This is a genomic window from Mycolicibacter icosiumassiliensis, assembly GCF_900078685.2.
Taxonomy (GTDB): domain Bacteria; phylum Actinomycetota; class Actinomycetes; order Mycobacteriales; family Mycobacteriaceae; genus Mycobacterium; species Mycobacterium icosiumassiliensis.
Map to the genome: position 1 here is coordinate 677,977 of NZ_LT546166.1, position 46,953 is coordinate 724,929.

Annotated in this window: 52 protein-coding genes, 1 tRNA gene and 2 pseudogenes (1 of these 55 only partly in view); 19 read left to right on the forward strand and 36 right to left on the reverse strand. The window is 66.6% G+C overall.

The window, feature by feature from the left end; genetic code table 11:
• From BN4346_RS48390 to dcd, 3 genes are all read right to left on the reverse strand, one after another.
• Positions 1-805, reverse strand: partial view of a DUF7159 family protein gene (locus tag BN4346_RS48390; RefSeq protein ID WP_067968339.1) — the 5' portion only. 152 nt of this gene lie to the left of the window's left edge; 805 of the gene's 957 nt are visible here — the first part of the coding sequence; the start codon lies at positions 803-805; its stop codon lies beyond the left edge, outside the window.
• Positions 806-872: 67 nt separating this feature from the next.
• On the reverse strand, positions 873-2,108 hold the full coding sequence (locus tag BN4346_RS26930) for a DUF7159 family protein (protein WP_078058447.1): 1,236 nt from the start codon (positions 2,106-2,108) through the stop codon (positions 873-875).
• A gap of 109 nt (positions 2,109-2,217) precedes the next feature.
• Positions 2,218-2,790 (reverse strand): dCTP deaminase, encoded by a 573-nt coding sequence (gene dcd / locus BN4346_RS26935; RefSeq protein WP_046286451.1) that lies wholly within the window; start codon positions 2,788-2,790, stop codon positions 2,218-2,220.
• 159 nt (positions 2,791-2,949) lie between these two features.
• On the opposite strand from dcd, the gene BN4346_RS26940 reads away from it, so the two are divergent.
• Positions 2,950-3,023, forward strand: a tRNA-Gly gene (locus BN4346_RS26940).
• A gap of 79 nt (positions 3,024-3,102) precedes the next feature.
• Here the strand turns inward: BN4346_RS26940 and BN4346_RS26945 are convergent.
• Together BN4346_RS26945 and BN4346_RS26950 are read right to left on the reverse strand one after the other, a co-directional pair.
• The gene (locus tag BN4346_RS26945) at positions 3,103-4,302 is read right to left on the reverse strand and encodes a tyrosine-type recombinase/integrase (RefSeq protein WP_067968344.1); all 1,200 of its coding nucleotides are present in this window, start codon (positions 4,300-4,302) and stop codon (positions 3,103-3,105) included.
• Positions 4,295-4,912, reverse strand: coding sequence for a hypothetical protein (locus BN4346_RS26950; RefSeq protein WP_067968346.1), 618 nt, complete (start codon positions 4,910-4,912; stop codon positions 4,295-4,297). Before BN4346_RS26950 ends, BN4346_RS26945 begins: the two co-directional genes overlap by 8 nt.
• Positions 4,913-5,096: 184 nt before the next feature.
• Between BN4346_RS26950 and BN4346_RS26955 the strand changes: the two genes are divergently transcribed.
• From BN4346_RS26955 to BN4346_RS26995, 10 genes are all read left to right on the forward strand, one after another.
• Complete coding sequence (locus BN4346_RS26955) at positions 5,097-5,249, forward strand: excisionase family DNA-binding protein (RefSeq protein WP_067968474.1); 153 nt, start codon at positions 5,097-5,099, stop codon at positions 5,247-5,249.
• A gap of 169 nt (positions 5,250-5,418) precedes the next feature.
• Positions 5,419-5,679: a hypothetical protein gene (locus tag BN4346_RS26960; RefSeq protein ID WP_067968348.1), complete on the forward strand. Its 261-nt coding sequence runs from the start codon at positions 5,419-5,421 to the stop codon at positions 5,677-5,679.
• The gene (locus BN4346_RS26965; protein ID WP_096867452.1) at positions 5,676-5,876 is read left to right on the forward strand and encodes a hypothetical protein; all 201 of its coding nucleotides are present in this window, start codon (positions 5,676-5,678) and stop codon (positions 5,874-5,876) included. Before BN4346_RS26960 ends, BN4346_RS26965 begins: the two co-directional genes overlap by 4 nt.
• Before the next feature lie 92 nt (positions 5,877-5,968).
• Positions 5,969-6,061: a DUF6011 domain-containing protein gene (locus BN4346_RS48745; protein WP_235653706.1), complete on the forward strand. Its 93-nt coding sequence runs from the start codon at positions 5,969-5,971 to the stop codon at positions 6,059-6,061.
• Positions 6,058-6,372, forward strand: coding sequence for a DUF2742 domain-containing protein (locus tag BN4346_RS26970; protein ID WP_067968478.1), 315 nt, complete (start codon positions 6,058-6,060; stop codon positions 6,370-6,372). The genes BN4346_RS48745 and BN4346_RS26970 overlap by 4 nt, the downstream gene beginning before the upstream one ends.
• Positions 6,369-8,471 carry a DNA primase family protein gene (locus BN4346_RS26975; RefSeq protein WP_067968356.1) on the forward strand — a complete coding sequence of 701 codons (2,103 nt, stop codon included), beginning with the start codon at positions 6,369-6,371 and terminating at the stop codon, positions 8,469-8,471. Before BN4346_RS26970 ends, BN4346_RS26975 begins: the two co-directional genes overlap by 4 nt.
• Positions 8,468-8,941, forward strand: a complete 474-nt coding sequence (locus tag BN4346_RS26980; RefSeq protein WP_067968359.1) for a hypothetical protein — start codon at positions 8,468-8,470, stop codon at positions 8,939-8,941. The genes BN4346_RS26975 and BN4346_RS26980 overlap by 4 nt, the downstream gene beginning before the upstream one ends.
• Positions 8,938-9,189, forward strand: coding sequence for a hypothetical protein (locus tag BN4346_RS26985; RefSeq protein ID WP_067968362.1), 252 nt, complete (start codon positions 8,938-8,940; stop codon positions 9,187-9,189). The genes BN4346_RS26980 and BN4346_RS26985 overlap by 4 nt, the downstream gene beginning before the upstream one ends.
• The gene (locus BN4346_RS26990) at positions 9,186-9,803 is read left to right on the forward strand and encodes a hypothetical protein (RefSeq protein WP_067968363.1); all 618 of its coding nucleotides are present in this window, start codon (positions 9,186-9,188) and stop codon (positions 9,801-9,803) included. The genes BN4346_RS26985 and BN4346_RS26990 overlap by 4 nt, the downstream gene beginning before the upstream one ends.
• 118 nt (positions 9,804-9,921) lie before the next feature.
• A complete protein-coding gene (locus BN4346_RS26995) occupies positions 9,922-10,788 on the forward strand; it encodes a phage major capsid protein (protein WP_235653533.1) in 867 nt (288 codons plus the stop codon).
• A gap of 547 nt (positions 10,789-11,335) precedes the next feature.
• Here the strand turns inward: BN4346_RS26995 and BN4346_RS27000 are convergent.
• The 4 genes from BN4346_RS27000 to BN4346_RS48750 all read right to left on the reverse strand — a co-directional run bounded on the left by BN4346_RS27000 (position 11,336) and on the right by BN4346_RS48750 (position 13,012).
• A complete protein-coding gene (locus BN4346_RS27000; protein ID WP_046190733.1) occupies positions 11,336-11,590 on the reverse strand; it encodes a hypothetical protein in 255 nt (84 codons plus the stop codon).
• 13 nt (positions 11,591-11,603) lie between these two features.
• Entirely contained in the window at positions 11,604-11,810 is a 207-nt protein-coding gene (locus tag BN4346_RS27005) for a hypothetical protein (protein ID WP_046190734.1), read from the reverse strand.
• A 274-nt stretch (positions 11,811-12,084) separates the two neighbouring features.
• Complete coding sequence (locus BN4346_RS27010; protein WP_067968374.1) at positions 12,085-12,585, reverse strand: hypothetical protein; 501 nt, start codon at positions 12,583-12,585, stop codon at positions 12,085-12,087.
• Between the two features lie 19 nt (positions 12,586-12,604).
• Positions 12,605-13,012, reverse strand: a complete 408-nt coding sequence (locus tag BN4346_RS48750) for a LysR family transcriptional regulator (RefSeq protein WP_235653534.1) — start codon at positions 13,010-13,012, stop codon at positions 12,605-12,607.
• Between the two features lie 60 nt (positions 13,013-13,072).
• Here BN4346_RS48750 and BN4346_RS27020 point away from each other — a divergent pair, with 60 nt between their 5' ends.
• On the forward strand, positions 13,073-13,966 hold the full coding sequence (locus tag BN4346_RS27020; protein WP_067968381.1) for a hypothetical protein: 894 nt from the start codon (positions 13,073-13,075) through the stop codon (positions 13,964-13,966).
• Here the strand turns inward: BN4346_RS27020 and BN4346_RS27025 are convergent.
• The 6 genes from BN4346_RS27025 to BN4346_RS27050 form a co-directional block, all read right to left on the reverse strand.
• On the reverse strand, positions 13,963-14,775 hold the full coding sequence (locus BN4346_RS27025; protein WP_407695051.1) for a glycoside hydrolase family 16 protein: 813 nt from the start codon (positions 14,773-14,775) through the stop codon (positions 13,963-13,965). The two genes, BN4346_RS27020 and BN4346_RS27025, sit on opposite strands and share 4 nt — an antisense overlap.
• 24 nt (positions 14,776-14,799) lie before the next feature.
• The gene (locus BN4346_RS49435) at positions 14,800-15,870 is read right to left on the reverse strand and encodes a hypothetical protein (RefSeq protein WP_067968387.1); all 1,071 of its coding nucleotides are present in this window, start codon (positions 15,868-15,870) and stop codon (positions 14,800-14,802) included.
• 275 nt (positions 15,871-16,145) lie between these two features.
• On the reverse strand, positions 16,146-17,051 hold the full coding sequence (locus tag BN4346_RS27035) for a glycoside hydrolase family 16 protein (protein ID WP_067968485.1): 906 nt from the start codon (positions 17,049-17,051) through the stop codon (positions 16,146-16,148).
• 67 nt (positions 17,052-17,118) lie between these two features.
• The gene (locus tag BN4346_RS27040; RefSeq protein WP_067968390.1) at positions 17,119-17,511 is read right to left on the reverse strand and encodes a hypothetical protein; all 393 of its coding nucleotides are present in this window, start codon (positions 17,509-17,511) and stop codon (positions 17,119-17,121) included.
• Between the two features lie 89 nt (positions 17,512-17,600).
• Positions 17,601-18,326 (reverse strand): hypothetical protein, encoded by a 726-nt coding sequence (locus tag BN4346_RS47540; protein ID WP_154677545.1) that lies wholly within the window; start codon positions 18,324-18,326, stop codon positions 17,601-17,603.
• A 105-nt stretch (positions 18,327-18,431) separates the two neighbouring features.
• Positions 18,432-19,658: a hypothetical protein gene (locus BN4346_RS27050; protein ID WP_067968397.1), complete on the reverse strand. Its 1,227-nt coding sequence runs from the start codon at positions 19,656-19,658 to the stop codon at positions 18,432-18,434.
• Positions 19,659-19,697: 39 nt separating this feature from the next.
• On the opposite strand from BN4346_RS27050, the gene BN4346_RS27055 reads away from it, so the two are divergent.
• A complete protein-coding gene (locus tag BN4346_RS27055) occupies positions 19,698-20,333 on the forward strand; it encodes a TetR/AcrR family transcriptional regulator (RefSeq protein WP_067968400.1) in 636 nt (211 codons plus the stop codon).
• Here the strand turns inward: BN4346_RS27055 and BN4346_RS27060 are convergent.
• Together BN4346_RS27060 and BN4346_RS49665 are read right to left on the reverse strand one after the other, a co-directional pair.
• Entirely contained in the window at positions 20,330-21,562 is a 1,233-nt protein-coding gene (locus tag BN4346_RS27060; protein WP_067968404.1) for a PPE family protein, read from the reverse strand. The two genes, BN4346_RS27055 and BN4346_RS27060, sit on opposite strands and share 4 nt — an antisense overlap.
• 11 nt (positions 21,563-21,573) lie before the next feature.
• Complete coding sequence (locus BN4346_RS49665) at positions 21,574-22,749, reverse strand: PPE family protein (protein WP_067968407.1); 1,176 nt, start codon at positions 22,747-22,749, stop codon at positions 21,574-21,576.
• A 267-nt stretch (positions 22,750-23,016) separates the two neighbouring features.
• Here BN4346_RS49665 and BN4346_RS27070 point away from each other — a divergent pair, with 267 nt between their 5' ends.
• The 3 genes from BN4346_RS27070 to BN4346_RS27080 all read left to right on the forward strand — a co-directional run bounded on the left by BN4346_RS27070 (position 23,017) and on the right by BN4346_RS27080 (position 25,340).
• Positions 23,017-24,423 carry an IS1380 family transposase gene (locus tag BN4346_RS27070; RefSeq protein ID WP_067968488.1) on the forward strand — a complete coding sequence of 469 codons (1,407 nt, stop codon included), beginning with the start codon at positions 23,017-23,019 and terminating at the stop codon, positions 24,421-24,423.
• A gap of 286 nt (positions 24,424-24,709) precedes the next feature.
• A complete protein-coding gene (locus BN4346_RS27075) occupies positions 24,710-25,024 on the forward strand; it encodes a DUF732 domain-containing protein (protein ID WP_067968410.1) in 315 nt (104 codons plus the stop codon).
• A gap of 13 nt (positions 25,025-25,037) precedes the next feature.
• Positions 25,038-25,340: a DUF732 domain-containing protein gene (locus tag BN4346_RS27080; RefSeq protein ID WP_067968413.1), complete on the forward strand. Its 303-nt coding sequence runs from the start codon at positions 25,038-25,040 to the stop codon at positions 25,338-25,340.
• Positions 25,341-25,345: 5 nt separating this feature from the next.
• Here the strand turns inward: BN4346_RS27080 and BN4346_RS27085 are convergent, their stop codons facing one another.
• From BN4346_RS27085 to BN4346_RS27100, 4 genes are read right to left on the reverse strand one after another with little or no spacing between them, the layout of a single operon-like run.
• Positions 25,346-26,002 (reverse strand): L,D-transpeptidase family protein, encoded by a 657-nt coding sequence (locus BN4346_RS27085; RefSeq protein ID WP_067968415.1) that lies wholly within the window; start codon positions 26,000-26,002, stop codon positions 25,346-25,348.
• A 59-nt stretch (positions 26,003-26,061) separates the two neighbouring features.
• The gene (locus tag BN4346_RS27090) at positions 26,062-26,298 is read right to left on the reverse strand and encodes a hypothetical protein (protein WP_067968419.1); all 237 of its coding nucleotides are present in this window, start codon (positions 26,296-26,298) and stop codon (positions 26,062-26,064) included.
• A complete protein-coding gene (locus BN4346_RS27095; RefSeq protein ID WP_067968422.1) occupies positions 26,295-26,969 on the reverse strand; it encodes a phosphatase PAP2 family protein in 675 nt (224 codons plus the stop codon). The genes BN4346_RS27090 and BN4346_RS27095 overlap by 4 nt, the downstream gene beginning before the upstream one ends.
• The gene (locus BN4346_RS27100; protein ID WP_067968424.1) at positions 26,970-27,308 is read right to left on the reverse strand and encodes a hypothetical protein; all 339 of its coding nucleotides are present in this window, start codon (positions 27,306-27,308) and stop codon (positions 26,970-26,972) included.
• Between BN4346_RS27100 and bluB the strand changes: the two genes are divergently transcribed.
• Genes bluB through BN4346_RS27115 form a run of 3 tightly spaced genes read left to right on the forward strand, consistent with a single transcriptional unit; the run spans position 27,307 to position 30,142 of the window.
• Positions 27,307-27,996 carry a 5,6-dimethylbenzimidazole synthase gene (gene bluB / locus BN4346_RS27105; RefSeq protein ID WP_067968428.1) on the forward strand — a complete coding sequence of 230 codons (690 nt, stop codon included), beginning with the start codon at positions 27,307-27,309 and terminating at the stop codon, positions 27,994-27,996. The genes BN4346_RS27100 and bluB overlap by 2 nt on opposite strands.
• The gene (locus BN4346_RS27110) at positions 27,993-28,892 is read left to right on the forward strand and encodes an amidohydrolase family protein (protein ID WP_067968431.1); all 900 of its coding nucleotides are present in this window, start codon (positions 27,993-27,995) and stop codon (positions 28,890-28,892) included. The genes bluB and BN4346_RS27110 overlap by 4 nt, the downstream gene beginning before the upstream one ends.
• Positions 28,893-28,948: 56 nt before the next feature.
• Positions 28,949-30,142, forward strand: a complete 1,194-nt coding sequence (locus BN4346_RS27115) for an alpha/beta hydrolase family protein (protein WP_067968433.1) — start codon at positions 28,949-28,951, stop codon at positions 30,140-30,142.
• 13 nt (positions 30,143-30,155) lie between these two features.
• Here BN4346_RS27115 and eccE read toward each other — a convergent pair whose 3' ends face one another.
• The 15 genes and pseudogenes from eccE to BN4346_RS27190 form a co-directional block, all read right to left on the reverse strand.
• On the reverse strand, positions 30,156-31,127 hold the full coding sequence (gene eccE, locus BN4346_RS27120; RefSeq protein ID WP_067968436.1) for a type VII secretion protein EccE: 972 nt from the start codon (positions 31,125-31,127) through the stop codon (positions 30,156-30,158).
• A gap of 2 nt (positions 31,128-31,129) precedes the next feature.
• Entirely contained in the window at positions 31,130-32,536 is a 1,407-nt protein-coding gene (mycP, locus tag BN4346_RS27125; protein ID WP_067968440.1) for a type VII secretion-associated serine protease mycosin, read from the reverse strand.
• Positions 32,533-33,971: pseudogene (eccD, locus tag BN4346_RS27130) on the reverse strand (type VII secretion integral membrane protein EccD). Before eccD ends, mycP begins: the two are co-directional and overlap by 4 nt.
• 46 nt (positions 33,972-34,017) lie before the next feature.
• The gene (locus tag BN4346_RS27135; protein WP_067968444.1) at positions 34,018-34,899 is read right to left on the reverse strand and encodes an ESX secretion-associated protein EspG; all 882 of its coding nucleotides are present in this window, start codon (positions 34,897-34,899) and stop codon (positions 34,018-34,020) included.
• Between the two features lie 37 nt (positions 34,900-34,936).
• Positions 34,937-35,224, reverse strand: a complete 288-nt coding sequence (locus tag BN4346_RS27140) for a WXG100 family type VII secretion target (RefSeq protein WP_046287208.1) — start codon at positions 35,222-35,224, stop codon at positions 34,937-34,939.
• Positions 35,225-35,238: 14 nt separating this feature from the next.
• Positions 35,239-35,532, reverse strand: coding sequence for a hypothetical protein (locus BN4346_RS27145; RefSeq protein ID WP_064890669.1), 294 nt, complete (start codon positions 35,530-35,532; stop codon positions 35,239-35,241).
• A 46-nt stretch (positions 35,533-35,578) separates the two neighbouring features.
• The gene (locus BN4346_RS27150; RefSeq protein WP_407695122.1) at positions 35,579-37,021 is read right to left on the reverse strand and encodes a PPE family protein; all 1,443 of its coding nucleotides are present in this window, start codon (positions 37,019-37,021) and stop codon (positions 35,579-35,581) included.
• Positions 37,022-37,023: 2 nt separating this feature from the next.
• On the reverse strand, positions 37,024-37,344 hold the full coding sequence (locus BN4346_RS27155; RefSeq protein ID WP_067968449.1) for a PE family protein: 321 nt from the start codon (positions 37,342-37,344) through the stop codon (positions 37,024-37,026).
• A 31-nt stretch (positions 37,345-37,375) separates the two neighbouring features.
• Positions 37,376-41,335, reverse strand: a pseudogene (gene eccCa / locus BN4346_RS27160) (type VII secretion protein EccCa).
• Positions 41,332-41,730, reverse strand: a complete 399-nt coding sequence (locus BN4346_RS27165) for a type VII secretion protein EccB (protein WP_096867612.1) — start codon at positions 41,728-41,730, stop codon at positions 41,332-41,334. The pseudogene eccCa and the gene BN4346_RS27165 overlap by 4 nt, the downstream one beginning before the upstream one ends.
• Positions 41,630-43,255, reverse strand: coding sequence for a type VII secretion protein EccB (gene eccB / locus BN4346_RS27170; RefSeq protein WP_067968452.1), 1,626 nt, complete (start codon positions 43,253-43,255; stop codon positions 41,630-41,632). Before eccB ends, BN4346_RS27165 begins: the two co-directional genes overlap by 101 nt.
• A complete protein-coding gene (gene eccA / locus BN4346_RS27175) occupies positions 43,252-45,084 on the reverse strand; it encodes a type VII secretion AAA-ATPase EccA (RefSeq protein ID WP_067968453.1) in 1,833 nt (610 codons plus the stop codon). Before eccA ends, eccB begins: the two co-directional genes overlap by 4 nt.
• A gap of 275 nt (positions 45,085-45,359) precedes the next feature.
• On the reverse strand, positions 45,360-46,259 hold the full coding sequence (locus tag BN4346_RS27180) for a class I SAM-dependent methyltransferase (protein WP_067968457.1): 900 nt from the start codon (positions 46,257-46,259) through the stop codon (positions 45,360-45,362).
• A gap of 97 nt (positions 46,260-46,356) precedes the next feature.
• On the reverse strand, positions 46,357-46,644 hold the full coding sequence (locus BN4346_RS27185) for a WXG100 family type VII secretion target (RefSeq protein WP_046287208.1): 288 nt from the start codon (positions 46,642-46,644) through the stop codon (positions 46,357-46,359).
• 14 nt (positions 46,645-46,658) lie between these two features.
• A complete protein-coding gene (locus tag BN4346_RS27190) occupies positions 46,659-46,952 on the reverse strand; it encodes a type VII secretion protein EsxS (protein ID WP_067968459.1) in 294 nt (97 codons plus the stop codon).
• Position 46,953: the final 1 nt, after the last annotated feature.

Genomic DNA, 46,953 nt, shown 5'->3' on the forward strand with positions numbered 1-46,953 from the left:
TGTAGGCCAGCGCGTACTCGCCCATGGTGGCGTCATAGTCGGCCTGGTAGGTATAGCCGAGCGCAACCAGGTCCGGGTCGAGCATGCCGGTCCCTGGGTCGCGCGCCCACGCCAGTGCCGACGTCGAGGAATCGAACAGCGGCGCGTGCGCACTGGCCAGCGCCGCGCCGCGCGCCAACGCGGTCTCGGGCTCCTCGGGCACGCTCACCGGGATGGCACTGACCGCGTCCAACTCGGGCTTCACCAAGCCGACGTTGACGCCGGAACCGACCACGAACAACCCGTCGGGCCGCGACGACAGCCGGCCGACCTGGGCGGCCAGCCGGGTCAGCTCACCCACCGCGGCTTCGTCATCGGAGGGCAGGGCAACCCGCTGCACCTCGGCGATCGAGCCGTCCGACGAGTTGACGACGGCCAGGGTCGCCCCGTCCGGCTCGATGAACATCAGCGCGGTCCGCTCGTAACCGACCGACCCGCCCACCGTCTGCGCCAGTGCGGCCGCGGCCAAGAATGCCGACACCAACATCACGTTCTCGACCCGGTGATCGGCCAGCGCGTCACGCAGCTGGCCCGCTTGTAGCTGGTTGGCGACGGTCACCCCGGTCGAAGCCAGCCGGTAGCCGCTCTCCCGCGCACTTTCCTGGGTGCCCAGGATGGCCGACACGACCTGGTCGGGGAACGCCATCTCGTCGGCGTCCACCTCGAATCCGTCTTCATCAACGGTCACGCCACCGGCGCGCTCCCCCTCGACGAGAACCATGCGTACCGATGGCGGTGCCATCGAGACCCCCAGAACGATGTCCACCGCACCTCCTCCACTACGGCCGGCGAATTATTAGCCCATCTTACGACTGGCGGAGGTGAATGCCCACTCAGAAATGTAGGCCCGGCAGTGGGAACGGGAACGGAATTCCGCCGTGACCGGGGCCACCCGGGGGACCCGGGGGGCCGCCGCCGGGCCCGCCGGGCCAGCCACCGGGCCCACCGCCAGGCCCGCCTCCGGGTCCCCGGCCGGGCCCACGATGGGTGACGACATTGGCCCGCACATCGGGATGGTGCTGATTTGCCGCCCGCATCCCCACGGCCAGCGCGATCGCCAAGCCCAGCACCCCGATAACGAACAGCGCCGCGACCCCGCCGGTGACCAGCATCGGCTTGCGTTCCCGGGGCTGGATCCCGGTACTGAAGTCCAGCATCCGGGAGTCGACGAGTTCGGGATCGTCGGCGAGATCCGGAAGCGCGCCGCCCAGAACCACGCCGCTGTCCGGAAGCGCACTGTAGGCAAGTGGTTCGTTGTCAGCGGTGACGTTGTAATCCACCTCGTCGTAGGTGACCCCGCCGGGCGCGATGTACGCGTACCCGGCACTAGCCAGTGCCGGGTCCAGTTCACCGGTGCCCGGGTCCTGCGCCCAGGCCTGCGCGCGGGTGGAGAACGAAAACAGCGGGGCGTGCGCGCTGGCCAGCGCCGCTCCGCGCGCCAGCGCCATGTCCGGTTCCTCCGGCACGCTGACCGGCAGTGCGGTGGCCTTGTCCAACTCCGGTTTGATCATCGCCACGTTGACGCCCGAACCCACCACGAATAGGCCGTCGGGGTTCGACTCCAGCCGTTGCGCACCGGCGACCAGTTCGGTGATCTCACTGACGGCGCACTCGTCGTCGTTCGACAGCAGCTGGCGGTGAATCTCGGTGATCGAGCCGTCGTCAGAGCTGACGACGGCCAAGGTGGCGGCTTCCGGCTCGACGAACAGCAGCGCCGTCCGCGCGTACCGCGTCGCACTGCCCACCGACTGGGCCAGCGCCGCGGCGGCAAGAAACGCCGACACCAGCATCACGTTCTCGACCTTGCGGCCAGCCAGCGCCTCCCGTAGCGCGGTCGCCTCGGCCGGATTGCTCCAGGTCACGCCGGTGGAACTGAGCTCATAGCCGCCCTCGCGGGCGCCCTCGCGGGTCCCCAGGATCGCCGACACCACCCGCTCAGGAGCGGTCTGGCTGCCATCCACCACGTCGAAGTCCTCGTGCTCCACGGTGACCCCGTCGGCGTTTTCGCCTTCCACCAACACCATGCGGACCGCCGAGGGTGCTACCGAGACCCCAAGAACGATCTCCACGAAACCTCCCCTGCCACTGCTAATCGGCCAGGCATGCGGGCCGAACCCCCACCAGGGCTGGCCGATACCGGCTTCATCGCAGCCGCCAGGCGGCCGTCAGATCCGAGGGCTAACCGGACTTGATGAAGTTCTGGTATGAGCGGGACGGCGTCGGCCCGCGCTGGCCCTGATATTTCGACCCTACGCGCGTACTGCCGTATGGGTGCTCCGCCGGACTGGTCAATCGCAGCAGGCACAGCTGGCCGATCTTCATACCCGGCCACAACGTGATCGGCAGATTCGCCACGTTGGACAGCTCCAACGTGATGTGCCCGGAGAAGCCGGGATCGATGAAACCCGCGGTGGAGTGGGTCAGCAGGCCCAGTCGGCCCAGGCTCGACTTGCCCTCCAACCGGCCGGCCAGATCCTCCGGCAGGGTGCAGCACTCCAGCGTGGAGCCCAGGACGAACTCACCGGGGTGCAGCACGAACGGCTCGCCGGGTTTGGGTTCGACCAGCGTGGTCAGCTCGTCTTGCTGTTTTGCCGGGTCGATGTGGGTGTAGCGGGTGTTGTTGAACACCCGGAACAGGCTGTCGAGGCGGACGTCCACGCTGGACGGCTGTACCAGCGCGTCATCAAACGGGTCGATGCCCAGCCGGCCAGCAGCGATTTCGGCCCGCAGATCGCGATCGGAGAGCAGCACGGCACGAGCGTATCGCTCGGCCCCCGGCTGGGCCGGATGACCAAGCCCGTGGTGGCCACCGAATGTGCGGTTTGATTGGGTTTGCGGCCGTTCGGCCAACGATTCCGCACACTCGCGGAGCAGCCGAGCGTCCGGATGCTAGCCTTCCAAGGCACCAGTGCCGATGTAGTTCAATGGCAGAACATCAGCTTCCCAAGCTGAATACGCGGGTTCGATTCCCGTCATCGGCTCCATACATGCAGGTCAGAGAGTTTCGGAAGTTTGCCAGCAAACTCGCATCCTCGAAATACCGTACTTTCCCCGTAAATTGGTTCAGCCGTTCCCGTTGCTGGCCCATTGCTCCAGCACAGCGCGGGTATCCGGCCCCGCCGTCACCCGCTGCACGTAGTGCCCTTCGGTGGTCGCCAGCTGGGCGTGCGACAGCTGTTGCTGTGCGGCCTCGACGCCGAGCCCGTCCCGAACGACGGTGGCCACAGACCGTCGGAAGCTGTGCGGCGTCACCCACCGCAGCTCTTCGTGGGGCGCGAGCGCTTCCCGCAGCGAGGAACGGATGTTCGACAGGCTCACCAGGCCGCCGTCCCTGTTCTTCAGCACCGTGCCGTCCGGCCCTGTGACCGCGTAGAGGTCGGTGAGCACCTGGGCGCCGAACGCCGGTAGGACCACTGTGTGCGGCGGGGCGTGACCCTTGCGGGCATCCTGGCGGTGCAGCGGCTTACCGGCCACCCTCCCCGCGTCCTGCACGGTCCCGGTGACGGTGACGGTCGGCGGCTTCGCCAGAAGGTCAACATCCGGCCAGCGGATCGCCAGCACTTCCCCCGGCCGCACACCGGTGGCCGCCAGCAGCTCCACGAACGCCGGCAACATCAGGCCCCGCCGCGGCCCCGGCCCATTCCTCCCGCACCACAGCTCGACGGCCCGCCGCACCTGCTCCAACTCCATGCCTGTGAGCGCCCTGGCCGGCTTGCGTTCCGGCTTGGCGGTCTTGGTCTCCCGGATCGGGTTGTGCTTCACCACGTCGAACCGGGCAGCCATGCTGTACATGCCCGACAAGATGATCCGCAGATAGATACCCGGCGATGACGGCAGCGCCTTCAGGTGCGCATCGGCACGGCTTGTCGTCAGCTCCACGATCCGCAGCTCCCCGAGCTGCTGGTCGCCGTGCAGCCGCCACGTGTCCCGGTACAGGGTCGCGGTCCGCTCCCCGATCCGGTCCTCCGCGATCTTCGCCGGCAACCACGCCTCGAACAACTCCGACAAGGTGGTGGTGCGGTCAATTACCCCGGTCGGTTCCCCGGCCTCGAGTTCGACCGCGATGCGGCGCTTCAGCTCCCGCCGGGCATCCTCCGCTGACTTGCGCGACGACGCCTCACGTTCACGCAGCTTCCCACTGTGGAGACGCAAATACGTTGTGGCGTAGAAGATCTGCTGAGTCTTGCCGTTCGGGAGTTCCTCCGTGGCGGTACGGTCGGCGATCTTCCCGTGCTCACCCGGGGCCATGCGTTGTCTAGGCATCGCCCGCCTGACCAAGCGATTCGTTCCGGATCTTTATCGCCTCCTGAAACTTCTCAGCTGCCCGATTGAACGTATCGACCGCCTGCTGCATGCTGCTGGTAGCCTGCTGCCGCTCTTCAATCGCCTGGCGTAGAGCGTCATTCGCTTGCCTCGCCTGAGCTTCGATGCGCTCCAGATCCTGAGCGGTGAATCCCGCAATGGTGGCCTTATCGACAAGATCCCTTGCAGAATTGAGCTCCTCGGACTGCGTTCCGAATGTCTCATTGCGAATCCCTGAAAACCATTGTGCTGCATCGAATTGCGATGTTTTCAGCCCTGGAAGTACGTCGATCTCGTCGTCGTATCGACCTGGGAAGACGAGAGCCACCGGAGGGGTAAACAACGCGGCCGCAAGAACAAGTAGCTCGGCGAGGTCCACCTTCCCCGACCGGCTGTTGCTCTCGATCTTAGAAATCGCTGCACGCGATACGGGATAGCCGAAGTCCCTTGTCTGTTCGGACAGTTGTTGTGCGGTAAATCCGAGCGCCACCCGTTGGCCTCTGATCGCCAGGCCGACGCGCTTCGCCAACTGCTCCTGCCACGCCTTTGCGGACTCGTCAATGCTCGGCATTGAGACAGTATCGCACGGACGCGTTGACGTCCGGGAGCATCCGTGCAATGCTCGGCTATGTCGATACAATTCGAGTTGGATGCTTCATTCCAGAGCAAAGGAGGTGCCCCCGGTGACACTGACACCGGAGCTACAGAAGGAAGTCGACCGGCTCAACAGTCGGTTGTGGCCCGTTGAGGAAGTCATGAAACGGCTGTCAGTCGGCCGGAGCATGGTGTTCGAGCTGATGGCCAACGGACAGTTGCGCAGCGTGAAAGTTGGACGCCGCCGACTGGTGTCCGAGGCGGCCATCAACGAGTACATCGCCCGAATCGACCAGGGTGGTGATGCGGCTTGATCTACGCGCGCCCGCAGGAATCACATGCCGACCTCGGACTCGACCCCGAGGCGGATCAAACACCGGACATGCGTCCGAATAGCAGAACGGCCCCCGTGAACCCGGTGTTACCAGCACCGGCGGGGACCGCTCACACCCACCAACCCTCAAAAGGAAGCAGGTAGTCCCCATGATGACAGATCACGAACCCATCGGCTACGAGCTGACCGACGAGGCCCATGACGAACTGTGGTCCGGGCACCCCGTCGACAGCACCTATTACCCGTGCTGCAACGCAGTCGGCCGGCATGCTCGTGGCAACCGCGTCGGACGCCGCAGGTACGTCGAGATCAACGACTATGGCCACCTGGTCCGCCTCACCCCGGCAGGCGCCCGCGAACTGGCGGACTACCTGCTGGAAGCCGCCGACGCCGCGGAGGTGCCGTGGTGAGCGACAAGGACAGGGAGATGGAAAGGAATCTGCACCGGCTGCGCTGTGAGGTCAGGGACCACCTGAACGCAAAGCCGTTCAAGAGCTGGACGCCAGAGATGCTCCAAGCGCTGCTGAGTCTGCTGCGCGTGGCGGGCGTCAAACCACAGCAGTTCGTGGGCAAGCCAAAGCTCACCGTCGTGAAGGGCGGACTCTGATGGCCAGCCACGTTGCCGGAACCAACACGGTGAAGGGAGCCGGCCCCACGCGGGCCGGACTCCCCACCGAACTGCCCGAGTGGCGTCTGGCGATGCGGTGCAGGGGCTGTGGCAGGTGGTTGACCGATCCTGCCAGCGTCCAGGCCGGTATCGGACCCCTGTGTGCATCACGGGAGATCGGATGACCAGCAGTGTCCAAGTGTCGTGGCCGGAGGTGAATCGGTTCATCACCGAGGTGATCAAGGCCGCCACCTACGCCCCGCTGCCGATCGCCGGCACCCCGGCATGGTGCGAGCTGGCCGATACCGACATGCGCAAGCTCATCGCCCTCGCCGTCGCCGGAGAGCACCACGTCCTGCGTTGCGATCTTGCCCAGGAAGCTGCCGCTGACGCATCGAAAACCATTGCCACCGCTGAGGACTGGCCCGCGATTGCCCGCCAGATCCGGGCCGGCCGCGGCGACGCATACGTTCCACGACGAAAGGAGTCCGCGTGACCGACGACAACAACGTGGTGCCCATCGACACCGCGAACAAGAAGACCACCCCGAAACCGTTGGGTGCTGTACCGGAACGCCCCCTGTACCCGTCCCCGGACGCACCCCTTGAGGTAGCCCGCAAGCTGTACAAGAAATTCACGCTCCCCACTGGCCGCACCCTGGTCTCCCACCGTGGCGACTGGCAGCGCTGGAACGGACAGCAGTGGTCGACCGAGGACGCCGCGCACCTACGCAGCACCATCTACTCCCGCCTCGGCGAGGTCGACTACGAGCGCCCGATCCGGGAGAAGGGCATCACTGTCGACTACGAACGCACCCCGTGGAACCCCAACCGAAACAAGGTCGCTAACGTGCTGGAAGCACTCGCCGCTGTAGCGCACCTCAGCGCTGACGTCGACGCCCCGGCATGGATCGGCGACCACGACACCGCTTCACCGCCCGGTGAGGTGATCGCCTGCACCAACGGGTTGCTGTCCCTCGCTGATCGACAACTGCACCCGCACACCCCGGCGTTCTACAACACCGTCTCTGTGCCGTTCGCCTACCAGGCCGACGCCCCCGAGCCGAAAGTGTGGCTGGAGTTCCTGGCCTCGATCTGGCCCGACGACCCCGCCAGCATCGCCCTGCTACAGGAGTGGATCGGCTACATCGTCACCGGCCGCACCGACCAGCAGAAGATCCTGCTCCTGATCGGCCCCACCCGCAGCGGGAAGGGCACCGTCGCCCGGATGATCCGCAACCTCATCGGACGCGGCCACGTCACTGGCCCCACCCTGGCCTCCCTGGGCACCAACTTCGGGCTGGCCCCGCTGATGGGCAAGCCGCTGGCCATCATCGCCGACGCACGACTCGGCGGGACCACCGTCCACACCATCGTCGAACGCCTGCTGTCCATCTCCGGCGAGGACGTGCTGACCGTTGACCGTAAGTTCCGTGACCCCTGGTCGGGCAAGCTGTCCACCCGCCTGATGATCCTGTCCAACGAGGTACCACGGTTCTCGGACGCCTCCGGTGCCATCGCCAACCGGCTCCTGGTCCTCCAGATGCGCAACAGCTTCCTGGGCCGCGAGGACCGCACCCTGGATGCCCGCATTACCGCCGAGCTACCCGGCATCCTCAACTGGGCGCTGGAAGGCCTCGACCGCCTCGCCAGCAAACAACACTTCACGGTCCCGAAGTCCTCCGGCGAAGCCACCACCATGCTCATGGATCTGGCGTCCCCGGTGTCGGCGTTCGTCCGGGACTGCTGTGTACGCGCCGAGGGGGCCAGCGTTGAGCGTGACCGCCTCTACGGAGCGTGGAAGGCATGGTGCGTCGACAGCGGCCACGAATCCGGCAGCAAGGCCACGTTCGGCCGCAACCTCGCCGCCGTCGTCCCCGATCTCGGCACCTCCAAGCCGCGGGTCAACGGCATTCAGATTCGCTATTACACCAACATTGGACTTTCGCCTGCCTCACCTGCCTCACCCGGAATACCTGCTGGTCAAAGCCCCGCAAGTGAGGCACGCCCGCCTGTCTCACCACCTGTCCCAGAACAGCAACAGTTTCCCGCCGAAACCGGTGAGGCAGGAACGGGTGCCTCAAATAGTGAGGTAACTCCGCAGGTCAACCAGGGTGAGGCAGGTGAGGCACGCAAATCGCCACTGTCAGCCGTACCGCAAAACGCAGACCGTCCCAAGGTGTCGTGTCAGAAATGGTTCAACCACCACGTCGAACAGCTCATCGCGGCCGGCACCACCCTCACCGAATCGTTTGCTGTGATCACCGCCGGCCAAGCCGCCGGATACACCAAACACCAGATCCACACCGCCGCTAGCGGACACCCCACCCTCAAGGCCCTCGGCCGCGGACAGTGGTCACTCACCGGCGAACACAACCCGTACCCCAGCACCGACGACTTCATCACCACCTACCTCAACCAGCTCCCAGCAAACACCATCGAGGTAGACCGCGACCACTTCCGTGCCGCCGGGGAAGCCGCCGGCTACGCCTGGGAAGCCCTACGCAAGGCGATCCGCAACCAGCCCCGGATCACCTCAACGATGGGACCGAACGCGGTATGGCGCATCAACGACCCGCAGGAGGGCACCGCGTGACCATGCTCGACTCCCTGCTGTCCGCTATCGGCGGCGCACCCGCCCTTCCCGGCGCCCGCTGCCGCCACGTTCGTCGAACAGGTGACTGCGGTGGCGGCGACGAACCCGAAGATGTTGCCGAACAGCGTCACCAGCAGGGTGCGGATCTACTCGGCCTGAGTGAATGCGTCATTGAGGGTGACCGCGCCCGAGACGACTTCGGCGGCAAGGTCCGGCTTGAAATCGAGGACAACTCCGCATTCCTTGAGCCGCTGCGCCCAGCCGCTAATAACGGATTCGTCATTATCTCCAACCTGGACGCTCCCCCGCCGCCAGCGGCCGTTCTCCCGCCTGCCCTCGGCTTATGCAAAGTCTGTCCGGCGCTGGCCGGCTGCTCGGAATGGTTCGACGCCCTGCCGGCCCGCAAGCGGCCAACCGGTGTCGTCGCCGGAATCGTCAACAGCCCCAAGAAGGAAGGAACGTCAGCATGATCCATCCCGAGATCGATGGCGCGCGTGACGCGCTGGCACTGATCGACGCCGCCCTACGTGGCGACAACCCGGCCGCGCAGTTGATCGTCAGCAACTACACCGACACCGCCGGCACGCTGCTACGGCAACTGCTCAGCGTCACCGAGGTATTCGCCCGACGCATCGGCGAACTGACCGACACCGACCCCCACCAGGTCATCCAAACGCTGCGCGACGGCGTAGCCGACATCGAAGGAGAAATTCAGTGAGTAACGAAACCGCCAACGAAGCAACCCCGGTCGACACCGAGGAGGTCACCGACACCACGTCTACGACTGAGGTTCCCGCCGAACCCCAGTCCGACACGGACACGCAGGAAGAAACGGTCGAACAGTTCGGCCGTGACTACGTGGAAAAGCTCCGGCGGGAATCCGCCGGATACCGCGAACGCGCCACCACCGCCGAAACCACAGTCGCAGCACTGCAACAGCAGCACGCCGAACGCCTCATCGACGCCGCCGGGGTGAAGCCAGCAGCCGTATTCGCGCTGACGCGGCGGGAATCCCCCGGATACCGCGACCGCGCCCCCACCGCCGAAACCACGGTCGCAGCACTGCGGCAGCAGCACGCCGAACGCCTCATCGACGCCGCCGGGGTGAAGCCGGCAGCCGTATTCGCGCTGACCACCATCACCGATCTACTCGCCGACGACGGCACCGTAGACCCCGAAAAGGTCACCGCTGCGGTCACCCGCGCCCGCCAGGAACTCGGCGTCACCGGCCGACCCCAACCCCTACGGCCGCAGGGCGGCCTTACCAGCGGCACCGGCGCACCCAAGGTGCAGAACACCTGGCAATCCGCATTCGCCCCGCCGGAAAGGTAAACTCACCACCAACAACCGCCTGATGCGGGAAGGTCGCGGCCCGGAGCCACGCCATCGAATACACCAATTTGATGTGCGAGCTTCCGGGCCGCACCCCGTTTGAAAGGCAGGACCACCCGTGTCCGGTATCGAACTCACCACCCCGCTCACCACAGTCGCCTGGGCGCAAGACAAGTTCTCGTTCACACCCGGTGATGTCGTCCCCGAAGCCCTCATCCTCAAGACCAGCACCGTCTCCGGGCACATCGAGGGCGACCGGCCATCTCTGCGAGTCGCCTACGTCAAGGACGACGAGTCCGCGGCCTACGTGGCCGAAGGCGCCGAGATCACCGACTCCGCCCCGGAACTGTCCGAGGTCGTCATCCACACGAAGAAACTCGCCCGCCTGGTCTCAATCTCCAACGAACAGCACCGCCAGCCCGAAACCCCCGGCCAGACCGCGCAATCCGTCGCCCGCGACCTCATCCGCAAAGCAGACCTGTCCTATCTCAGTGAGGCTGCACCCACACCGCCGGCCACCGGCTCCACCGGCCTGCTGCACACCACTGGCGTCATCGACGGCGGTGAAGTCGCAGCCAACCTCGACGGCCTCGTTGACCTCGTAGCCGAACTCGAAACCAACCTCGCGCACCCCGGATACATCGTCGTAGACCCCCGCACCTGGGCCAGCCTGCGCAAGCTCAAGGTCGGTGGTGACCAGATCAACGCCTCCCTGCTCGGTGCCGGAACCACCGACGCCGTACCCATGCTGCTGAGCCTGCCGGTGCTGCGCTCCCCGTTCATCCCCGCCAACAGTGGTCTGGTTATCGACCCCAGCGCCATCGTCTCGGCGGTCGGTCAGGTCAACATCGCCCAATCCGATCACGCCCTGTTCGCCAACGACGCGGTACTGCTGCGCGCCACCTGGTCCATCGGCTGGGCAGTCATGCGCCCCGAACGCATCGGCAAGTTCACCGTCGACCCCGGCGACAGCGACGGTAGCTAACCCAAAGCCCGCCATCCCCGCACGGTCCTGAACTCCCCGCGCGGGGATGGCGAAACGAGGTCCGGGTGGTGTTGATGTGGGTCGCCCCACCCGGACCTCCGCCACGGCGGGGGCGGTTGCCGTTCAGCCGGCCCCGCCACCAAGGTCAGCAGGGCGATAAATAGATGATCTAGTTAGCTACGGTCATCGTGGGCCACCGGGCAATCGCGCGATCAGATTGAACAACCGTGCGACAACACGTCATTAAGGCCGACTATACAACGCCCTGACCTGGGGGGATACCCACTGGCGGGGCCGCGAACGCCACTCTGAAGGCGGAATCTCTCCCCCCGTCAAGAAAAAAAGAACACGCATTCGAATCGATAGCCGTTTGATTGTTTGCTGGGATGGCGCTCAGTGTGTTGGAAAAAAATGAATAGGGGGTATGTGCCTAAGCCACGAGCGGCGGCTGACTGCCTTTGGGGGTTGCCCCCCTCCGTTAGACTGGCTGTTGCGGGTGCGCCCCTACATTTCATGTAGGCATTGCGGCCCGCTTTTTCGTGGCCGGTCAGCTCAGGGCGGTTATCGTCGCTAGGTCTTCTCGGATCGCGGCGATGTCGTCCGGGTCGAGTGTTGGATCGTCGGCGAACTCAGCGACCGCGTCCGCGAGGTTCTGGGGCAAGGGTATAGACCGCAGGGCGGCTTGCTCAACGAGGTCGATGATGGCTGCAACGTACTCGCCGGCAGACACCGCGCTCTTGATGCCGAACCCCTCAGGCTTGACGGCAGCAAAAAGCTGCTCAGCAAGCTCATGGTCAGTCATCACGAGCGCCAGGCTACGGCTGACGTTGCCTGGCGCGGATGCGTGCGGCGATATCTGGGTCGATCGTTGGCGACTTCAGCAGCACAGTGAATGCCAGGTCGAAGTCGTAGGTCGACAGCAGATCGATCACATCCTGGCGGCGGTCGATGCCCAGCCCATCCCACGCTGACGAGATGGCGTCATACGCGAGCACCTGATCATCAAGGTCTGACCTGGACATGCGTCAAGGTTACGGCCGGGCACCGACAGGCACGAACCCGTGACCAGTCACGGGTTGCTGCTGCTCCGTATTTTCCCCGCATAAACGTCCGCGACACGCCGTGTATCTACCCGTACCCGCCCGTACTAGGTACATCGGTAATCAGTTGCGCCACAACATATTAACGGACTAACCCACACGCCCGCAGACGCTGTTTTCGCTTGCTGAATACGCGGGTTCGATTCCCGTCATCGGCTCCAGTTTGACCAGCGCCAATCCTCTGGGGAAACCCAGCTCATTTGAGCGGCGGCACGATGGGCACAAAGGGCCGGTTGGCGTTGTGCCAGAAGTGCTCCAAAGCGGTCACCGCGGCGTCGTGACTGATGAGCCAACGCCCGCCCTGCTGTAACAGCACAATGGGCTCGGGCGCGCTTTGTTCATGAAAGCCCCCCACCGAGGTGACGGTCGCTCCGGCGGAGTTGTCCGGCGCGGGCTGAATGTCGGACACCACGAAGTTGTAGGGCAGCAGTCCGGCCTCTTGGGTCTCGCGCAGGCGATCGTCGATGGTCTGGGCCTCCTCGGGGGTGAAGCCGGGGCTGACGACGTTGCCCTTGTTCGCCGCCGGAATGTTCGGATCGGTCAGCTCGGCCATTGCGGCGAGCACCTGATCGGCGGTGGGAACGGTTCCGGTACACAGTGATTGGCCGGGGTCCCCACACGCCGCGGTCACCGTTGCCGGGGCGGCCACGCCCGCAAGCGCAGTAGCCAGCAATACCGCGGTGACGGCGATTTTCATAGCGCGAACGCTAACGCCGTCATGTGTCACCGATGTTTTCCAGGTGCAACGGCAGATGAACGAATCCTGGCAAGGCAAAAGCGCGGCCTGGACTGCCGATGTCGACGGTCCACGCCTCAATTTCCTTGATCTCAGAGCTGAGCGCCTGCTGGGTCAGATACAAGCTGGTGGCGGCGCGGCTGAAATGAAGCTCATCGGCAACCACAACAAAGTGGCGCAGCTTGCGGGTGTTGATGTCGATGCGAGTGAATATAGGCGCACAACCTGCGCCTTTAATTGACAACGTGAATTGTCCATTTACTTGATCTGTCCGGGCCAGCAAAGCCACCAGGTACGAGCGCTGGTCGGAACTGCGGTGGGCAGCCGAGGCTTTCGGCGCGATGATGGTCCAGCCTCCGCTCGCTGCGGCGGCCGGGCGAAATCGCACTGCGGGGTCCGATCGCCCCAAACGCCCCCCACGCCGGCTAATCCCGCAACAATCACCGGTATGGGTCTGTTTCCGAAGCCGCACGCCACCCTGACCGACGCCGAGGTCGCCGACGCCCTGAGCCGCGCGGTCGCGGTCATCGATCCGCTGCTCGACTTGCTCGCCGAAGCGGATCCGATCGGGCTGCGCAAACGCACCCGCCGACTGCTCACCCCTCCCCGCGGCCTGGGCCCTCGCATCCGGCGCTTTCGGCTGCGGCGGCGCCGTCACGAGGCCGGTCGCGGGCCCAGCGTCACCAACCGCGCCCTGAACGCCGGGGCGCAGCTGATCAACGCCGCGGATCTGCCCGGCACCGCGGCCTGGGAGCGGATGAGTCGCGAGCAACGCGTGCACTGGTGGGTGCACCGGGTCGGTGCGCTCAACACCCTGGTGGTCGCCTCGCCCGGGGCGTTCGGCTGGCTGGCGCGGGTGGTGCCGGTGGGCGATCTGGCGGGATTCGTCAATCACGCCATCGTGTTGTGCGCGCTGGCCCGCGAGTACGGCGTCACCGACCGGCGTGAGCAGGTGCGGCTGCTCGCCGAAGTGCTGTGCGGGCGGCATCTTTCCGAGAACGTCGAGGTACCAACACAACCCGATCCCCCGCCGCTTCCCGAAACACCGCCGCCGGGATGGAAGCCGCTGAAAACGATCACGTCATCGACCCCGGTGGTCATCACCCGAACCATCTGGCAGCTGGCCGGCATCCTGCGGGCGACCTTCGACGAGGTGAGCAAGCGCCCGCACCCCAAGAAGCTGTACCAGCGCCTGGGTTCACTACCCGGGTTCGGTTTGGTCGCTGCCTATTTCGGCGAGCGGGGCGCGCTGATTCGAGCGGCCCGACAAGGCGTGGCGTGGCTTGAGGCCCACGAGGACGGTGCCAACCCCGGCGGGACCGGAGAAGTAAGCCCGCTTTAGAAAACCCGAATCCAGTCGACGAGCATCTCTGTGGGGTAGCTGCCCGGCCCGGGATCGCCGCCGCCTGAACCGGCCACGGCCAGGTTGAAGACCGAAAACACTTGGTAGCCAGGATTATTGAACGGCCAATCCGCGATCGAATTCGCCGGAACGGTGAAGTAGGGCGCAGCACCGTCGACATAGTCGCGCCAGAAACGGATGCCGTCGGCGTCCCAGCGGCACCGCCAGGTGTGCCAGGCGCTGTCCATCGAGATCTGTTGGGTCGCCCATTCGGCGCCGTTCGATCGGGTGTGGACGGTGGTCGCCGACGGCCAACTGCCGTTGCCGTACCACTCGAGCACATCGATCTCGCCTTGATCCTCGTTGCCCATCCACCAAGCGGGCCAAGCACCGGCGGTCAGGCAGTTGAGTTTGATGCGGGCCTCCCAGGTGTGGCCGATACCGCCCATCCACCGGCTCTGAACCTTGCCGCTGTAATAGGCGTTGCCGTCTTTGGCGGCGCGCAGCACGAGGTTTGACTCGCCGTCGACGAACACGTTCTGGCGATCGTTGCGGTATTGCCCGACGTTCTCGGGACGCTCCCAAAACGTCGGGTCCTTCATCGATTCCCGGGCCTGCGCCACCGCCCACTTCGACGGATCCGGCGCGGAACCGGCCGGGCCGTCGAACTCGTCGCTGAAGAGGTAGGTCTGCGACGGGGCGGCGGGCAGTGGGTGTGCAGGCCCCGGCCGTGCCCACGCCTCCGGAACACGCATCGCGGCGGCAAGCATGCCGAATCCGGTCGTCAACATCAGGTTGCGTCGATTCATCTCGGCCACCTTCGCATGAAACCACTACAGCAGCCGGGCCATCAATGGCAGAAGCCCCACACACCCGAAGGTGTGTGGGGCTTCCGTCGTGTGTTGTAGCGAGCTACTAGCCGGCTGCCGGAGCAGCGCCGGCGCCGCCCTGGCCACCAGCACCCGGGTTGGTCCCGTTGTGGTTACCGCCAGCGGCCCCCGCTGCGCCGGCGGTGTCGCCGGAGGCACCACCGGCACCGCCGTGGCCACCGTCGCCGGCGTTGAGGCCACCAGAAGCGCTACCGCCGATACCACCGGTACCGCCGTTGCCACCGGTCGCGGTGGCACTGTCGCCACCCCACCGGCGTCGGCAGCCGTGGTGTTGGTTGCGTTGGCCCCGTTGGCACCGGCACCGCCGGCACCACCGACACCGCCGTTACCGCCGGCGCCGAGCAGCGATGCAGCACCGCCGTCACCACCGACGCCGCCGATGCCACCAGCGGCACCGACACCACCGTCGCCACCGGCGCCACCGTTGCCCATCAACATGCCACCGGCACCGCCGTCGCCACCGTTGATGGTGTCCGCGATCACGGTGCCGCCGCTGGTGGTGAAGTTACCCAGCGCGCCAACGCCGCCGTCGCCACCGTTGCCGATCAGGCCGGCGTCGCCGCCGGCGGAGCCGTCGATGCCGTTGCCGCCGTCGCCGAACAGCAGACCACCGTTGGTGGCCTCGGTCAGTACACCGGTGTCGCTGACGGACGCGTCAACGCCGTTGCAGACCAGGCCGCAGCTGTCGCCGAAGGCAAAGATCGGGTTGACGATGTTGAACACCGGAATCAACATCTCGCCCATCGAGTGGATGCCGCTGTAGATCGAGTCGTAGATACCCTCCAGGCCGCTGCTGTCTGCGGCGCCGGGCAGGGCCAAGTCGAAGCCCGAGCTGTCAAAGGACGTGGCGCCATCGGAAGTGCCTTCCAAACCGAGCGAGCTCAGCACATCGCCGAAGTCGAAGTCGAAGTCCGCGTTTGCGGCCGGAGTGGCGGCGAGCGGGCTCAGGCCCAGCGCCAGGAATGCACCAGCGGCGCTGGCGGCACCGATAACACGATTGCGAACATGAGTCATCTAAGAATTCCCTCCCACGGACTGCCTGTGAAGCAGTCATCATTTTCCCCAGGGCTGCCTTATCCGCAGCGAGTGCGACGTTACCCCAGCGTGACCTATAGCGACGCCCCAAAACTCCACCACTCGACAGCGACTCGACCCCGCGCGCCCCGGAACCAGCGGAAACACGGTTCACTTAAGCCAAAAATGTGACCCATGACACACCTCAGGATGGGCACATGAAACAAGTGAGCCGGCCGGGAACAACCCGACCGGCTCACGTCACAGGAACGTCTCTAGAAAACCCGCACCCAGTCGATCAGCATGTCCGCCGGGTAGCTGCCCGCCCGGGCGTCCCCGCCACCGGATCCGCCGATGGCCAGGTTCAGGATCGGGAACACCGTGTAACCCGGGTCGTTGAACGGCCATTCCCGGCCCGGCTCGTCGATGTTCTCGATACCGACCGCCGGAACGGAGAAGTACGGCTCCATGCCCTCTACGTAGTCCTGCCAGAAGTACATGCCGCTCTGGTTCCAGGTGACGCGCCAGTTGTGCCAGTTACCGTCGACCGGAATCGGATGAGTTTCGAACGCGGTGCCGTAGGGGTTGGCGTGCACGGTGGTGCCCGAGGGCCACTCGCCGTTGCCGTACCACTCCATCAAGTCGATTTCGCCCTCACGGCCCGGGTCGTCATTGGACAGCCACCATCCGGGCCAGCAGCCCGCGGTCTGGCAGTTCAGCTTGATGCGGGCTTCCCAGGTGGTGCCGATGCCGCCGCGCCAGTTGCCGTGTACCAGACCACCGAAGAAGGTGTTGCCCTCCTGAGTGCCCCGGATCACCAGGTTGGACTTGCCGTCGACGAAGACGTTCTTGCGGCTGTCACGGTACTGGTAGAAGTACTCGGGCCGGTCCCACCCGACCGGGCGCCGGATCGGGGTGCGGTGATTGGAGATCGTCCACTTGGACGGGTCCGGGGCCGAGCCGGCGGGGCCGTCGAACTCGTCATGCCAGATGAAGCCACCGGGCTTGGCGGCAGCGGCCGGGGGCGTAGCAGGCGCAGCGGGATCGGCCGGGGCAGCCGGCGGCTGCGCCGGATCGCCCGGTGCTCCAGGGACCGCGGGAACGGCTCTGGCCTGGGGGTTGGGGGCTGCGGCAGCCAATGCGCCGGCACCCAGCATCATCATGATCTGGCGGCGGTTCATCTCGGGCACGGTGGCAATCTAACCCACACGGCACGGGTGTCAAACAAGACAAGCCCGCCCGCGTGGCCTATGTCACCTCGTCGCTGTCGGTGCTGTCGTCGAGCACACCGACGGCGATCCCGTACGGCAGGAACCGCACTCGGCGTTTCGGGTCGGGATTGCGCTGGCTGGCGCGCAGCGCGTCGATCTCGGTGGCGTAGACCTGCTCGACCCGCGCCGCCCCGTCGTCGCCGGCGGTATAGATAGCCCAGACTCCGGCACCGGTCTCGCCGGTGGTCGCCGGCTCGGCGCGCGAAGCCCGGGCCAGATCGGCGAAGATCGCACCCCAGCCCGCCCGGTCCCCGGCGGAGCTGAACGTGCCGGAGAAGCGGTCGAATGCCGCACGCAGCCCCTCGCCGGCCTCACGCATCATTCGGTCCAAATCCTCGGAATCGAATCCGAACGCGCCGTTGTCGCCCATTGCGAGCCCCTTCCACCCGGTCGCCACACCCCAGTGTGCCTGCGCGAGGCCGATCCGGCCACGGTCTCAGGCCAGGCCGGCCGGCGCGGCTAATTCTCCGGAACCGTGATCGGGATCGGAATCGGCACCAACGGAATGCGCAGATATTCGGTGGTCATCGGCACGGTGGTGGTCGGCGGCACCGTGGTGCTGGGTGGTTCGGTGGTCGTCGGCGGAACCGTCGTGGTCGGCGGCGTAGTGGTCGTCGTCGTGGGTGGAGCCGTCGTCGTCGTGGTGGTCGGCGGCACGGTGGTAGTCGTGGTGGGCGGCGCCGTCGTCGTAGTCGGCGGCGGCTCCGTGGTGGTCACCGGCGGCGGGACCGGCGTGGTGGCGACCGGCGGCGGCGCAGGCGAGCTGGGCTGCGGCGCCACACTGGGCGTCGGAGTCGGCACCACGGCGCTGGTCTCCGGCGCGACCGGCGTCTCGTCGTCCTGGCTGCGGGTCAAGCTGTAGATCGCCCCGGCAACGGCGATCAGCGCCACCACGACGCCGATGACCAGCGCCAACCGCGGCAGCCGCGAAGGTGCTCGACGGCCCGGGATCGGCGCAGCAGGCACCGAAACCGTCGGACGGCGTCCGGTACTCAGATCCTGATCGAAATAGGGGTTCTCGACGTAGGGCACCGGTTCGGCACCAGCACTGCCGTCCTCCTGCGACCAGGCGAACGCATCCACAACAGCACCGGAACCGGGGGCAGACATTACGGTCGGCGCCATGTTGGTCGCGTCGACCGCTTCTGCTTCCCTGGTGGCCTCGTCGTCCTGCGGGTCGTACATGGCTGACTACCTTGGATCGACAACGGCTGGAATGGCCTCACGATAGGCGGGGCCGAACCGTTCAGGATCGCCGACACACCGGGGTTCGGCGGGCTATCAGCCGATTCACACCACGGTCAGCGGCAACGATTTGCGGGTGCGGAACACAAAATCCGCGCCGCTACTGACCTTGGTCACCATCACCTCGGGCATTTCTTTTGCGTCGGTGTCGGCCTCGATTAGCCGAGCCGTCCACTCGCTGTCAGACCCCTCGACCTCCACCCGCAGCAGCGGGTTCACGGCGGTCGCGATGGCCTGCAGCGGATTGACGTCCTGCGGAGAGCACAGCGTGATCCAGGCGCCGTCGTCGTGCGCGGGCGAGGGGTGCACCGCGATGGTGTTCTCGCCGATGTCGGAGCGCACGTAGCCGATCGGATTGAGCAGCGGGTGTAGTTCGAAGGTGCGCAGCGCGCCGTCGATGTCCCCGGGAAGCTTGAGCGCGTTCTTGATTCGCTGGGCACCCAGCCCGGCCAGGCCGGTGAGCTGGCGCCTTCCCACCGATGCGGCCAGCTCATCGGAGTCCGCCCGGGCGCGCACCGCGAGCGCGAAGGACAAGTAGAGCAGGTGCATCTGCAAACACACCTCGTCGGCGATGCGGACCAGCGCCGAATGCGAGAACGCGGTGAAATCGACGTCGGTCAGCAGCGGCCCGGTGTAGTCCGCGAGGCCTTCGTCGGCGGCGTCGATGTCGTCGAGTTGCCAAGTGGCGGCTTTGCTTTTGCCGATCACGGCTAACGCGGGAATCGGCTGCGCCGGCGGGTAAGACTCGTCGATGATGACGGTCCAGTGGCAGTGCGGTTGCCGGTCCGACGGCGTGCGGGGCGGTCGGTGCACGGGCCGGCATTGCGCGTGGACATTGGTCGCTACCGCGGTGGCATCGAAGGTCGGGTCCTCGATGGTGTGGCACATGCCGAAGACGTAGTCGTCGCCCATCGGCTCGACGTCGAGCAACGCGCCACAGCTGGCCAACTCGAACTCGCCGTTCCAGCGGTCATGGACGGTGAAGCGAAAGTCCATGAACTGCGGTGGTGAACCGATGTCGAACTGCAGGCCTTTGAAGATGGTGAACACGTCATTGCCGGTGTAGCCCAGCGCGCGCTGCATGCGCTGGGTGTAGATGGGGCTGGAACCCGCCCACTCCTCAATGGCGATCTGCACCATTTCCTCGCGGCCGAACTCCGAGATGCACCAGGCCATTCCGGAACGGTCGATCATGTGCCCGATCAGCAGCAGTTCGGGCACGAGCACAGCCAACTCGTCACGGGACAGCGACGCATACCTGGATTCGGTCACCCGCTAAAAAATAGTTGTGTCTATGTTATAAAGTCAACAATGACTATTCCCGCTGGTTCCACTCGGGCTTCGGGGCCCTCCGGGCCGACCCGGCGAACCAGCGCGCCCCGTAAACGCGGCGACGACACCCGGGCCCGGATCATCGATGAGACGGTGCGCTGCATCACCGAAAAGGGTTTCGGCGCAGCGACCGCCAAGCACGTCGCCGAGCGGGCCGGGGTGACCTGGGGGGTCATCCAGTACCACTTCGGGGACCGCAACGGCCTGTTGATGGCCGTGGTCGACGACGGGGTGGCTGAACTGCTGACGAGCCTGTCCGCCGTCGACGTCCATGAGCTGGACCTGCATGAGCGCATCGAAGCCGTCGTCGACACCGCGTGGCGCTGCTACGCCAGTCCCACCTCGCTGGCCGCGTTTGAGATCCTGCGGGCCACTCGCGGCAGCTTGGGTGAGCAGTCCCACCAGCACCTGTTGCAGATGAACTCCGTGATCAACAGATTGGGCCGGCTAGTCTCCGCCGACCCTGCGGATTCCGGTGTCGCCGAAGTGATCTGGGCAGCCCTGCGGGGAATTGTGTTGGCGCAGATGATCATGGGCGGGCCCATCGACTGGCAGACCGAGCGGCGGGTGTTGGTCGACATGGTCGCCCACTACCTGCAGCGCGAGAACGGTTAGCCGGTGCGCCAGTGCGTCGGAAGCGGCTGCCCCTCACGCTGCCGGGTGTGATACGCCCAGGACGACGCCAGCCAGCCACTGCCATTGGTCAACGTCGCGATCGGCTTACCGTCCTGATCGTCTTTCTTGCCGTTGGTCTTCTGGTTGCGGCTACCGGTGGCGTTGGGCGTTGCGCCTTGGCCCGCAGTCGTTCCCATCATCGCCTCCTGGCACGCCATTCCCGGCGGCATCCCGGCGGCAACGGGCAAGGGGGTTTCGGCGGCGGCCAGTGTGAAGGCGATTGGCTTCAGCTCTGGAGCCGCGGTCGCCCAGCTCGGCGGCACCGACAGCCCACCGATCGGGATCGCCCGGCCGACTCCCGGACTCATCACCGGCGTGGTGGATGCCGACAGCACTCCGCGCGGCCCGATCCCCTCGAAGGTCAACGCACCCTCGGGGCCACCGCGGACGTAGACCAGCCGTCCCCAACCGGCGCCGTTAGTCAGCACGGTGTACAGGCTGGAGTCGAAGCTGATCCCGCTGGTGGCGATGCTGCTGAACGGCGTCAGCTTGCCCACTTCGGAGGTAAAGGTTTCCCACCACGTCGGCGGGTCCGCTGTGGCCGCCGGATTCGCCAACTGCTGCAGTGCCGTCTGGGTCAATGCCTGGCCATTGCCGGCTACCGCGTGCGATACCGCCGCGGACTGGGCGCCGGGCCCGGCCCGGTTGGTGGTCTGCGGCGGCTGCTCGAGTTCCGGCAGTGCGCTCGCCGGCATGGCCGTCGCCGCGTAGCCGTACATTGCGACGGCGTCTTGGGCCCACATCTCGGCATAGGCAGCCTCTGCCGCGGCGATCGCCGGAGTGTTCTGGCCGAAGAAGTTGGTGGCGACCAGGGTGGCGAGCAGGGTCCGGTTGGCGGCCACCACGGTCGGCGGGACCGTGGCTGCGAAGGCAGCCTCATAGGCGGCGGCAACCGCCTTGGCCTGTATCGCGGTCTGCTCGGCGTTGGCCGCGGCGGCCTGCAGCCACGCCACGTACGGAGCCGCTGCATTGGCCATCGCCACCGAGGTCGAACCAGACCACGCGTGCCCGATCAGACTCGAGATCACCCCGGAATAGCCGACCGCCGCCGTCTCCAGCTCAGCGGCCAGGGCATCCCAGGCGGCCGCCGCGGCGAGCAGGGGTGCTGCCCCCGGACCGGTGTACATCCGGCCGGAGTTGACCTCCGGGGGGAGGAATGCGAAGTCCATGTCGTTGGGGATTAACCCGCCGCCGGCGGACGGGGCACCACGGTCCGGCGTTGAGCGGCGACGCGCGATGTCGCCGCACCCAGACCGCGACCGGCCAAGGTGCCGAGCATGGTCTCGCCGAACGCCCCGCCCGGCACACCGCCGGCCAGGGCCGGCACCGCCGGCGCAGCGGAGGCCGGTAGCGGCACGCTCGCGGAGGTCAGGGTGACCGGCATCGCCCAACCGCGGGGAACCGACAACGCCCCGATCTTAAGTGCGTTGCCGGCGCTCACTGACGCCCCCGCACCGCTCAACCCGGCGCCCAATCCGGCGCCCAATCCGCCGCTGCCGAGCCCCAACTTGCCCAGCCCTAGCCCGCCCAAGCCCAGGCCGGCCGGCCCAAGCTTGGGCGGATGGAGGATTTCGTCCAGGCCGCCGGGGTTTTCGGCCTGAAACGCGGCCAGGCCGATTCCGTTGTTGACGTTGCTCAGCATGTTCGCCGTGCCCGACCAGCCGGTCATCGTGGCACTCATGCCCTGGGTGGCCAACCCCGTGAACGGTGATATCTGACCGATGATCGAGAGCAATGAAGTGAAGATATCGGTGGCCGCACCGTTGCCGGCCGCCGCGGACCCAGCCTGAGCGACCGCGGCGGACTGAGCGGATTGCCCGGCCGCGTTGGTGGTCTGCGGCGGCTGGCTGAACGCGGTCAACGCCGACGCGACCGCCGAAGAACTGGCGTAGCGGTACATCGCGGCCGCGTCCTGGGCCCACATCTCGGCGTATTGACGTTCGGCTTCGCCGATCGCCGGGGAGTTCTGCCCGAAGAAGTTCGTGGCAACCAGCTGCTTCAGCAGGACTCGGTTCGCGGCAATCACCGGCGGGGGCACCACTGCCGCCACCGCCGTCGAGTAGGCCTCCGCCGCGGCGGTGGCCTGGCGAGCCGTGGTTTCGGCCTGGGTGCCGACGCCACGAAGCCAGGTCACATACGGCGCAGCGGAGGCTGCCATCGCCGTCGCTGCCGGACCGGTCCACGGTCCGGCAGCCAGGCCTGAGGTGACCGAGCCGTACGACGCCGCAGCGGTATTCAGCTCGGCGGCCAGGTTCTGCCACGCAGCAGCGGCGGACAGCATGGAACCGGATCCGGGGCCGGCGAAAATACGTCCCGAATTGATCTCCGGGGGCAGCGCCCCGTAGTCCAGGTACACGATGTCTCCTCGCTCACGGCACTTGGAGGTACTCCAGTAGCCTTCAGCGGTTGCGAACGGCTATTCCGAATCTCACGAAACGGCACTCAGGTGAACCATAGGTTACGTAGAAGTGGTCAACAGGGTGGCGGGTCGATGAACGGTTAGCCCAGATTTTTCGCGAAATGCGCCTTGTGAAGGTGTGTAGATGAGCGAAAGTGCCTGTCCTGCAAGGAATAATTGGACTTGTCGACGGTTCAATCGTTCCAAGTGGAAGGCACCTCGCAGGTGAAGAATATCGCGGTGGCAGGGCGGGTGAAAGTGTCTGCTGACGGCCAAGGTGTGGTGTCGCATGCCGGGATGGGCATGCTGCGCGAACTGGCCGACCGGACCGGGTTATCGACGCAGGTCACGGCCGCGCTGGCGGATACCTACCGGGGCCCGTGGGTGTACGCGCCCGGGGAGGTGTTCGCTGATCTGGCCGCCGCGGTCGCCGACGGGGCCGACTGCATCGACGGGGTCGCGCAACTGTGCGGGGATCGCGAGCACGTCCTGGGTGCGAAGGCCTCGACGACCACGATGTGGCGGCTGGTCGATGAGCGCATCGACGCCGCACACCTACCCGGGGTACGGGCCGCGCGGGCCGCCGCGCGGGCCGCGGCCTGGGAAGCCGGAGCGTCCCCCGCTGGTGAGGGCTGGCTGCACATCGACATCGACGCCACCCTGGTCATCGATCACTCCGACAACAAGACCGGCGCCGCCCCGACCTGGAAGAAGACGTTCGGTCTTCATCCGCTGCTAGCGTTCCTGGACCGCCCCGAGATCGCCGGTGGCGAGGCTCTGGCCGGGTTGCTGCGCAACGGTAACGCCGGCTCCAACACTGCCAGTGACCACGTCATCGTTCTGGGACAGGCACTGGCCGCCCTGCCCCCGGCGTGGCGGCCCGACCCAGACCACCCCGATGATCCCGATAAGCCCCGGGTGGTGGTGCGCTGCGACACCGCCGGGGCCACCCACCGATTCGCCGATGCCTGCCGCATCGCCGGGGTCGGGTTCTCCTTCGGCTACCCTGTCGACGCCCGCGTGCAGGACGCCGTGGACAGTCTCACCCTCGCTGATGCCTGGTACCCGGCGATCGACACCGACGGCGGTATCCGCGACGGCGCCTGGGTCGCCGAGGCCACCACCCTGGTCAACCTGGCCTCCTGGCCGGCCGGGACCCGGTTGATCCTGCGCAGAGAACGCCCCCACCCCGGCGCGCAGTTGCGGTTCACCGACGCCGACGGGATGCGGATCACCGCGTTCATCACCGACACACCACCCGGAATCATCGCCGGGCAGGTAGCGGGCCTGGAGTTCCGGCACAGTCAGACCGCCCGCGTCGAGGACCGTATCCGCGAACTGAAGGCCACCGGTCTGCGTAACCTGCCGTGTCATTCCTTCTGCTCCAACGATGCCTCGCTCGAAGTCATTCTGGCCGGCGCCGACCTGGTCACCTGGACCCGACTCATCGGATTCGGTAGCCACCCGGCACTGGCCCGCGCTGAGATCGCCACCTTCCGCTACCGGGTCCTGCACGTCGCGGCCCGCGTCACCCGCAGTGCCCGTCAACTGCGGCTACGCCTGGATGTCACCTGGCGGTGGGCATCGGCGATAGCCGCCGCCTGGCAGACCATCCGCAGCGCCTTCCGATAACACCGCGGCCCATCCGACCGACCAACGTTGAAAGGCCCACCGGCCCTGGGAAAGCCCGCCCCACCCGGCGACACGGGACAGCTCCGCCACGCCACCACCCGAAAATCATTACCAATCAGCCAATTCGCCATCAGACCGAGCCCGAACCCATTTTCCATGCAAAATCGAGGTTAGGCGACCGTCTACTGCCATGACAGATCCGGCGCACACCGTACCGAAGGTGTTCACCGATGATTCATTTTGATTCCGCTATTGGTTAATTCAGGTCAGTAAAGCTGTTGGCACTGTGATACATCCACGATGGGCCTTGATCGCGATCGGCGCTACGGCGCTGGTCAGTGCGGCCGCTCCGGCACACGCCGACACCGATCCCGACGCCCTGTTCATCAGCGCGATTGAGCAGGCGGGTATCGAGTACACCAATCCGGCCGACGCGGTCGCCGTGGGTCGCGAAGTCTGCGACTTCCTGGGCGCGGGACATCACTCAGATTCCGCCGCTCGCGCCGTGCGGATCTCAAACCGCGGCATGTCGGTGAAGAACGCCGCCCGGTTCGTGGCGTTCTCCCAAGTGGCGTTCTGTCCCGACTCGATCACCGAGTGACGGAGGAAAAACAATGACGATGCGCAAACCGGTTGTGGCTGCCTTCGCGGTGGCCGGTCTGCTGGGCCTGGCGGCACCGGCTGCTGCCGATCCCGGTGATGGCAACTTCCTCGGTGCCCTCGACAAGATGGGTATCTCCTACCCCGATGCCGCCGACGCGGTCGCCGGCGGGCATTCGGTATGCGACTACCTGACCACGGGGCACTCCCCGAATCAGGCGGCCAAGGCCGTGAAGAACGCCAATCCCAGCCTCACTCTGACCAGGGCGTCGCAGTTCGTCAGCATCGCCCGGGCGTCCTACTGCGAAGAGGCCTGAGGCAACTACTTTGCGATCGCGATGACCGCGCCGGGTCGCAGCCACTGAATGATCTGCACCAGCTTGGCGTCGTCGATCGCCACGCAGCCCGCGGTCGGGCCGCCGTCGGTCGTGTGAAAGAAGAAAGCGGCGCCGTCACCGGGGGTGCGGGCGGTATTGACTCCCATCACCACGGCGTGCTTGTACTGCGGGATCTCGAGGTTCTCGCTCTCACTGGTGTCGAACGCGCATTGCGCCTTCTTGCAGACCTGCATGGTGTTGAACGTCGGGCTGCGGTCGTCGCCGTTCCACCAGTGATCGGGTCCGACCTGTACATATTGCAGTCCCCCGCCGGGGTTCGGCGCGGTGCCGAACGCATAAGGCAGGGTGAAGACGCCCATCGGGGTGGCCGGATATCCGCTCTTTGCCTTGGCTGCCATGCCGGCCGAACCGACGTGGGTCGGGATCCCGGCGGCTACCGGTTGCCAGCCCGCCGCGCTGCGCTGGTAGACGTCCATCTTGGCGTCCGAACCGCCCACCCCGACAACCGAAATCACCTGATTGGCGTTGCCTACCGAACGGGCAAACCACGGATTGACGTCGCCTTGGGCTCCCGGGGCCGCGGTCAGCGCCGCAGCAATCGTGCACAGGGCAGCGCTGAACAAACTCACAAGTCGGCGCATTCACTCATCATCTGTGCATGTCAGGAGCGGGTCAAACACCGCTCACGGCGCGCCGGGGTTCAGCTGTCCGCGCGTCGCGGCAGGTCTGCGACCGGCGCCTCACCCTTGAGCAGGCCGCGGGACGACAGATAGTCGCGGAAGTACTCCCGGTGTTCCGGGCACGTGAGCCAGACCTTGCGACGGTCCGGGGTGTGCAGCTTTGGGTTGTTCCACAACATGCCGTACACCGCGTCGGCGCTGCAGCCCTTGCGGGAGCAGATGAGGGCATCGACCGGGTCGGCGTTACTGCTGGTCATTTGTGGCCATCCTGCGGCGCGGATCCGGTCAACCCCGGTCGCCGCCACGGTTGCAGGATCAGAGCCCACACCGTCAGGTAAGCCCAGCCCAGCGCCCAGCCGGCCAGTACGTCGGAGGGATGGTGCACGTTCAGCGCTACCCGAGCAACACCGACCGCGCCCACCACCAGCACACCGACGCCGACGGCCACCACCCTGGCGTTGCGCCGCAGTGCGGGCATCGCCAGCAGCAACAGCGCGCCGACACCGATCATCACTCCCAGCGCATGCCCGGAAGGAAACGAGGTCGAGGTCGCCCAGACCAGGGCCGTTACCGGCCGCGGTCGCCCGACCGAGCCCTTGGCCAGCACGGTCAGCAGCCCGCTCGCCTCCACCGTCACCAGAAGGAACAGTGCAGCGCGCAACCGGTGGCGCAGCACCGCAACCAGGGCCGCCGCCATGCCCACCGCCCGGAAGATCGCCGGTTCGAAAATGGTGGAGATGCCATCCCAGAACCGGACCCAGATCGGGTGCTTGACCGCGACGTCGTAGCTCGCGTCCAGGGCAGCGGAGTCGACGTCGGCCAGCCAGGTCCAGCCCTGCCGATAGCCGACCAGCATCAGTATGTAGACCGCCACCGCGGCCGCCACCGAGATCAGCGCCGCCGCACGCGCGCCCGAAGGCGGCACCATTTAGTTCCCGCCGCGGGAAGTCCCGACGCCCCGCAGGTCCGGCCAGGGCGGGCGGCGCAGCACCGCCAGGGAAGCGATGACGGCGGACAGCAACCCGGTCAGCACCCCGACCAAGGCGATCCGGTTCGCGTCGACCGCGGCCACCCAGTTGGCCTGCCCACCGTGGATCACCACCACCCCGAGGGGTGTCGCGCTCACCTTCGAACCGTCTGGCCCCGACGCGGTCACCCGTGCGGCGGTGATCACCGTCGCGCCGTCTGGGGTCTGGTGGGGTTCGCCGTAGACGAGGTCTACGGCAGCATCGGCGGAAAAGTGGTCGAGCGGTTGTGCACGGTTCATGACAAGCGTCCCTTCGTGTGGCTCCTACCATGATCCCGTGGCTGATCCATCGTTCACCGTGCAGGAGCGCCAAGCCGTGTACCGGGTGATCGCCGAGCGGCGCGACATGCGCCGATTTGTACCCGGCAGCACAGTCGACCCGGACGTTCTGGCGCGTCTGTTGGCGGCGGCGCACGCCGCACCGAGTGTGGGCCTCATGCAACCATGGCGGTTCGTCCGAATCACCGACGACGCCCTTCGGCAGCAGATCCATGCCCTGGTCGACGAGGAACGCCATCGCACCGCCGAGGCACTGGGCCGTCGCGAGCGGGAGTTCCTGGCCTTGAAGGTGGAGGGCATCCGCGAGTGCGCCGAACTGTTGGTGGTGGCGTTGCGGGACGGCCGGCAGGCGCATATCTTCGGTCGCCGCACCTTGCCGCAGATGGATCTGGCATCGGTGTCGTGCGCGATTCAGAACCTATGGCTGGCCGCGCGTGCCGAGGGGCTGGGCATGGGCTGGGTGTCGCTGTTCGAACCAGCGGCGCTGTCGCAGCTGCTGGGCATGCCCTCGGATGCCGAGCCCGTGGCGATCTTGTGTCTGGGCCCCGTCCCGGAGTTTCCGGACCGGCCGGCATTAGAGATCGACGAGTGGGCCTATCGACAGCCGTTGGGCGAGTTCGTCTCCGAGAATGCCTGGGAGAACCCGTGACACCCGACGAAGAAGCCGCCGCCGTCCGCGAGGTCTGGTTGGGGCTCGGCCTGCCGGGAATCATCGACATCCATACCCATTTCATGCCCAAGTCGGTGATGGACAAGGTATGGAACTACTTCGATTCGGCCGGCCCGCTGGTCGGCCGCCCCTGGCCGATCAACTACCGGATGGACGAGGCCAAGCGGGTCGATACGCTGCGCGCATTCGGGGTGCGCCGGTTCACCTCGCTGGTGTATCCGCACAAGCCAGACATGGCGGCGTGGCTGAATCAGTGGGCAGCCCAATTCGCCCACGACACAACGGATTGCCTGCCGACGGCAACGTTCTACCCGGAACCCGGCGCGGCCGACTACGTCAAAGCCGCGATCCATGCCGGAGCCCGAATCTTCAAGGCACACATCCAAGTCGGCGACTACGATCCGACCGACCCGCTGCTCGACGAGGTCTGGGGAGTTCTCGAGGACTGCGGCATCCCGGTCGTCATCCACTGCGGCTCCGGCCCACAGCCCGGCCGCTTCACTGGACCCGAACCCGTTCGGCGGCTGCTGCGCCGCTACCCACGGCTGGCGTTGATCATCGCGCACATGGGCATGCCCGAGTACGACGAATTCCTGGACATCTGCCTGAATTCGCCGAGCGTGCACCTCGATACCACCATGGCGTTCACCGCGTTCGTCGACGAGCTGATGCCGTTCCCCACCGGTGATGATCCGCGGTTGCGCACCGCGGGTGAGCGAATCCTGTTCGGTAGCGACTTTCCGAATATCCCGTACGGCTACCGCGAGGCGCTGGACGCGATCACCGCGCTTCCCGGCATCGACGACGCCTGGCTACGAGGGGTTCTGCATGACAATGCCGCGCGGCTGTTCGCAATCGAGTTACCATCCGGTTGACGTCGCACCGGGGTCCGCAGGGCCAGGGCGACCTGCACCGAGAAAGGTCAGCGACCGTGACCACTGACGTCACCCCGCTCAACCCGCCCATCCCGGTTCCCGACGTTCCGGGTGCCGATGCCGGCGAGCATGGCCTGCCACACCGAAGCGAGTTGTCGTTGCGGGAGAAGGCGATCGTGGATGCGTCCGCCTTCGCTGATATCGGCTTGCGCACCGCGGTGGCTTCCATGGTTGCCGCGGCGATGATCCCGTCGGTGCTCACCACCGCGTTGGGCCGCAAGCAGTCACGGCAGGAGCGCGAGCGGCTGGCGTTCTATGCCGAGCTGGCGTCCCACCAAGACCCGATCCGATCCTTTCCCGCTCCCGCGGAACTGCCCCGCATTTCGGCGCGACGGGCAAATCCGATCGCAGAACGCATCGCACGCGGCGCGGTCGAAAACGTCTCGTTTCGCAGCGGTTTCGAAGCGGTCAATCCGTCGATGCGCGACTCGTGGCGCGCCCTGGGGAACAACAACACCGCGCGGTTTCAGCATTGGCGTCATGACGACGGGCCGCGGCCGACGCTGTGCGTCATCCACGGATTCATGGGGTCTCCGTACCTGTTCAACGGGGTCTTCTTCTCGCTGCCGTGGTTCTACCGAACCGGGTACGACGTAGCCTTGTTCACCTTGCCCTTCCACGGGCGCCGGGCTGAAAAGTACTCCCCCTTCAGCGGATACGGTTACTTCTCGCACGGCATGTCGGGGTTCGCCGAGGCGATGGCCCAGGCGGTCCACGACTTCCGATCGATGATCGACTATCTGGAGTCCACCGGTGTCGACCGCTTCGCGTTGACCGGTCTGTCGCTCGGCGGTTACACCAGCGCCCTGTTGGCCGCCGTCGAACCCCGACTACAGGCGGTGATCCCGAATGTCCCGGTGGTTTCCGTCGAGTCGGAGATCCGCGACTGGTTTCCGGCCAACCTGGTGCTCCAGGGCGGGCAACGGCTGGGGCAGGTCGCCGGCGACGATTTCGCCGCTGCGACGGCCTACCACTCGCCGCTGAACTATTCCCCGCTGGTGGCCAAGGAGCGGCGACTGATCATCACCGGCCTAGGCGATCGGTTGGCACCGCCGGAGCAGTCCGAAATGCTCTGGCACCACTGGGATCAGTGCGCACTGCACTGGTTTCCGGGAAACCACGTGCTGCACGTCAGCCAACCGACCTACCTGCGCAGGATGACCGCCTTCCTGCGTCCCTACATGTTCTAGCCCGATAAGGCCGCTAGCGCGCGACCGCAGTTGCCGCCGTGACAGGCCACCGCAGCCCGGCGAGATCGTCACCAGACACCGTGGTGTGGCCGTCCAAGCGGACGCCGGACAGCGGGTGCAAGCCCAGCAGCGCATTGCGGTGGTTGCCCTGCTGCGGCAGCAGCCCGGCCAGCGGGGCACTACCGTCGGGTGCCGAGCCGGTACGCAACGCACAGGCCGCGGCGATAGTCTGCTGGCCGTCCTGCTCGGCGACTTCCAGCACCGTCCAGGTCTCATTGGCGTTGACCGCCTGGATTCGGCTGATCGTGTCGGCCAGCGCCGCGTCGATGACCACCTGGTAGGCGGCGACGTGGTCACCCGAGCCGTCGACCACCGACCGCCATGCCTCCCGAGCATTCGCGTCGATCAGCGAGGGGATCTCGTCGTCGGCGACTACCGCGGTGTCCCAGCCGATTTCGCGCAGATGGTCGGCGAGGCGTCGAACGGCGACGTCGACGGTCCGCTGCAGTGGGATGGACTCCGAGCGGGCCTGCAACGCGGCCAGATTCGGTGCGGCCGCGTACGTCAGGCCGATCCAGGTGTCGGCGCTTGTCGCACCGGCGCGACTGGTGACGCGCACCGCGTCGGCCCGCAGGCCGTACCGGTTCAGGTAGCTCGCGATCAGCTCCAGCGGTACAGCGTTCCCGGCCGCCGAGGCCGTGATCCGCAGCGCCGCCGTCGCCCGTGCGTCGACGGCGTCCCGACGGTCGGTGTGCGCGCCGCCGCGCGAGCGCAACATCGCCAACCGGCGGCGAGCGATCGTGGTGAAGTGCAGGCCACGCCACCAGCCGAGCAGCAGAATCGTCGCGATGACGCCCACGGCGAGCGCCCAGCGCTGCGCGCTGGTCTCCCAGGGGTTCGCCATCAGCGCGGGCGTGGCGGCCAACAACACCAAGGCGATCCGGGCCGGTCCGGGCCGGGGAATGGTGGTTCGTAGCGAGCTCACAGCTAGTTTTCCTTTCGTCGGCGAGCGGCTGCCGGGGCGGCGGCGCCGACCAACCCGGCCAGCAGCGCGGTTCCGGCGAAGGCCACGGTCCGCGGCGCCGGGTCCTCGGGTTGCGGCGCCGGGGGCGGGGAGATCTTCTTCGCGGGTGAGGCAGCCGGGTCCGCGGCCGGGGGCAATTCCCAAGTCAGGGCGGCCACCGGGTCGATGATTCCGGCGCCCACCAGATCCGATGGTGCGCGCGCGGAGTTGTGGGCGGTGGAGACAATCCGGTGCGCGACCTGCATCGCATTCAGGTCCGGGTAACGACCGCGGACCAGCGCGGCGACGCCGGCCACGTACCCGGCGGCGTAGCCGGTACCACTGAGCGGCACCAACCGGCCCTGGTTGCCGGGCAGCGCGTTGGCCAGGCCGCCGTCTTCGCGGTTGCTTACCGAGACGATGTCCTCGCCGGGGGCGGCCACGCCGACCCACGGTCCGGCCATGCTGAATCCGGACGGCCGGCCGCTGGACGACAGCGACGCCACCGACAGCACGTAGGGGTGCCACCACGACGGCACCGACAGGGACGTCACCCCGGCCCAGTTGCGCGGGTCCTGTGGGCGGCTCAGGTCGGTGAGCGGATTGGACTCACACGCCTCCCCGCCGCCGCCGACCGATCCGGTCTGGCCGGCGTCACCGGCGGCCGCCACGATCAGCGCGTCCTTTTCCACTGCCGCGTAGCGCAGGGCCGCGCCCAGCGCCGTCTGGTCGACGTTGCGGTCGGCCGGCAGGCAGGTGGTGGTGGAGATCGTGATGACCCGCGCACCGAGGTCGGCGGCGTGCACGATGGCCCGCGCCAGTGCGGTGATGTCGGTGATCACCCGAGTTGTCCGCGGGTCGTCGCCGCCCAGCCGCGGCGAGATCGCTGCCGAGGCCGTCCGCAATGACAGCAGCCGGGCGGCCGGGGCCACCCCGGTGAAGCCGTCATCACCCGGCTGGCCGGCCACGATCCCGGCAACCAGCGTTCCGTGGCCATCGCAGTCGGTCAGGCCGTCGGTGGTCCCGATGTAGTCGCCGCCCGGCTCCACCGCCGGCAGCCGCGGACCCGGCCGGACACCGGTGTCGATAACGGCCACCGTCTGTCCTTCGCCACGGGAGAACTGCCACGCGGCGGGGAGATCGAGCATTCGCTGTCCGGCCGTCGCGGTGCTGAGGTTGCTGCCGGGCATCAAACCCGAACTGGCACAGTCGCCGCGCTGTTCCATCGCCGCGACGGGGCCGGGCGCTCCGCTGGGCGGCGGCACGGTCGGGTCGACCGTCGGCGGAGTGATCGCCAGGGCCGGCGCACTGGTCAGCAACGCCGCCAGTACCGCGATCCCGGCCCCCCGGACCGCCGACCGACTCCGATGGTGCTTTTCGGCAACGGTCATCGAGACAGAACCCAGGCGAAGATGCCGACCAGGTAGGCCATGACCGGGATCAGAGTGGCGTCGACGCCGGAAGCCAGGAAGCCCACCAGGCGACGCACCGGCAGCGAGTAGCTCTCCGGCGATGCCACCGACGGGCTCAAGGAGACCACGGCCCACACCGCCACCAAGGCGGCCAGCACCAGCACCGCGCCGAAGGCGGCCGCGTACCGGCCGGTAGCTGCGTAACCGACCAGCAGGGCGATCGCCGTCAGGTGCGGCTCGGCCAGCAGCCAGGCCTTGCACCACGCCGAGTCCCACACCCGGGCCCGCAGCACCGAAGCCACCGCGATGCCGGCGACCACATACCAGGCCCAACCCGAAAGCCCCTCGGGTGCAAAGGCGATGGCAACCGAACCGAGCACAGCGAGCAGCACGGATCCGGCGATGAAGCCAGTCTGGTGGGCGTCAGTGACACGGACTCGGCGCGGCAGGTCCGCAAGCACGCTTTCCGGCAGCGCCGACGGCGTCGGGTCGCCCGGCGCCGGGATCACCGGCAACGGCAGCCGCGCCCACAACGCCGAACCTGTGGCGCAGCAATGGTCAGCAGCAGGGAAGCGGTGATCAGGCCAGAGCCGAGGGTAACGAACGGCAGCTCCCAGAAGGTTCTGACGGCAGCCGCCGCCAGCACCCCGACACCGACGACCACCGCCGCGGTGAAGAATGCGATCCCGCGCTCGCCACGACCGCCCGGCGGCAAGATCAGGCAGATCAGCGACCACGCGCTGACCGCGGCCGCGCCCAGCACCACGTGTGCCGGACTGAACACCCCCGGCACTGCCAGGGTGCCCACCGCGGCGAGCGGTACGAGTGCCGCAATCGACAGGGTCAGTGCCGCCTCGGCCGAACGCGTGCGGCACAGCAGCGCAGCGAGCACCGTGAGTAGGGCGATGGCCCCGGTCGCGACCAGGCCGGCAGGCTCGCCGGTGAGTGCGCGGTGCGCGGTCGCGAGCCCGGTAGCGGCGACGATCAGCCCGGTTCCGGCGGCCAACGCCGCGCGTTGAATGTGCTTGGCACCCCAGGGCTTACGCCGGGAAGCCGAGAAGATGACGGCAGCGTCGGCGATGTCCTCGACGATGCCGGGGGCCGCCGGGCCGACCGGCACCGGACGCAGGGCCAGCAGGTCGCCGTCCACGACCCCGACGGTGTCCAGGCTGGCGTCCAGGCTGAACGGTGCACCGCCGACCGGCGCCAGGCTCAGTCGCGTCGTGGCACCGGTCGGTTCGGCCGAATCAGCCGAGTCACCGGCGTCGGGAGCCACCAGGCGTTGCACCGCCGGCAGGATTTCGCGCAGCGGCAACTCCGCGGGCACGGCGATCTCGGTCAGCCGACTGTCGGCCAGGACCGCGATGCGGACAATCGGCATGACGGCGCTGGTCAGCACCGGGGCTTCGCTCATTGTGTTCCCTGTTCTCTTCTCTGCTGGGGACGTTCTTTTTGCTGCTTTAGGACAGCTGGGTGGTGAAATCTCGGGACAGGCGCTGACCGGGGAACCACGTACCCTCGGGCAGGGTGGCGGTCAGCTGTTCAATCGCGACGGCAGTCGCGAAGTCGGTTCCGGGCCGGAAGGTCGAGACCCACTCGCCGTCGAAGGCCTGCGACGGACTGATCAGGATGCGGCCCGCATCGGCGTCGACCAAACTCATCCCCACTTCGGTGGTGGTATGCCGCCCGTCGCGTGCGCATCCCGCGACAATCTCCACGTAGTACCGCGGTCCGGTGAACACCGACTCCACGATCGGCCGCGCCGAGGCGGGAATACCCAGGTAGTCAAGGACTTCGGCGAGCGGGGCTCCGGCGCGCAGTCGCTCGTCGGCGCGGGCACCGACCCGGGCCGGCAGGGTGAACTCGTCGAACCGGGCCGGTGGGCGCTGCCGCAGGCCCGCTCCGAGCACCGGGACCAGCAGGCGCGGGTCGTCGATGTCCATCACGGTGAACGTGACCAGTTGCGCATTGCGCAGCGCCACCACCGTCCGACCGGCCTTGCCGGTGTTCTGGTCGCGGCGCGCAACGATGCCGCGCAACATCTCGGGGGTCCCGCCGGCGGCCGAACCCACATAGCGTAGGTCCAGCCACCGGTCCGGGAAGCACACCACCCGGATCCATTCGGCCACGGCCGGATTGACCGTGCCCTCCGGCGAGACAATTCCCATCCGGGTGAGTTCGTCGCGCTGGCGCGCCATGAACGCGCCCCGCTCCCCGGCGTCCGTGTAGGGCATGGTGATTGCCAAAACCCACGGAAAAGACCCGGCACCAACGGTTTCCGCGATGTACCAGGCTTGCTCGACGGTCAGTTCGGCAGCGTTGGGGTCAGCACCCCTGTTCAAGGCGAGCTGCCTTCCCTCATCGAGCGGATCACTGGAGTCAGCCCCACTTGGCGGCTTCGGCGGTGTCGCGCGCGTTCATCATCAAGGTGTTGGTCTCATGCGTGGAGGCCATCGCACGATAAGCCAGCACCAACTCCTCCATCGCCTGATTCCACTGCGCCTGCCACGCCTGATACGTCATCCCCGTATCGCCCTGCCACGCCGCCGACAACGCCGCCTGCTCACTGGCAATATCAGCACCCACCGCCTGCAACGTGCCCGCATACCCATTCATCTCAGCCGCATGGGCCAACATCGCCGGGTAGTTGTACATAATCTGCGACATCAGACAAACCCTCCCTAAACCCCGGTGTAACCAGAAGCCGCGGCCGCATCAGCCGCCACATACGTCGAACCGGCATCCGCCAGATTCACCTGCGCCATATCCAGCAAGGCATTCACCCGCGCCGCCATCGCCACAAACCGCGCATGCGACCCCTGAAACGCCGCAGCCGCCTCACCCACATGAAACGCCTGCGCCGACATCGCCGCCTGCTCCGCCTGCGCCATCGTCGACCGCATCAACGCCGCCTTGGCACCAAACGCCGACTCCGACGCCACCAACTGCGGAATATGCGCATCCAACATACTCATCGTTGCACTCCTTTCCTGACTGTTATTACTGCTGATTTCTCGACCGTCATTCCGTCGACTCCGCTCCTCGCTCCGGGTCAACGCCCTCGGTATCACCCCAGGTCTCAGGCAACATCGGCATAGTTGGTCCGCGACCGAAGCCGTCGCCGGCCATCGTGGCCAGACCCGACGCCGTTGCGGTGCCGCGCTTGCCTACAGTCCCGGTAAAGCCCAGGCCGCCGGCTCCCCGATCCGAGCCGACCGCAGAGCCCGCCGCTGGGGCGTCGGCCGGGCTGCTGGCGGGGTCCGAATCCAGATCCATGAACTCGTCGGCGTGGTCTCGCATCACCGCGTGCCGGCGCCGACGCGCTCGTGCCTTTTCCCGAGCGGAGACGCCCACCGCGGCGGCTGCCGCGGGCACACGCGAAGCCGGTGCCTGCGCCTTGTCCCGGTCGGTCAGGGTCGGCCCGACCCCGCTGCCCGGATTTGCCCCGGCGCCTAGGTAGCCGAAGGCCATCGCCCCGGCTGCGGGCGGTGTCGGCGCCGCCACCGACGTGGCCGGCGCCGGGGGAACACCCGCCGCACCGGGTGTGGCGATACTCGGGCTGAAGCCCGCGATCACCGGGGCCGACCGGTCACCCGACGGGGCCGAGCCCGGTATCACCGGCTCGGCGATTCCCTCGGGCGCACCATCCTCGCCCGGCTCAGCTAGCTGGCTCAGAACCCCCCCGAGAATGCCCGCGAGCAGGGCCGGACTGGCGAAAACCAGCGACCAGGTCGTCCAACCGACCGGGATGAAGAACGCCTCGTAGGCGATAAAGAACAGCAACGGGAACCAGGCGGCAGGGTTCGCAAAGATAGCCTGGATGGCCGCTATTGGATCCTCAACGAGCCGAACCAGCTGGTCCCAGAGCTCCTTGAAGAAATCCCCAGTGCCCGAGGAGGTGTCATCGGCCGGCAGCGCCGAATCGGACTTGACCACCGGTGGAGCTTCCACCGCACGCGGCGCCGACGCCAGGGCGGCACCGGACACCGCGTGATAGGTGCTCATGGTGGTGGCCGCCTGGATCCACATCCGGACATAGTCGGCTTCGTTGAGCGTGATCGGGATCGTGTTGATCCCGAAGAAGTTGGTGGCGACCAGCACCCCGTGCGTCATGTGATTGGCGGCCAATTCGGCCAGTGTCGGCATCGACGCCAACGCACTGGTGTACGCCGTGGCGGCCACCTCATGCTGTGCGGCTACCCCGGCGCTGTCCGCGCTGGCCTGGCCCAGCCACGCCAGATACGGCACGTGCGCGGCCAGGTACTGCTCGGCGCTGGGTCCCTGCCATGCGCCGGTCTGCACCTCGCCGAGCAGTGCGGTGAGTTCGTCTGCCACTGAGGCGTACTCGACGCTCAGTGAATTCCACACCCCGGCAGCCGATAACAACGGACCCGGTCCGGGTCCGCTGCTCAGCAATGCTGAATGCACCTCCGGTGGGGAGGCGATCCAGACCGGGGCGGAAATCATCAGCCGGCGCCGCCCCGAAGGCCGCCGAAATAGGTGGTCGCACCCGCGGCATCACCGACGGCGTAATTGACACCAGACTCACCGACGCCGACACCGGCGCGGCCCAACTCGGTGGCGCCCTGAGCGGCCACCGCGGCGTGCTCGCTGCCCTGCGCGCTGAAACCGGCAGCGGTCTGCAGCGACACCGGGTCGGCCGCCGGCGGAACCACCGCGGTGATCAGCGGGGCGGCGCTGGCCTGCGCTGCCGCCAGGCGGGCGGTCAATGCCTCGACCGCTGCACTGGCGGCGGCGAGACCTTCCGGAACCACATTGAGCGTCATGACAATTTCCCCTTCCGTAATTCGATACGCGTCAGCGCGTCAGACTTTGGCTGAATTGCGGGTTGACTAGTTGTAGGTAGGTGGGTTCGTCGTTGTCGGTGAGGAGGATTGCTCGTCCTGCGGGCAGGCGTGCGAAGCGTTGGCCGCGGATTTTGCCGCTGTCGGCGGGGTTGCCTGAGAGCATCAGGGTGGTGGCTTGTAGGTCGTTGAGCCGGCGCAGCAGGGGGTTGGTCATCAATGCGTGTGCTGATCCGGTGGCGCGTGCGGTGACGATTACCCGCAGTCCGAGGTCGCCTGCTTGCGAGAGCAACTCGATCAGGGTGCTCCACGGTCGTTGCCCGGCATAGGGGCCGGTTAGGGCCGGGGAGTCCGGGATGGCATCGACATCGTCGATGATCAGGTAGTGGGTGTGCCCCTGATAGCTCCAGGAGGCTAGATCGGCGGCCGACAAGCCTGCTGGGGGCCGCCGCGACCCGATCAACGCCGAGAGGCCGAGCATGGCCGGCAGGACCCGATCCACATTCGCGGTGTACTCATTGTCGGCGAACAACGGTTCGTCGACCAGGTGCAGGCGTCGGTCCAGGACGGTGAACGCGACCTGATCAGCACTGGAGTGTTCCCGCACGGTGCGGATGAGGTGGCGCAGCAGGGTGGTTTTGCCGGATTTGGCATCCCCGAGCACCAGCAGCAGTGGGTTGGTGGTGAAGTCCACCTGCACCGGCGCCAGGTCCTCTTCGCGGACCCCGATCACCACATGATCGACCGCCGGATAGAGCACCCCGACTTCTTCGGGGGCCAGGTTGGTCGGCAACAACCGCACCGGCGGCGCCGCCAATCCCGGGTGGCGGGCGTTGATCGCCTCGATCTGGGTCAGATCGGGTTGGGCGATCAAGAAGTGCTCGGCGGCCATCGTCAACCCACGACCCGGCGCATTGGCCGGCACCGCCTCAGCCGGACGCGTCAAGGCTCCGGCGACCCGCACATTGCTGTCACGGGCATCATGCAACTTGAGTTCGAGGCGCAGGCCGAGGCCATCACGCATCGCCAGCGGGACTTCCAGCCAGCTGGGGGTGGTGACCACGACATGGATGCCGTAGGCCAGGCCGACGTTGACCAGTTCGGTGACCTTGGCCAAAAGCGGATTGCGGGTGTTGAACGCATCGGTGTTATCGCGACTGAACGCATACAGGTTATCGATCACCAAGAACACTTCGCCGTAGCCGTCGTTGAGGGCACCGATGCTGCCATCACGGAACGCTTCACGCTGCTGACGGGCGGTCAACAGTTGTTCGAGTTCGCCGAAGGTGCGGCGGATCTTCTCGGGTTCTAGGCCGGAGGCGACACTGCCCACATGCGCCAACCCCTCCACGGCCCGCAACTGCCGGCCGCCGTAATCGAGGCAGTAGAAACTGACCTCCCGCGGCGAATGCAGGGCCGCGGCGGAGAGGATGAACGTCTGCAATGCCGTGGTCTTCCCCGACTTGGGGCCCCCATGAATGAGCAGGTTCCCCGAGGCCGAACGGGCATCAGGGACGTTAGGGACGCGGCGCAGCGCAAAGGTTGTGTGGAAATGGCCCTACGGCCACCGCAACGCCCGCTCACTGATCCCCGCCCCAGCCAACGTCGCCGCCAACGCGATCGGCTCATCCAAGGGCGGCAACCACAACGCCGGGGCCTGCGGACCGTAGTTCGCCAACTGCTCGCCGATGGTGGCGATCAACTTGCGGGGCGGACCCACCACCTCTTCCTCGGCCTCAACGATCGTGGTCTGCTGCCCCGAATCAACGGCCCCGGCGGTGAACAATTTCGGCTCCGGCAACGCCTGCATCACCACCGCCCGCGACCGCGCCGGCGGATCATAAATCCCATCGACATACGTGGAACGGAACTTGATCGGCGCCGCACCCGGGGCCGGCACCAAAAAGCCCTCACCTTTGTGCTCTTTACCCGACTCGATGTGATAAGCGTCCTCGACCCCAATGATCTGCCGCGACACACTGGCCGAAGCGACCTTGAGCCCGATCCGATACGACGTGTTCTTGTCGATGTCCTTGATCTTGCCCACATCCAACGTTTGCGACGCGAACAGAATATGGATCCGGAACGAACGACCTTTACGGGCCACATAATCGAACAACTCGGCGTACTCGGGATGATCAGCCAACATCAACGTGAACTCATCAGCCACAATGAACAGTGTCGGGATCGGCGCCAAATCATGCCCCGCCGCGATCGCCGCCTCATACTCAGTCACCGAATTAAACGCACTGCCCTGCACCGCCCGACCCGCCTCCCGCAGCAACAACTCCCGCCGCGCCACCTCACCGCGCAGGGTGTCGGCGAACCGGTCCGCCAACGAGCGCTTCTCGGCCATATTGGAGATCACCGCAACCACCTGCGGGAAATGCCGGAAAATGTCCGCGCCGGCCTCCCCCTTGAAATCGGCGTAGATCACGATCAACCGATCCGCCGAATGCGTCGTCAACAGTGACAGCAGGATCGCCATCAACGTCTGCGACTTACCCGAACCGGTCATCCCGATCATCAACCCATGCGGACCCATCCCACCCTCGGCCTCATCCTTGAGATCGAAGAACAACGGCTCCCCCGTCGCGGTCACCCCAATCGGCACCCGCAACTCCTGCTCACGCGTGCGCGGCGCCCACAACGCCGGAACATCCAGGCGCGAGGCGTCGGCAATACCCAACAACGTGGTGAAGCTGGCACCCCGGGTGCCGGCCGACCGCAACCCGGCATGCGTCGGATTGGAATCCCACCGCGACAACCGGCGCGCCAGATGCGCCGCCTCCTCCACACCGAGCTGATCGGCGTTATCGACATAACGCTGCCAACCACCAGAATGCCAACGATCAATCGACCCCCCACCCGCGCTGATCCGCAGGATCGGACGCTCCGGATCGGAATACTGCTCCCGATTGGGCTCGATCGTGCTGCGCTGGATGACGGTCACCCCGGCGCGGGCCGAACCCAACACCGAAGCCGCCACATCAAAATCGGGATCATCAATGATCACCAACACATGCCGCGCGCTCTCACCGGCCTCACCGGTAAACGCCGGGCGCGTCGCCAGCACCGGCGCCAACAACGACACCAACTCCTCACCGCTGGTCGCCAAATACCGGGCCGGACCCACCCCATCAACCTGGCCAGCAATATCAGCATGCGGCAACCACTTCAACCAGCTCCACGCGTCCGACTCCAACTCCGCAGAGGCCAACGCCACCCCCAACATCGTCGGGTCATGCCAGCTCACCGCCTGAGCCACCCACGCCCGCACCGCCGCCCGCACCTCCGCGGCAGCGTCCTGGCCCTGGCCGAGCACACTGATCCGCGACAACTTCCCCACATCCACACCCACGGGCACATCACGCACCGTGCGCTGGGTATCAAGCAAACTGCGCAACGCACTGTGTGAGACCGGCTCCAAATCAATCTCATCAGCGGTATCACTCACCCGCACCGCACTGGCCAACCCCACCGCATGGCGGCCCGTACGCACCACCAAAAAATCCTCATCATGCGGATCGCGTTCCCACTGGCGCCGCGAACCCGGCACCGCCACCAAATCCACCGGATCCGGATGCGACCACTCCGCCGCCGCCCGCTGCTTAGCCGCCGACCCCCGAATGTTGTCGCGGACCACCGACAAATACCGCAAATAATCCGCCCGCTCGGCATCCACCTCCACCGTGCGGGCCTTCTTATCCCCACCCCGATAAATCCCCGCCGCCGCCACCAACAACGCAAACGGGAAAAACAACATCACCGGAGACACCAACCGCATCCCCGTCGCAACCATGGCAATCACCATGCCCACAATCAAAATCACAATCACCACCGGCAACGCCCGCTGCAAAAACGACGCCGGAACCAACCGCGGCAACTCCGGCGGCGGCTCAACCGTGATCGTCCCCCGATCGGTCACCGGCACCGGCAACCGACGACGCGCCTCAAAAATCAAACGACTCATCGGGACTCTCCCCCGTTAGATCCAGCACCAGACACCCCAGCCACACGACGACCCCCACGCCCATCAGGCGCCAACCCGTCATGAGCCAACAACGCATCACCACGCGACAACACAGGACCCACCGCAAACTGCGACAACACCGACCACGGAATCGGCAACGCCGGCTCACTCAAACCCAACGCGCCGATGGTGTCCCCCTCACCCCCACTAGTACCGGACTCAGTGTTAATCCCATACCGCACACCGGTATCAGAAACCCAAAACAACGGACCCACACTCGCATTAGCCGCCGGATCACCATTCACACTCTGAACGAAATAAACCGATCCAGGCGCCAACGCCACGACGACCCCCACGCCCATCAGGCGCCAACCCGTCATGCGCCAACAACGCATCACCACGCGACAACACAGGACCCACCGCAAACTGCGACAACACCGACCACGGAATCGGCAACGCCGGCTCACTCAAACCCAACGCCGCGACGGTGTCTCCCTCGCCCCCGCCCGAACCGGCCTCAGTGTTAATGCCATAGCGCACACCGGTATCCGAAACCCAAAACAGTGGACCCGCACTGGCGTTAGCCGCCGGATCACTGTTCACACTCTGAACGAAATAACCCGATCCCGGCGCCAACGCCACCCGCGCCGCCGTGCCGCCCACACCAGCACCCACCAAATCCAACGTCCGCACACCCTCACGCAACGGCAACATCGAACCCGACAACAACGTCAACGAACTCGTCGACGCACCAGCAGGCTTACTCCACTGCGCACACGTCACCGGCGCCGACACCGCATCCACCACCCGCACCGGCCGCTCCGGAAAACGCGACACATCCAACTGCCGCGACACCGGCAACCGCGCAACATCATCAGCACCCAACACCGGCGGCCGATCCAAACCCAGCGAATCCGTATTACGCAACACCGCCGCCACCACACCAGAAATCGGCTGCAAGCCGTCCTCCAGCACCGCGTAGTAGTGCAGGGTGCCGTCGGAGTTGCCGTCCAGGGAGTGTGCCGCCACAACGGCTCCCACCGGCGCCGCCGCGTGCAGGTCGTATGACGGCTTGCCGCCGGCGCCGGGGATCACCGGGGCCACCAGTGCGGGCGCCTCCGGAATCGCGTTGAACAGTCCGGTGGCGATCGGGCGTGGGGTGGGCACAGCCGAACCGCGCTCGCCGAGGCCCAGGGCACCGGTGATGGCGTGGTCGGACAGGTCGATCCGGCTGCGCTTGCCGTCCCACAGCAACCATGCACCGGCACCGTTGTCGACCAGCACCGCCTGCTGTGCGTCGAGCGCACCGGCGCGAGAGCCGCTGTAGGCCAACGGCCCGCCGATCACCGTGACCCCGGCAGTCGAGCCGGTCACCGAGTCGCACGCCGTCCAATCGGCGTCGCGAGCGCTGCTCTGCACCATGCGTTCCGGGGCTCCGGGGATACCGATGAGGTTGCCACGGGCGAACTTGTCCAGCGCAGTGCTTTTCACCACGGTCGGGTTGACCGGCCGGCCGGCGATCAGGCGCGCTGAGGTCAGGTTCAGCACCGGGTGCAGCTGGTCTCCGACTCGCACATACAGCGCGGAGGTGGACTTGTCTGCCAGCACCGGGTCGTTGTTGGCCGCGCTGTTGGGCCAGATCAGGGTGAATACGAAGCAGCCGCCCACCACGGTGGCCAGCACCAGCAGACCCATCAGCACCGCACGCGCCTGTGCGCGTAGCGGCTCCACCAACATCCGGGTGTCGTGCAGGGCTACGCCGGAGGCGATGCGCCGCATGACGAATCGCCAGCCGCTGACCTGATGCTTGGTGACGAAACCGCGCCGGTACTCGACCCGATCGGGATTCTCGTTGACCGGGGTCCGCGACGCGAACGAGCGCCGATCGTCATCGGACCGGTCGGGCTGTGCCGCGCTCATGCGTTGGTCTCCAGGCCCAGGCCACGCAGCAACGGCGCCACCGAGTTACGAACATCTTCGGTCGTAATGGTCATGAGCTCCTCATCGGTGAACAGTCCGGTGCCGGACTGTTCGGAATGGTCAAGCCTGAATTCGCGCTCCTCCTCGGAGCGTTCGACGACGTTTCGCACGAAGCGGCCATTGCCGGCGATGTCCAGGCTGCGCCGGGCGATTCCGTTCGCATCGGGGTGCGACGCCTCGGCCAGCTGACCGAACAGCGCCTGCATCTCTTCGAGTGCGGTCTGTTCGAAACGGCTGTCACGCTGCTCGGCCATCTTGTGCGCGATCTCGACCAGCTCCGGCGGCTGGTAGGACGGGAAGTCGATGCTGCGGGTGAAACGCGACCGCAGACCTTCGTTGGTGTCCAGGAACCGGTCCAGGTCGGCGCGGTAACCGGCGACGATCACCACCAACCGATCACGGTCGTTCTCCATGCGGGCCAGCAGCGTGTCGATGGCAACCAACCCGAAGTCGTTCTTGGCGCCGGTGGCCACCAAGGCGTATGCCTCGTCGAGGAACAGCACACCGTCGAGGGCACTGTCGATGATGGCGTTGGTTTTGGCCTCGGTCTCACCGATGTGCTGACCGATCAGGTCGGCACGGTGCACCTCTTTGATGTTTTCTTTCTTCAGCAGGCCCAGGCCGCAGTAGATCTTGGCCACCACACGGGCGATGGTGGTCTTACCGGTCCCGGGCGGCCCGGCGAAGACCAGGTGGTGGGTGCGCTGGCCGACGGCCAGCCCGTGCTGCTTGCGCACCACTTCCATGGCCACCGAACTCTTGAGTCGCTGCACCTGGTTTTTGACCTCGGACAGCCCGATGAACTCGCCGAGTTCGCGTTCGGCTTCGGCCAGCAGTTCGGCCTTGCGTTCGTGGGCGGACGGGTCGACGAAGTCCTCGGCACTGGGCTCGGTGTCGGGGTCCCAGGGGTCGGTCCGGGCCTCGATCCGGGCCGCGGTGGTCGTGACGATCCCGAAGCTGTGGTCCAACAAGGCATGTTGGACCTGCTCGTTCTCCGGGTTGGCGGCGTAGAGGTCCTGCAGCACTTCGGCGGCGGATTCCTCATCGTCTTGGGCCCGCAGGATCAGCCCCTTGGCCAAGGCCCCGTCGGTGGCGGCGACCGCGATCGGCCCGTCCGGCTCCTCCAGGTAAGACAACGCCGGGGCGTACATACCCAGCCGCGCCAGGGCGATCCCCAACGCGATCTTGGCGGCGTGGGTGAACAGCTCGTCGCGGTCGGGGTCGTTGACGATCGGAGTCAACAGCTTGACCATGTCCGACCAGCGCCCGGCGTGGTGGTTCACCGCGATCGCCATCCAGCGAACGTCATTCCAATCGGGACGCCGCGCGGCGATCTCGGCGACCACCGCGTTCGCCTCGGCGCACCGGCCGGCCATCGCCAGCTGCGCGGCGTGGGCGAGGTGGAAGTCGTCGGCTTCGGTGGCGCGCAACTTCAGGTACAGCCCGGTGTCGTAGTGGAACCCGAGGGCACCCTGCTGAAGGTCCAGGCGCCGCTGCAGGGCGCCGGCGCTGGCGGCGGTCTGCGAGACGGCGGCCAGCACCCGCGGCGACTGATCGCCGGCGGCGGCCAGGCCGATCCAGGCGTCGCACTGCTCGTGCGCGACCCGGGTGAGTGCCGCGAAGCCAGTACGTGCCGCCGTCAGGTCGGCAGGACGTTTCCGCTGGTAAACCTCGATACCGAGGGCTCGGCAGCAGGTGGCGAACCGGCTGAGGGTTTCCTCGTCGACCCGTGGTTGCGGGCTGAGCAGAGCCGCATCACCGTTATTCATGCGTGGCTCGCTCCTTCGCTGTTTTTGACTGCGCCAACCCGGCTGAAGTTAGCATTGCATAAGCTAACTGTCGAGATCGATCGGGACGATCGGCAGGCGACTTCCATCACTCCCGCAGGCGGCTTTTCGCCCCACGAACCGGACGCTGGCGCGCCGACGTCGTTCCAACCCATCACCCGACTCCTTATTGAAAATCATTTTCGATTGTCTCGCACGCTACCGCATGCGGGGTTCGTCTTCCACAACGGTTCTCGGCAGCGACCACTGAACCGCTCCTAGCCCTTAACTGCCCACATCAGCGAGTTCCGCAGGATCATCTGACCGGCCCGGGTGTCGGGCTCCGGAACGGGGCGATCCAACTGGCGCAGGCAATCGGCCAGCGGCGTCACCGTCGCGGTCCAGCCACGAGCGCCGAACCACTGATCCGCGGGAGCGTGCTGCTCGTTGTAGACCAGCCGATGGAAGTTGCGGGAGTCGTCGCCTGCCTCGACTTCGGCCGCAACCGCGGCGTCATACGCGTCCTGGGGCATCGGGACGCCGTCCTCAACCGCGACGCGACTGCCCGAAGCAGCGAGGCCATCGATACCGGCGAACAGCTGCTCCTGGGCAACGGCAGGGAGATAGAGCAACAGGCCCTCGACGATCCATGCCGAGGGCCGGGCCGGGTCGAAACCGGCGTCACGCAGCGCCTGCGGCCAGTCCTCACGGAGGTCAACGGCTACCTCACGCCGCTCCGCCGTGGGACGGATGCCGCGCTGCGAGAGGACATAGCTCTTGAACGCGAGCACTTGCGGCTGGTCCAACTCGAAGATCGTTGTCTCGTCCGGCCAGGACAAGCGAAAGGCGCGGGAGTCCAGTCCGGCCGCCAGAATCACCACCTGGCGCACCCCAGCTTCTACGACCCCGCTGAAGTAGTCGTCGAAGTAGCGGGTGCGCGCACCCTGGAAATTGACGAAGTGCTGCCCGAAGTCACTGGACAACAGCTCGTGGCCAGGCAAGCTGCCGTCCAGCACCGCCGCCCAGTCCCCGCCGACCGCCCGGCAGAACAGCTCCGCATACGGATCGACGGCCGCTGGATCGGCTTTGCGGGCTTCCAGGGCCCGGGCGGTGGCCACGAACAAGGCCGTCGAACCGACGCTGGTGTTGATGTCCCAGCTGTCACCTTCACTACGCATTAGAGGCATTCCACGGACCCTACGCCGGGGTGCGCACGGTGGACTGCCCGACGAATGCCGCCGAAACCAACCGTGACAGGCCAGAGCTTGCGCTCTGTCAGCCCCACTTGGCGGCTTCGGCGGTGTCACGCGCGTTCATCATCAAGGTGTTGGTCTCATGCGTGGAGGCCATCGCACGATAAGCCAACACCAACTCCTCCATCGCCTGATTCCACTGCGCCTGCCACGCCTGATACGTCATCCCCGTATCGCCCTGCCACGCCGCCGACAACGCCGCCTGCTCACTGGCAATATCAGCACCCACCGCCTGCAACGTGCCCGCATACCCATTCATCTCAGCCGCATGGGCCAACATCGCCGGGTAGTTGTACATAATCTGCGACATCAGACAAACCCTCCCTAAACCCCGGTGTAACCAGAAGCCGCAGCCGCATCAGCCGCCACATACGTCGAACCGGCGTCCGCCAGATTCACCTGCGCCATATCCAGCAACGCATTCACCCGCGCCGCCATCGCCACAAACCGCGCATGCGACCCCTGAAACGCCGCAGCCGCCTCACCCACATGAAACGCCTGCGCCGACATCGCCGCCTGCTCCGCCTGCGCCATCGTCGACCGCATCAACGCCGCCTTGGCACCAAACGCCGACTCCGACGCCACCAACTGCGGAATATGCGCATCCAACAAACTCATC

Excerpts from the sequence above, each read along its gene's own strand:
- BN4346_RS26945 (WP_067968344.1), bottom strand. The coding sequence starts at position 4,302 with ATGCCTAGACAACGCATGGCCCCGGGTGAGCACGGGAAGATCGCCGAC.
- BN4346_RS26950 (WP_067968346.1), bottom strand. The coding sequence starts at position 4,912 with ATGCCGAGCATTGACGAGTCCGCAAAGGCGTGGCAGGAGCAGTTGGCG.
- BN4346_RS26955 (WP_067968474.1), top strand. The coding sequence starts at position 5,097 with ATGAAACGGCTGTCAGTCGGCCGGAGCATGGTGTTCGAGCTGATGGCC.
- BN4346_RS26960 (WP_067968348.1), top strand. The coding sequence starts at position 5,419 with ATGATGACAGATCACGAACCCATCGGCTACGAGCTGACCGACGAGGCC.
- BN4346_RS48745 (WP_235653706.1), top strand. The coding sequence starts at position 5,969 with ATGCGGTGCAGGGGCTGTGGCAGGTGGTTGACCGATCCTGCCAGCGTC.
- BN4346_RS26970 (WP_067968478.1), top strand. The coding sequence starts at position 6,058 with ATGACCAGCAGTGTCCAAGTGTCGTGGCCGGAGGTGAATCGGTTCATC.
- BN4346_RS26985 (WP_067968362.1), top strand. The coding sequence starts at position 8,938 with ATGATCCATCCCGAGATCGATGGCGCGCGTGACGCGCTGGCACTGATC.
- BN4346_RS27000 (WP_046190733.1), bottom strand. The coding sequence starts at position 11,590 with ATGACTGACCATGAGCTTGCTGAGCAGCTTTTTGCTGCCGTCAAGCCT.
- BN4346_RS27005 (WP_046190734.1), bottom strand. The coding sequence starts at position 11,810 with ATGTCCAGGTCAGACCTTGATGATCAGGTGCTCGCGTATGACGCCATC.
- BN4346_RS27010 (WP_067968374.1), bottom strand. The coding sequence starts at position 12,585 with ATGAAAATCGCCGTCACCGCGGTATTGCTGGCTACTGCGCTTGCGGGC.
- BN4346_RS27020 (WP_067968381.1), top strand. The coding sequence starts at position 13,073 with ATGGGTCTGTTTCCGAAGCCGCACGCCACCCTGACCGACGCCGAGGTC.
- BN4346_RS27025 (WP_407695051.1), bottom strand. The coding sequence starts at position 14,775 with ATGAATCGACGCAACCTGATGTTGACGACCGGATTCGGCATGCTTGCC.
- BN4346_RS49435 (WP_067968387.1), bottom strand. The coding sequence starts at position 15,870 with ATGACTCATGTTCGCAATCGTGTTATCGGTGCCGCCAGCGCCGCTGGT.
- BN4346_RS27035 (WP_067968485.1), bottom strand. The coding sequence starts at position 17,051 with ATGAACCGCCGCCAGATCATGATGATGCTGGGTGCCGGCGCATTGGCT.
- BN4346_RS27040 (WP_067968390.1), bottom strand. The coding sequence starts at position 17,511 with ATGGGCGACAACGGCGCGTTCGGATTCGATTCCGAGGATTTGGACCGA.
- BN4346_RS47540 (WP_154677545.1), bottom strand. The coding sequence starts at position 18,326 with ATGTACGACCCGCAGGACGACGAGGCCACCAGGGAAGCAGAAGCGGTC.
- BN4346_RS27055 (WP_067968400.1), top strand. The coding sequence starts at position 19,698 with ATGACTATTCCCGCTGGTTCCACTCGGGCTTCGGGGCCCTCCGGGCCG.
- BN4346_RS27060 (WP_067968404.1), bottom strand. The coding sequence starts at position 21,562 with ATGGACTTCGCATTCCTCCCCCCGGAGGTCAACTCCGGCCGGATGTAC.
- BN4346_RS27080 (WP_067968413.1), top strand. The coding sequence starts at position 25,038 with ATGACGATGCGCAAACCGGTTGTGGCTGCCTTCGCGGTGGCCGGTCTG.
- BN4346_RS27085 (WP_067968415.1), bottom strand. The coding sequence starts at position 26,002 with ATGCGCCGACTTGTGAGTTTGTTCAGCGCTGCCCTGTGCACGATTGCT.
- BN4346_RS27090 (WP_067968419.1), bottom strand. The coding sequence starts at position 26,298 with ATGACCAGCAGTAACGCCGACCCGGTCGATGCCCTCATCTGCTCCCGC.
- BN4346_RS27095 (WP_067968422.1), bottom strand. The coding sequence starts at position 26,969 with ATGGTGCCGCCTTCGGGCGCGCGTGCGGCGGCGCTGATCTCGGTGGCG.
- bluB (WP_067968428.1), top strand. The coding sequence starts at position 27,307 with ATGACAAGCGTCCCTTCGTGTGGCTCCTACCATGATCCCGTGGCTGAT.
- BN4346_RS27100 (WP_067968424.1), bottom strand. The coding sequence starts at position 27,308 with ATGAACCGTGCACAACCGCTCGACCACTTTTCCGCCGATGCTGCCGTA.
- mycP (WP_067968440.1), bottom strand. The coding sequence starts at position 32,536 with ATGACCGTTGCCGAAAAGCACCATCGGAGTCGGTCGGCGGTCCGGGGG.
- BN4346_RS27140 (WP_046287208.1), bottom strand. The coding sequence starts at position 35,224 with ATGTCGCAGATTATGTACAACTACCCGGCGATGTTGGCCCATGCGGCT.
- BN4346_RS27145 (WP_064890669.1), bottom strand. The coding sequence starts at position 35,532 with ATGAGTATGTTGGATGCGCATATTCCGCAGTTGGTGGCGTCGGAGTCG.
- BN4346_RS27155 (WP_067968449.1), bottom strand. The coding sequence starts at position 37,344 with ATGACGCTCAATGTGGTTCCGGAAGGTCTCGCCGCCGCCAGTGCAGCG.
- BN4346_RS27165 (WP_096867612.1), bottom strand. The coding sequence starts at position 41,730 with ATGCGTTGTTGGCGCATGACGGGTTGGCGCCTGATGGGCGTGGGGGTC.
- eccB (WP_067968452.1), bottom strand. The coding sequence starts at position 43,255 with ATGAGCGCGGCACAGCCCGACCGGTCCGATGACGATCGGCGCTCGTTC.
- eccA (WP_067968453.1), bottom strand. The coding sequence starts at position 45,084 with ATGAATAACGGTGATGCGGCTCTGCTCAGCCCGCAACCACGGGTCGAC.
- BN4346_RS27180 (WP_067968457.1), bottom strand. The coding sequence starts at position 46,259 with ATGCGTAGTGAAGGTGACAGCTGGGACATCAACACCAGCGTCGGTTCG.
- BN4346_RS27185 (WP_046287208.1), bottom strand. The coding sequence starts at position 46,644 with ATGTCGCAGATTATGTACAACTACCCGGCGATGTTGGCCCATGCGGCT.
- BN4346_RS27190 (WP_067968459.1), bottom strand. The coding sequence starts at position 46,952 with ATGAGTTTGTTGGATGCGCATATTCCGCAGTTGGTGGCGTCGGAGTCG.